This is a genomic window from Pseudomonas sp. NDM, assembly GCF_003105095.1.
In the GTDB taxonomy this organism is placed as follows: Bacteria; Pseudomonadota; Gammaproteobacteria; order Pseudomonadales; family Pseudomonadaceae; genus Aquipseudomonas; species Aquipseudomonas moraviensis_A.
Window position 1 is genome coordinate 1 of sequence record NZ_QETJ01000025.1, and the last position, 50528, is coordinate 50528.

General features: G+C 61.5%; 34 protein-coding genes. 10 read left to right on the forward strand and 24 right to left on the reverse strand.

What is annotated here, in order from left to right; genetic code table 11:
* Positions 1-65: 65 nt before the first annotated feature.
* From urtD to urtA, 4 genes are all read right to left on the reverse strand, one after another.
* The gene (gene urtD / locus DCO47_RS08525; RefSeq protein ID WP_016771888.1) at positions 66-935 is read right to left on the reverse strand and encodes an urea ABC transporter ATP-binding protein UrtD; all 870 of its coding nucleotides are present in this window, start codon (positions 933-935) and stop codon (positions 66-68) included.
* Complete coding sequence (gene urtC / locus DCO47_RS08530; protein WP_042608929.1) at positions 932-2011, reverse strand: urea ABC transporter permease subunit UrtC; 1080 nt, start codon at positions 2009-2011, stop codon at positions 932-934. The genes urtD and urtC overlap by 4 nt, the downstream gene beginning before the upstream one ends.
* Entirely contained in the window at positions 2011-3513 is a 1503-nt protein-coding gene (gene urtB, locus DCO47_RS08535; RefSeq protein WP_116657904.1) for an urea ABC transporter permease subunit UrtB, read from the reverse strand. Before urtB ends, urtC begins: the two co-directional genes overlap by 1 nt.
* 161 nt (positions 3514-3674) lie before the next feature.
* Positions 3675-4940 carry an urea ABC transporter substrate-binding protein gene (gene urtA, locus DCO47_RS08540; RefSeq protein ID WP_065615527.1) on the reverse strand — a complete coding sequence of 422 codons (1266 nt, stop codon included), beginning with the start codon at positions 4938-4940 and terminating at the stop codon, positions 3675-3677.
* Between the two features lie 307 nt (positions 4941-5247).
* Here urtA and DCO47_RS08545 point away from each other — a divergent pair, with 307 nt between their 5' ends.
* Entirely contained in the window at positions 5248-10053 is a 4806-nt protein-coding gene (locus DCO47_RS08545) for a DUF4329 domain-containing protein (protein WP_165839194.1), read from the forward strand.
* A gap of 46 nt (positions 10054-10099) precedes the next feature.
* Here DCO47_RS08545 and DCO47_RS08550 read toward each other — a convergent pair whose 3' ends face one another.
* The 9 genes from DCO47_RS08550 to DCO47_RS08590 form a co-directional block, all read right to left on the reverse strand.
* A complete protein-coding gene (locus DCO47_RS08550) occupies positions 10100-11473 on the reverse strand; it encodes a PepSY domain-containing protein (RefSeq protein WP_116657906.1) in 1374 nt (457 codons plus the stop codon).
* 194 nt (positions 11474-11667) lie between these two features.
* Positions 11668-13788 carry a TonB-dependent copper receptor gene (locus DCO47_RS08555; RefSeq protein ID WP_116657907.1) on the reverse strand — a complete coding sequence of 707 codons (2121 nt, stop codon included), beginning with the start codon at positions 13786-13788 and terminating at the stop codon, positions 11668-11670.
* Positions 13789-13872: 84 nt separating this feature from the next.
* A complete protein-coding gene (locus DCO47_RS08560) occupies positions 13873-14319 on the reverse strand; it encodes a DUF2946 domain-containing protein (RefSeq protein WP_116657908.1) in 447 nt (148 codons plus the stop codon).
* A gap of 21 nt (positions 14320-14340) precedes the next feature.
* Positions 14341-14820: a copper chaperone PCu(A)C gene (locus DCO47_RS08565; protein ID WP_116657909.1), complete on the reverse strand. Its 480-nt coding sequence runs from the start codon at positions 14818-14820 to the stop codon at positions 14341-14343.
* A gap of 48 nt (positions 14821-14868) precedes the next feature.
* A complete protein-coding gene (locus tag DCO47_RS08570; protein ID WP_116657910.1) occupies positions 14869-15267 on the reverse strand; it encodes a DUF2946 domain-containing protein in 399 nt (132 codons plus the stop codon).
* Between the two features lie 97 nt (positions 15268-15364).
* Positions 15365-15655, reverse strand: a complete 291-nt coding sequence (locus tag DCO47_RS08575; RefSeq protein ID WP_007914567.1) for an addiction module antidote protein — start codon at positions 15653-15655, stop codon at positions 15365-15367.
* 344 nt (positions 15656-15999) lie between these two features.
* Entirely contained in the window at positions 16000-16728 is a 729-nt protein-coding gene (locus tag DCO47_RS08580; RefSeq protein ID WP_116657911.1) for a cobalt-precorrin-6A reductase, read from the reverse strand.
* A complete protein-coding gene (locus tag DCO47_RS08585) occupies positions 16725-17822 on the reverse strand; it encodes a cobalt-precorrin-5B (C(1))-methyltransferase (RefSeq protein WP_116657912.1) in 1098 nt (365 codons plus the stop codon). Before DCO47_RS08585 ends, DCO47_RS08580 begins: the two co-directional genes overlap by 4 nt.
* A complete protein-coding gene (locus DCO47_RS08590; RefSeq protein ID WP_064363005.1) occupies positions 17815-19026 on the reverse strand; it encodes a bifunctional cobalt-precorrin-7 (C(5))-methyltransferase/cobalt-precorrin-6B (C(15))-methyltransferase in 1212 nt (403 codons plus the stop codon). Before DCO47_RS08590 ends, DCO47_RS08585 begins: the two co-directional genes overlap by 8 nt.
* A 132-nt stretch (positions 19027-19158) precedes the next feature.
* Between DCO47_RS08590 and cobG the strand changes: the two genes are divergently transcribed.
* The 5 genes from cobG to DCO47_RS08615 all read left to right on the forward strand — a co-directional run bounded on the left by cobG (position 19159) and on the right by DCO47_RS08615 (position 30982).
* Positions 19159-20457: a precorrin-3B synthase gene (cobG, locus tag DCO47_RS08595; RefSeq protein ID WP_305889188.1), complete on the forward strand. Its 1299-nt coding sequence runs from the start codon at positions 19159-19161 to the stop codon at positions 20455-20457.
* The gene (locus DCO47_RS08600) at positions 20450-21076 is read left to right on the forward strand and encodes a precorrin-8X methylmutase (protein ID WP_042608916.1); all 627 of its coding nucleotides are present in this window, start codon (positions 20450-20452) and stop codon (positions 21074-21076) included. The genes cobG and DCO47_RS08600 overlap by 8 nt, the downstream gene beginning before the upstream one ends.
* The gene (locus tag DCO47_RS08605; protein ID WP_370695113.1) at positions 21073-21807 is read left to right on the forward strand and encodes a precorrin-2 C(20)-methyltransferase; all 735 of its coding nucleotides are present in this window, start codon (positions 21073-21075) and stop codon (positions 21805-21807) included. The genes DCO47_RS08600 and DCO47_RS08605 overlap by 4 nt, the downstream gene beginning before the upstream one ends.
* The gene (cobJ, locus tag DCO47_RS08610) at positions 21807-23507 is read left to right on the forward strand and encodes a precorrin-3B C(17)-methyltransferase (protein WP_116657914.1); all 1701 of its coding nucleotides are present in this window, start codon (positions 21807-21809) and stop codon (positions 23505-23507) included. Before DCO47_RS08605 ends, cobJ begins: the two co-directional genes overlap by 1 nt.
* A gap of 368 nt (positions 23508-23875) precedes the next feature.
* Entirely contained in the window at positions 23876-30982 is a 7107-nt protein-coding gene (locus DCO47_RS08615; RefSeq protein WP_116657915.1) for a TcdA/TcdB pore-forming domain-containing protein, read from the forward strand.
* A 78-nt stretch (positions 30983-31060) separates the two neighbouring features.
* Here the strand turns inward: DCO47_RS08615 and DCO47_RS08620 are convergent, their stop codons facing one another.
* Entirely contained in the window at positions 31061-31657 is a 597-nt protein-coding gene (locus DCO47_RS08620; RefSeq protein ID WP_016771870.1) for a MarC family protein, read from the reverse strand.
* A 244-nt stretch (positions 31658-31901) separates the two neighbouring features.
* Between DCO47_RS08620 and DCO47_RS08625 the strand changes: the two genes are divergently transcribed.
* The 3 genes from DCO47_RS08625 to DCO47_RS08635 are packed head-to-tail and all read left to right on the forward strand — an operon-like array spanning position 31902 to position 34060.
* Positions 31902-32690: a hypothetical protein gene (locus tag DCO47_RS08625; RefSeq protein ID WP_116657916.1), complete on the forward strand. Its 789-nt coding sequence runs from the start codon at positions 31902-31904 to the stop codon at positions 32688-32690.
* 57 nt (positions 32691-32747) lie between these two features.
* Positions 32748-33422: a hypothetical protein gene (locus tag DCO47_RS08630; RefSeq protein WP_116657917.1), complete on the forward strand. Its 675-nt coding sequence runs from the start codon at positions 32748-32750 to the stop codon at positions 33420-33422.
* A complete protein-coding gene (locus DCO47_RS08635; protein WP_064362992.1) occupies positions 33419-34060 on the forward strand; it encodes a hypothetical protein in 642 nt (213 codons plus the stop codon). Before DCO47_RS08630 ends, DCO47_RS08635 begins: the two co-directional genes overlap by 4 nt.
* A 4-nt stretch (positions 34061-34064) precedes the next feature.
* On the opposite strand, the gene DCO47_RS08640 is transcribed toward DCO47_RS08635, so the two are convergent.
* From DCO47_RS08640 to prmA, 7 genes are all read right to left on the reverse strand, one after another.
* On the reverse strand, positions 34065-36839 hold the full coding sequence (locus DCO47_RS08640) for a hybrid sensor histidine kinase/response regulator (protein ID WP_064362991.1): 2775 nt from the start codon (positions 36837-36839) through the stop codon (positions 34065-34067).
* Positions 36840-36938: 99 nt separating this feature from the next.
* On the reverse strand, positions 36939-38234 hold the full coding sequence (gene purD / locus DCO47_RS08645; RefSeq protein WP_116657918.1) for a phosphoribosylamine--glycine ligase: 1296 nt from the start codon (positions 38232-38234) through the stop codon (positions 36939-36941).
* 155 nt (positions 38235-38389) lie between these two features.
* Positions 38390-39997, reverse strand: a complete 1608-nt coding sequence (purH, locus tag DCO47_RS08650) for a bifunctional phosphoribosylaminoimidazolecarboxamide formyltransferase/IMP cyclohydrolase (RefSeq protein ID WP_064362987.1) — start codon at positions 39995-39997, stop codon at positions 38390-38392.
* A gap of 83 nt (positions 39998-40080) precedes the next feature.
* Positions 40081-40401: a DNA-binding transcriptional regulator Fis gene (fis, locus tag DCO47_RS08655; protein WP_002555375.1), complete on the reverse strand. Its 321-nt coding sequence runs from the start codon at positions 40399-40401 to the stop codon at positions 40081-40083.
* Entirely contained in the window at positions 40398-41408 is a 1011-nt protein-coding gene (gene dusB / locus DCO47_RS08660) for a tRNA dihydrouridine synthase DusB (protein WP_116657919.1), read from the reverse strand. The genes fis and dusB overlap by 4 nt, the downstream gene beginning before the upstream one ends.
* Positions 41409-41593: 185 nt before the next feature.
* Positions 41594-42853, reverse strand: a complete 1260-nt coding sequence (locus DCO47_RS08665; RefSeq protein ID WP_065615541.1) for a DUF3426 domain-containing protein — start codon at positions 42851-42853, stop codon at positions 41594-41596.
* A gap of 30 nt (positions 42854-42883) precedes the next feature.
* On the reverse strand, positions 42884-43762 hold the full coding sequence (gene prmA, locus DCO47_RS08670; protein ID WP_042608905.1) for a 50S ribosomal protein L11 methyltransferase: 879 nt from the start codon (positions 43760-43762) through the stop codon (positions 42884-42886).
* A gap of 194 nt (positions 43763-43956) precedes the next feature.
* Between prmA and DCO47_RS08675 the strand changes: the two genes are divergently transcribed.
* Positions 43957-47916 (forward strand): type III effector 1, encoded by a 3960-nt coding sequence (locus DCO47_RS08675; protein WP_116657920.1) that lies wholly within the window; start codon positions 43957-43959, stop codon positions 47914-47916.
* 66 nt (positions 47917-47982) lie between these two features.
* Here the strand turns inward: DCO47_RS08675 and accC are convergent, their stop codons facing one another.
* From accC to aroQ, 3 genes are read right to left on the reverse strand one after another with little or no spacing between them, the layout of a single operon-like run.
* The gene (gene accC, locus DCO47_RS08680) at positions 47983-49338 is read right to left on the reverse strand and encodes an acetyl-CoA carboxylase biotin carboxylase subunit (RefSeq protein WP_024011424.1); all 1356 of its coding nucleotides are present in this window, start codon (positions 49336-49338) and stop codon (positions 47983-47985) included.
* Positions 49339-49355: 17 nt separating this feature from the next.
* Positions 49356-49814, reverse strand: coding sequence for an acetyl-CoA carboxylase biotin carboxyl carrier protein (gene accB / locus DCO47_RS08685; protein WP_016771862.1), 459 nt, complete (start codon positions 49812-49814; stop codon positions 49356-49358).
* Positions 49815-49838: 24 nt separating this feature from the next.
* Positions 49839-50294 carry a type II 3-dehydroquinate dehydratase gene (aroQ, locus tag DCO47_RS08690; RefSeq protein WP_116657921.1) on the reverse strand — a complete coding sequence of 152 codons (456 nt, stop codon included), beginning with the start codon at positions 50292-50294 and terminating at the stop codon, positions 49839-49841.
* Positions 50295-50528: the final 234 nt, after the last annotated feature.

Here is a 50528-nt window from a genome sequence, read left to right on the forward strand (position 1 = left end):
CTTCATCGCCTGATGCACCGCTTTCGCGAGCAGGCTCGCTCCCACAGGTTTTGTATTCGCAAACCTTAGCGGCCGAGGTAAACCTCGATCACCCGCTCGTTTTCCTGCACTTGCTCAAGCGAGCCTTCCGCCAGCACGCTGCCTTGGTGCAGCACCGTGACGTGGTCGGCAATCGAGCCGACAAAACCCATGTCGTGCTCGACCACCATCAACGAGTGCTTGCCCGCCAGCGACTTGAACAATTCAGCAGTGAACTCGGTTTCGGCGTCGGTCATGCCCGCCACGGGTTCGTCGAGCAGGAGCAGTTGCGGGTCCTGCATCAGCAACATGCCAATCTCGAGGAACTGCTTCTGCCCGTGGGACAACAGCCCGGCCTGGCGATTGACCGAGGTGGTCAGGCGAATCGTCTCCAGTACTTCGCTGATGCGGTCCTTCTGCTCGCCGCTCAAACGCGCACGCAAACTGGCCCACACCGACTTGTCGGTCTTCTGCGCCAACTCAAGGTTTTCAAACACGCTCAGAGCTTCGAACACCGTCGGTTTCTGAAACTTGCGGCCGATGCCGGACTGGGCGATCTGCACTTCGCTCATCTGCGTCAGATCCAGCGTTTCACCGAACCAGGCCTTGCCGTGGCTGGGGCGGGTCTTGCCGGTAATCACGTCCATCAGCGTGGTCTTGCCGGCGCCATTGGGGCCGATGATGCAGCGCAGTTCACCGACGCCGATATACAGGTTGAGATTGTTCAGCGCACGGAAGCCGTCGAAGCTGACGCTGATGTCTTCCAGGGTCAGGATCGTGCCATGGCGCGTATCGAGGCCGGGGCCGACGCGCTGGCCGAGGCCGATCGAGTCGCGACTGGTGCCTTCGTCCTTGTTCGGCTCCACGGGAAAGAACGCAGGTTCCAGCATGAATTCCGCACTCGCTGTGACTCTCATTGTTCACCTCGTTTCTTCAGCAGACCGATCACGCCTTTGGGCAGGTACAACGTCACGACGATGAACAGCGCGCCGAGAAAGAACAGCCAGTACTCCGGGAAGGCCACGGTGAACCAGCTCTTCATGCCATTGACCACACCGGCGCCGAGCAACGGCCCGATTAGCGTGCCGCGCCCGCCAAGGGCGACCCACACCGCCGCTTCGATGGAGTTGGTCGGTGACATTTCGCTCGGATTGATGATGCCTACTTGCGGCACATACAGCGCACCGGCCAGACCACACAGCACGGCGCTCAACACCCAGACGAACAACTTGAAACCACGCGGATCGTAGCCGCAGAACATCAGGCGGTTTTCCGCATCGCGCAGGGCGGTCAACACCCGTCCGAATTTGCTCTGTGCCAGGCGCCAGCCAATGAACAGGCTCGCCACCAGCAACAACACCGTAGCGAGAAACAGCACCGCGCGGGTGCCCGGCTCGGTGATGCCGAAACCGAGAATCGTGCGGAAGTTGGTGAAACCGTTGTTGCCGCCAAACCCGGTCTCGTTGCGGAAAAACAGGAGCATGCCGGCGAAGGTCAGGGCCTGGGTCATGATCGAGAAATACACGCCCTTGATCCGCGAGCGGAAGGCGAAGAAGCCGAACACCAGCGCCAGCAAGCCCGGGGCCAGCACCACCAGGCACATGGCCCAGAGGAAGCTGCTGGTGCCGCTCCAGTACCACGGCAATTCGCTCCACGACAGGAAGGTCATGAACGCCGGCAAGCCATCGCCAGCGGCCTGACGCATCAGGTACATGCCCATCGCATAACCGCCGAGGGCGAAGAACAGACCGTGGCCCAGCGACAGCAGGCCGGCGTAACCCCAGACCAGGTCCAGCGCGAGGGCGACGATGGCGTAGCAGAGAATTTTGCCGACCAGGGTCAGCGTGTAGGCCGAGACGTGCAGGGCATTGTCCGGCGCGAGCAATGACAGCAGCGGCAGTACGATCAGCAGCGCAAGGATCACACCACCGACCGCGAGCGTGGCTTTCGGCCCGGCCTTTTGTGTAGCCGTGACTAACAGAGGCTGGTTCATCAGTCGATCACCCGTCCTTTCAGTGCGAAGAGACCTTGCGGACGTTTCTGGATGAACAGAATGATCAGCGCGAGGATGAGGATCTTGCCAAGCACCGCACCGATCTGCGGTTCGAGAATCTTGTTGGCGATGCCTAAGCCAAACGCAGCGAGCACGCTACCGGCCAACTGACCGACGCCGCCGAGCACCACCACCAGGAACGAGTCGATGATGTAGCTCTGGCCCAGATCCGGGCCGACGTTGCCGATCTGGCTCAGCGCCACGCCGCCCAATCCGGCAATGCCCGATCCGAGGCCGAAGGCGAGCATGTCGACGCGCCCGGTCGGCACCCCGCAGCAGGCGGCCATGTTGCGGTTCTGGGTGACGGCACGGACGTTGAGGCCGAGCCGGGTTTTGTTCAGCAGCAGCCAGGTCAGTACTACAACGAACAATGCGAAAGCAATGATGACGATGCGGTTGTACGGCAGCACCAGATTGGGCAGCACTTGAATGCCGCCGGACAGCCATGCCGGGTTCGCTACTTCAACGTTCTGTGCGCCGAATACCAGACGCACCAGTTGAATCAGCATCAGGCTGATGCCCCAGGTCGCCAGCAGGGTTTCCAGCGGCCGACCGTAGAGATGACGGATGACCGTGCGCTCCAGCGCCATGCCGATGGCCGCGGTGACGAAAAACGCCACCGGCAGCGCAATCAGCGGATAGAACTCGATGGCCTGCGGCGCGTAACGCTGGAACATCAGTTGCACCACGTAGGTCGAGTAGGCGCCGAGCATCAGCATCTCGCCGTGGGCCATGTTGATCACGCCGAGCAGGCCGAAGGTGATGGCCAGACCGAGGGCGGCGAGCAGCAGAATCGAGCCCAGCGACATGCCGCTGAACGCCTGGCCGAGCATTTCGCCGATCAGCAATTTGCGCTTGACCTGAGCGAGACTGGTTTCGGCGGCGGTACGTACGCCGGCATCGCTTTCCACGCCGGGTTCAAGCAAGCCTTCAAGGCGTGTGCGCGCCAGCGGATCACCGGTTTCACCGAGCAGGCGTACAGCGGCGAGGCGCACCGCCGGATCCGCATCGACCAGTTGCAGATTGGCCAGCGCCAGGCTCAGGGCGGCGTGGACACGTTCATCTTTTTCGCCAGCCAGTTGCTGGTCGAGGAATCTCAGCTGCGCGGGTTTCGCGCTTTTCTGCAATTGCTGTGCGGCAGCCAGACGGATTTTGCCGTCAGCGGCGAGCAGTTGATGGCTGGCCATGGCGGTGTCGATCAGACCCCGCAGGCGATTGTTCAGGCGCAGGGTCTTGCTTTGGCCGTCGATGGTCAGCGCACCTTGTTGCAGGGCATTGAGCAACTCGATACGTGCCGGATCGGGCTGCGCGGCCCAGGTTTCCAGGAGCCTGGCCTGTTGCATCGGGTTGGCCGCGACGAAGTCTTCGGCGTCGCCGGCGTGGGCGAGCATGGGCAGCAACAGTGCGATGGCACAGATGAATCGGAAAAGGGCAGTGGGCATGGTCAGTCGCCTTGACGCGGACATTGTAGGAGCGAGCCTGCTCGCGAAAGCGGTCTGTCAGTCACATGGATGTTGCATGTGCCGACGTCTTCGCGAGCAGGCTCGCTCCCACAGGGAATTGCATCAGCCTCACGCCAGGCGCGAGACTGACATCCGGTGACTCAGTTGCTCTTCACCGCATAATCCGGCTTCTTGTCGTTGCCCTGAATGAACGGGCTCCACGGTTGTGCGCGGATCGGGCCTTCGGTCTGCCACACGACGTTGAACTGACCGTCGCTCTGGATCTCGCCGATCATCACCGGTTTGTGCAGGTGGTGGTTGGTCTTGTCCATGGTCAGGGTGTAGCCCGATGGCGCGGCGAAGGTCTGCCCGGCCAGTGCATCGCGAACCTTGTCGACGTCGGTGGACTTGGCTTTCTCGACCGCCTGCGCCCACATGTGGATGCCGACGTAGGTGGCTTCCATCGGGTCGTTGGTCACCGCTTTGTCGGCGCCCGGCAGGTTGTGTTTCTTCGCGTAGGCTTTCCAGTCCGCGACGAATTTCTGGTTCTGTGGGTTCTCCACGGATTCGAAGTAGTTCCACGCCGCAAGGTTGCCCACCAGCGGTTTGGTGTCGATGCCGCGCAGCTCTTCCTCACCGACCGAGAACGCCACCACCGGCACATCGGTAGCCTTCAGGCCCTGGTTGGCCAGCTCTTTATAGAACGGCACGTTGGAGTCGCCGTTGACGGTGGAGATGACGGCAGTCTTGCCACCGGCCGAGAATTTTTTGATGTTGGCGACGATGGTCTGGTAATCGCTGTGACCGAACGGCGTGTAGACCTCTTCGATGTCCTTGTCGGCCACGCCTTTGGAGTGCAGGAACGAGCGCAGGATCTTGTTGGTGGTGCGCGGATAGACGTAGTCGGTGCCGAGCAGGAAGTAGCGCTTGGCGCTGCCGCCTTCTTCGCTCATCAGGTATTCCACGGCCGGGATTGCTTGCTGGTTCGGCGCGGCGCCGGTGTAGAACACGTTCGGCGACATCTCTTCACCCTCGTATTGCACCGGGTAGAACAGCAGGCCGTTGAGCTCTTCAAACACCGGCAATACCGATTTACGCGACACCGACGTCCAGCAGCCGAACACCACCGCGACTTTGTCCTGGGTCAGCAACTGCCGGCCTTTTTCGGCGAACAGCGGCCAGTTCGATGCAGGGTCAACGACAACGGGTTCGAGCATCTTGCCGTTCACACCGCCCTTGGCGTTGATCTCGTCGATGGTCATCAGCGCCATGTCCTTGAGCGACGTTTCGGAGATCGCCATGGTCCCGGACAACGAATGCAGAATCCCGACCTTGATGGTCTCGGCGGCCTGGACGGTCCAGGTCATGCCCATCGCGGCAATGGATGCCGTGAGTGTGAAAGCCTTGATCAAACTGCGACGCTTCATTGTGCGATCTCCATGAACATTCGATTTTTTTTGATTGGCAGATGCGGACGACTGAAGGGTGTTTTGCAAGGGCTGTGCCCGGTCGGGATCAGGCAGGAAAATGTCGTGCTAGAGCGCTTGCGCGCTGAAGGCGTGCACCACGAGGGGACGGGTTGCGGGCGGTGGTGCGCAGGGGTGCGCCAGATTGGGGCGCGCGCGACGCTCGAATGCAGATACAGAAACGATAAACATGTACCACAGCACGGGCGAACCGACGGCCGACACTCATTCGATCGATATCCCGATTTCTTTTCGCAGGATTTTTATCATGAATGACGTCCCAGGCCGGCCCGGTCTTGCTGCCACCCACACTGGAAAATCCAGGCTGCCGCCGCTGAGTCCGGCGTTCCTGTCTGAGGAGGACGCGGCCTATTGGGTCCACACACGTCTACCGCGTAAACCGGACCGGGAATATGGCAGCGTGATTCTGCGGCGCCCGGACGGCAAGTTCGTGGCCACTGCACCCACGCCCGGGGATGCCACTTCTTTCGATCTCAGCACTGTGCTCGATCTGGGCATCTCCGGATATTGGCAAGCGCCCTCGGGGTACCGGTTCGTTGCCCACCTTCACAGTCATGTGGCTCTCTACGACGTTGTCAGTGCCGCCTGGCCGGAACTGGACGAAAGGCGTCGGCGACTCTTCGTCAACTTTTTTTCGCTCAAGGATTTCAAGACGGCCATCGATCTGCGCGCCGAGTTTCCCGGTGCCTATATTTCCGGCCCCGATGGGACCTTGCTGAAATATTCGCCCAGTGGTTCACAAGCGGAGCTCGACAGTTATCGGTTGTATGGCGAGCAATCACGCTCTGGGCAGAAATCATGGGCGATCAACATCATCGATACCATCATCCGGCTTGCCTCGGTCGGTGAACTGAAGGTCATCGTTTCCAATGCCGATTGGGGCCATTCAGTGGGCGTGGTGCCGCTGGACTGGCAACCGGGTCAGGGGTTTTCCACGGGTACCCCGAGCGAGCCACCGCTGATGACCCGGGTCTGTGTCAACGCCGAGCGCGCAGTGCTCGCCGCATTGAAATCCACCGGCGCGCAAACCGCCGGGCTGCTGCTGAAAAAATTCACCGGGGAAGAATATGTCGCGACCCATGCACGCCCGGCCGGGCTTGCTGCGTGGGATCCCGAGCAGATCTTTCCCGCTGACGCCCAAGGGCAATTGCAACTGCCGCGGGGCTATCTGCTGGAGGGCTTTTACTTCGCATCACGCCCCGACCCTGCGCAGTTTCCAGCCGCGCAACCTTGGCTATACGAGAACTTTTTCACCCCGCAGGAAATCGCCATCGGCATCGAAGCCTTTGGTCGCAGTAAACACCTGGCAAAGGTTGGGCGGGCGCTGTCGCTGTACATGCGCGCGCAGGATCATTCGATGTTGAGGTACTGCTTCAGCGACCAGCCGATCGAGGCGGCATTGAGCGTCGTGAACGCCGACGCCACGGTCAGCGATAACGGCGTGCAGGCCAGGTTGCTGGCCGGCACGCTGAGCCCGCGTGAGTTCGTCTCGATGCTGGTATTGGCCGGCAGGCTGGAGGTGGTGCGGGGCAGCGCGCTCTGGGCGAACCTGGGCGCGGTGAGTCTGCAGTGGCTGCCGTTCGCCAACTTCCCCTGGCCGGTGCTGAGTCGGGATTTCCTGCGCGCTGACGATGCCGCGCTGCATGCCCATGAACAGCTCGGCAGCCGTCGCGATCGGCAGCACGGCGGTTATGTTTTCCAGCGCAGCGATCAACGCTTTGTCGTGACCGAGCCGTTGCCGGCGGACATCGATAGGCTGAGCCAGGGGCGGCTTTATCCGCAGGACAATCAGGGGCGCCCGGTATTTCCGGACGACCACCGGTTATATGCGCGTTATGTCTGTCACGTGGCGCTGTCGCAACTTGATCCGGTGCATGTCCGCTATTTGCGCTGGACATGGGAAGAAGCGGTGCTGAGTCAGCAGATGCTGAGTGTCGATGAAATGCGCCAGACCTTGCTCGATGGCGCGATTGTGTACTGTTCCGGTGCCGGCAATAGCCTGATCAGATTCGAGCCCTCGGCAACCGCGCAGGCCAACGACCTGGCCAAACGCCTCGGCACTCGCCAGCAGCCGGGCTGGTTGGCCAATGAGCTGGAAAGAGGCAGCAAGCGGCCGCAGGATTTTGTCCGCGAACAGGCGCAGGCGGGACAATTGGTCAATCTGATCGACCATCCAATGTGGGGCTATCGCGTTCAGATCAAGCCCGACGGTTACCTGCCGGTGGCTTTCCCGGCTGTCCCCGCCGAGCCCGAGAGGCCGCAGACCACGCTGCCGGCGCCGTCATTGCCGCAACCTTCTTTGCCGCCGTATCCGTCGCCGGCAACCCCTCTGCCCGCTGCTACGGTAATGCCATGGAAACGCCCTGAGAGGGTGCTCTTCGGTGCGGTTTTCGCTTCGGCGGACGATGTGGCCGTGAGTCAGTGCGCTGCTGACCGGCGCTTGCACACCGAAAACCGAGCGTGGTTCGGTTTTATCCTCAAGCACAACGATCGGGAAGAGTACATCGGCACCGAACTGTTTCCCGTCAATGACTCCGGCGACAACCTGTTTCGCCTGGCGTCGGTGTTTGGCTCCCGAACAACGCCCCCCTGGCATGAATACCCGGATGGCTTCGATCTGCATGCCGGTTTTTATTCGCACCGGCGTGTCGAGGATCCTTCGCGTGATCCTGCGGACTGGCTTGGGCATTTTTTTGTTTCACCCGATACCCTCGCCGTGGCGATGTACTTGTCGCCCCGGCGCCCGGTCATCACCTCTGGCCTGCACAAGACACTGTTCATCGCGACAGGCGACGATGCCCTGCTGAAATATGTGCGCAGCAGTTCCGGCAAGTTGTTCCATGACGAGAGCTCGCAACAGACGCTCGAATCGCTCAAGGACGATCTTGCTGCGCAACGGTTGCTACCGTCGGATCTGGTCCATGTCGTGGCCGAGAGTGGCCAACTGAGCGTGCTGCGAACCAGCCTGTGCTGGGACCGTCCGGGCATCGTCAGGAAAACCTGGCAGCCCTTTGCAAATCTTGAGCGGCGCGCCCTCGGCCCGGTTTTTCGCAGTGCCGATGATGCGGCAGTTCACGCCCGATCGCTTGTGCCGGAGGTTACGGAAAAAATCTGGGGGGGGCTGATTCTGGAAAGGCTCGACGGCCTGTACGTCGCCACGACGCCAGTGGAAGTCACCCGGGAAAATTTCGACAGCACGCAGATCATCGCCGATGAAAGCCGCTCCGCCGGACTGTTTCCGGAAGGCTGTCGGATCGTTGCGCGTTACCGTTCCAGAGTTGCACGGGAACTGTCGGTCGCCTTCTCGTCCATGGAAAAACGGATTTATCTGAACATGCTCTCGGTCGATACGTTGTATTCGGCTTTTACGCGCAAGCCGGTGCACGATGAATACCTGTTCGCGCCGGACGGAGCGACGATTCGCTATCAGCCGGGACTGTGGGAGCGCTTGCGCGCCGATCTGTCGATTGCGCTGACCGCAAACAATACGCTGCCCGACTCGTTGAACGGCGAGGTCATCAAGCAGCGCCTCTACAGCGGCGCATTGAAACCGATTGCCTGGATCGACTCGCTGGCCAGAACAGGCTATTTGCAAGTTGTCACCGGCAGTGACCTGTGGGGCCTGCCTCGGCAAGTATCGCGCTGGGTGCCGTTCTCGACCGATCTGCAGACCGGGTCGGATTACAGCAAAGCCGTCACTGAGTCGGTGTGCAGCCCGTTGTTCCTTCAGGCGGAGGCAGCCGCCCGATACGTGCATGAGCTGGCGGTGAGCCGGGATGCGCAGACATTTGGAGTCGTTCTGCGCTCGGCCGAGGGTCTGTTTCTTGCCAGTCTGCAGCTGACGACGCAACGCTCGGCGCTGGCGCTGGACCGGGTGTTCGAGCAAGGGCGACTGCCTTCAGGCTATCTGCTCGATTCCATCTACTTGCGTGCCGCTCTGCCGCCATTGGCCGCGCAGTCCGGGGATATACGGCATGTGCTGCTTTCGCCCGGCGATGTCCAGCAGGCCTGCAGACGGGCCTCTACGCCGCAGGGCTATCGGCCGATCTACTTCTCCTGCGCCGACGGTGCAATGTTGAGGCTGCAACTGCACGCATTCGAGCCTGGCACGTTTTACGACGGGTTCGGGCAGATCCAGTTGCGCCCCAACGCCTTTGTCTCGATGGAACAGGCCGCGGACGATGAGCGCGACATCGCCAAGGGGACGTTCAGCATGGTCGATTACATCAGGCGCATGGCCCGTGCCGGTGAGCTTGATGTGATTGAAACCAGTGCTTACTGGTCGCGTCATGGGCGGGTGGATGAAAGCTGGCAGCCGGGCCTTGCCGATACCTCGCGCATGCTTCGCTGGCAACACCATCCGGTTCCGGCACTGGGGCCGATTTTTCAGCATCCCGACGATGCGGCTCGCTATGCCCAGCACCGGACTGATAGCGAAACGCTCGTCCAGACGGGTTATGAGGGCGCGATTCTTGCGGAAAAGACGCAGCAGCGCTTTGTGCCGCTGGAGCCGATTGCCTGGTTCGGCAATGAGGAAAACCTGCGTTTGCGGCTCTACCGTACCAGCGCAGACCCGGCGACCGACTGGCGTCGGCCGGTGCCACGCTTCCCTCACGGATACGCCGTGGTGGCCAGCCACCAATTCAGCCTGTCGGGCAACACCCTGTTGGTCGTCGACAGCGAACAGATTCGCAATAATTTCGCCGATCCCGCGCAGGTGCACGCACACACCCATGAACTGAAAAACCAGGGTTTCGATATCCGTGCCTATTACTACTCGACGCCCGGCCATGAGTTGCTCAAATACACGCCTGTGTACTCGGACGCCGAACGGGATCTGTTGCTGACCCGGTCAATCGTTTATGAAAACGGGCAATGGATCAGCCACCTGACGCCTGGGCAATTTGTCTCGCGGCTCATGCAACTGGGCGAGCTTCAGGTGTTGATGGCAGGCCAGTACTGGCGCCATACCGGGCGCCTGGGCAGCGGTTGGCGCACCCGTCGCCAACAGCCTTCGGCTCGAGGCACCGTGCGGATCAGAGATGAGCTGTAAATCGAACGCCATGTCGGGCGCGGGCCATCGAGCCCGCGCCGCGAGATCACTGGGGCTGGCCGGCGGTGCGCTGGCTCAAACGCGGCAGCAGGAAACGATCCAGCAACCACACCACCACCAGCGAGGCGCCGACCAGCGGAAACACCACCGCCAGCACCAGCATGATCGCCACGCCGGTTTTCCACTTCGGCAGGTCATGACGCAGCGGCGGTACGCCGAACTTGCCTTCGGGGCGACGCTTCCACCAGATCACCACACCGCTGACGGCGCTGAGCAGGATCATCAGGCAGATCAGCAGCACGACGATCTGATTGAAGGTGCCGAACATCTTGCCTTCGTGGAGCATCACGCCGATTTCGGTCGCGCGAGCAACCGTGCCGTAGTGCTCGAAGCGCACATCGGCGAGGACCTTGCCGGTGTACTGATCGACGTGCAGGGTGGCATCGTTGCGCGGGTCGTCGGCGAATACGGCGATGGTGAACACGCCGGTGGCGGTGGTTGGCAGGGTGATGCTGTAGCCGGGTTCGACCTTGCGCTCGCTGGCGATGTTCTGCACCTCCTGCAGACTGATCGCGGGAGCCGCGGGGCCGGCGTGGGCGTTGCCGTGGTTCATGTGTTCGGCGTGGTCGCCGGACATGGGCATCGGCGTGTTTTCCATCGCCCATGGCACGGTCTGGCGAGTGGCGCTGTTGAGGCTGCGCGCCTCGATGTCGGAGGTTGGCACGTTGTTCCACATCGCGGCCGGAAACACGTTCCACACCTGCGCGTACTGCTTGCCCCAGAAACCGGTCCAGGTCATACCGCTGAGCAGCATCACCAGCAGCAACGTCGCGCCCCAGAAACCGCTGACCGCATGCAGATCACGCCACAACACCCGACCGCGGCTGCTCAGGCGCGGCCACAGAATGCCCGCCGCCTGACCACGCGGCCACCACAGAAACAGGCCCGACACCACCAGCACCACGCCCCAGCCAGCGGCCATTTCGATCAGCCGATCACCGACGGTGCCGATCATCAATTCGCCATGGATCGCCCGGGCGATGGCTTGCAGATTCTGCTTGGCGTCCTGCTCGCCGAGGATGTCGCCGTGATACGGATCGACAAACACGTTGAGTTCGTGCCCGGCATTTTTCACCACGAATTGTGCGCTGCGTTCGGCATTCATCGGGGGCAGGTACTGGGTGACCTGGCCTTGCGGATAAGCGTTTTTCACCCGTTGCAGCAAGTCATCGGCCGGGACCGTATGGTGCCCGGCAGGCACTTCGAGCAGGCTGCTGTACATCAGCGCGTCGAGCTGCGGTTTGAACAGATAGATGATCCCGGTCAGGGCCAGCATCACCATGAACGGCGCGACGAACAGCCCGGCATAGAAGTGCCAGCGCCAGGCCAGGTTGTAGAAATTGGGTTGAGGCTTTTGCATCACGTGTGCTCCGCTGGGCTTGGTTCTTTTCGTTATTTGTCAGGACTGCCTGTTCGTGGCGAGGGAGCTTGCTCCCGCTGGCCTGCGAAGCAGGCCCAGGCTCTGCAAATCAAGAGAGGGCCGCTACGCGCCCCAGCGGGAGCAAGCTCCCTCGCCACAGGGCAGTGTTCACACCAGGAATTTCTCGTGGCGTGTCAGAAACTCATATCCACTTTGGTCCAGAGCGTTCGCCCCGGTTCATTAATTGCCTGCGGGTCATTGGCCGGGTAGCCGAACCCGGCGTTGCCGGCCAGGTTCAAGTGCTCGGCATAAGCCTTGCCGAACAGGTTGTCGACGCCGCTGCTGACCTTCCAGTGCTTGTTGATGCGGTACGCGCCGTTGAGCGAGAACACACCGAAGCCCGAGCTCTGGTCGTAGTCCTTGCCGACTACGTTGCCCTTGTTTGCGTCGATGCGGTGCTGCGCGGCGACCACCCGCCACAGCGCCCCGGCACTCCAGTTGTCTTCGCTGTAGGTCAGGCCGAAACGCGCGTCCAGCGGTGGCATTTGCGGGAGCGCCGAGCCGTCGCTGCTGTTCTTGCCCCAGGCGTAGGCCAGCGTTGCGTCGGCCTTCCAGTGTTCGCTGAGGTTGTAGGCGGCGCCGAGTTCGCCGCCCATGATCCGCGCGTCGATGTTCTCGGCCCGCGAAGTGCTCATACCCATCATTCCCGGCGTGTAGTCGAAAAGGATGTAATCGCGGACCACACCGATGTAACCCGAGGCCCAGGCTTCGAGGTCGGCGCCTTTGTAATTGACGCCGAAATCCAGCTGGGTGGTTTTTTCCGGTTTGATCGAATCGAAGGCATTGACCGAACCCGTCGGGCCGGCGTCAGGCGAAAACAGTTCCCAGTAATCCGGGAAGCGTTGCGCGTGGCCGAGGCCTGCGTAAAGCGTGGTCGGGCTGTCAGCCAAGTCGTGCTCATAGCGCACGAAGCCGCTGGGCAGCGTATCGGCGCGGGTGTCGTCAGCGGTCGGGTTGGGCCGCGACATCATCCCCGACCCGGTGGTCTGGCGATAATCCCTGGCCGAAGCGCGATCGACCCGCGCGCCACTGATCAGGCGATCACGCTCGGCGGCGTACCAGGTCATTTCGCTGAACACGCCGTAATTGTGGAAGTCTGCGTCCTTGCTGTACGGCAGATCCTTGTAGGTATCGACGCCCATCGCACTGCGCTCGCGGTGCTCATTGGTCTGCGCATCCAGCCCGGTGATCAGCTGAATATCCGCCCAACGCCAGGTCGCCTTGATCCGCGCGCCGAGGGTGCGCCGATCGACGTTGGACGCCATGGGCCCGGCCATCATGCCGGTGCCGGACGGTGTGCGCAGGGTGTAGTTGTCCATTACATGGTCGGCGTAGTTGTAGTAGACCTGCGCCTCGAGTTTTTCCAGCACATCGGTGATATCGGATTTCTCAAAGCGCAGGCCAAGGCTTTCGCGCAGGAACTGCGAGCCGTCCATGCCACGCCCGGCATAACGCGCCTCGCCATCGCCCTTGCCGGCGGTGAGCTCGATCAGGGTGTCGGCATCCGGCGTCCAGCCCAGCGCGATATCACCGTTCCATTTGTCGTAGCGCGAGGCGACGACGTCGTTGTTGCCGTCGCGGTAATCGTCGGAATGCGCGGTGTTACCGATCACCCGCATGTAGCCCAACGCACCACCGGCAGCGGCGTCGATCACCTTGTCGAAACGACCGTGGGAGCCGGCCAGCACGCTGGCGTTCACCCGCGTGCCGAGTTCGCCGAAACGCTCCGGTTCGCGTTCGAACAGCACCGTGCCAGCCGACGCGCCGGGGCCCCAGAGCACGGTTTGCGGGCCTTTGATTACCGTGAGTTTGTCGTAGGTTTCCGGCGATATGTACGAAGTCGGCGCATCCATTCGGCCCGGGCAGGCGCCGAGCATCATGCTGCCGTTGGTGAGGATGTTCAGCCGCGAGCCGAACATCCCGCGCAGCACCGGATCGCCGTTGGTGCCGCCATTGCGCACCAGGGCGAAGCCGGGAATGGTCTTCAGATAGTCACCGCCGTCACTGGCCGGCACCGGTTGGCGCGGGTCCTTGGGATCGGTGACGATCGTCAGTGGTGAGCTGGGGGCGAGGGCAGTAATCACCGTCGGACTCAGTTCTTGCGGGTGGCCGGCATGCTCATCGGCCTGGGCCAGCGGTGTCAGCAATACGCCGCAGAGGACGGCGCTGGCGTGCCCGAACCGCATCCGCGATCGGTTCAGGGTAAAAGGCGCGCGGGCGGATTCCGCGCAGGGAACAGCAGTAAACCTGGACATGACAATTTCCATCGAACAGTCGTAAACACCACGGCCGACAGCCTGAAACTGTCTTCTCAACCGTGTGCAATCAGAGGTGCGTGTTTACGTCGCGACGGGCGGGGCGCGGGTGCGGGCGCCGGGGAAGAAGGATTGGCGGGCGTGGCCCAAACGCGGGGAGGGTGGGGTGAAGGTATTGGGTGGCGGGATGTTGAAAGCGATGAAATCGCCACCGCCGGTCAGCGCCGGGCAATTGAGCAGCAGGCTGCAGTAACCGCACTTTTCCCACAGCACGTGATGCGAGGATTGCGGCGGGCAGTGCTCTACCGAGGGCTTGGCGTCATGGCTGCTGTGGTCCATGCCGGGCATGTCCATCGACATGTCCATGCTCATTGGCATCGATGTCGAGGCGTGCTGATCCATCGGCATCGACTGAGAAATCAGTGGGCCGATGAAGATCATCAACATGGCGAACAGGGCGATCCAGCTGCCACGCGTCAGCGCTTGAGTCTGACGGTGGTGCGGGGCGGGCCTGGCGCGCAAAGGACGCATGGGCGAAGTCAGCCGGGTCGGTTACTGAGCGTGCACGTGGGCCTGGGTGGATTCCGGCGGTTTCTTCTGCACGGCGACATCGACCGTGACATCGCCGGCCTTCTCGAAATGCAGGGTCATCGGGAAGCGCTTGCCATCGCTGAGCAGGCTGCGATCGCTCAGGTTGAGCAGCATGACGTGGTAAGCCATCGGCGCAAACGTCACGGTGCCGCCAGGTGGAATATCCACGCCTGGAACCTGCTGCATCTTCATCAGGTTGCCCTGCATCACGTGCTCGTGCAGTTGTGCTTCGGCGGCAATCTTCGAGTCGACGCTGAGCAGGCGATCGGCGCTTTTGCCGGTGTTGTGAATGATGAAATAGGCGGCAACGGTCGGCGCATTCGGCGGCAGTTCCTGTGACCACGGATGGGCGATTTCCAGCGCACCGGCCTTGTATTCGTGGGCATGGGCGAAGCACGCCGGCAAAAGCAGAGCAGCGAGGACGAAGAGTTTCTTCAACATGGCAGTTCTCCAGAACGATTTGAAACGCGGATTTATGGCGCGAACAAATCAGACCAGAGGGGATGCACGGGGATTGAGACTCGGCCATTGCTGGCGCGGAGCGGGGGCTTGCAGGGCGACGGGCGCAACGCTGCGGTTACTTTCGAATCGCGCGAAATACAACTGCGGCGAATGCCCCGGCAGCGCCAGCAATGGCGCTGAACCTGAGCAGCACCAGCAATGCTGCATGTTCGAATGGCTATCGTTTTGCGGGGCCTTTTTATCTGTAGCGCCGATGTCGATCGCCACCATCTTCATGCCGCTGCCGGTGCAGAAACTGCTCCAGAGGATCTGCCCGGCGGGGTCGCCGCCCGCCTGCGCCATCGCCCCGCTCAGCGGCATGGCGAGCATGTTGAACAGCACTGCAAAGCAGGCGATCCAGGCAAATGCTAACCGGCGTCGGTTCATGGGACAGGTCCGTTGGGTGGGCGATCAGGCGCGGCTATTTAGCCTGATCAGGGCCGATAAGTAAAAAAGCGTCGTGCGGTCTGGTGTCGCAGTGCGTTCACAGCGTTACGGCATGCAATCTCAAGCCCAGAGCCTTCATGACTTTCATGATAGTTGCGAATTCGGGATTGCCAGTGCTGCTCAGCGCTTTATAAAGACTTTCGCGGCCCAAACCTGCATCCCGCGCCACTTGTGTCATGCCTTGAGCCCGGGCGATGTCATTGAGCGCTGCACGGATAAGGACGCCGTCGCCTTCATCATCGTCAAAACAGGCATCTAGATATGCCGCCATGTCCTCGGGAGTTTTGAGGTACTCGGCGGCGTCAAAACGGGCGAATTCTTCGGTCATTGGATGTGTACGCCCTTGGAATCAAAGACGTTGAGCGTAGAGGTGGACGCTGACGGCCGATAGTCAGTGATTCGTTAAGTTGTTGTGGGCAGTGTCCGGTGCGTTTGTAGGATTCAAGTCAGATATCCGGCCGAGCCCGTGACATTGTGGGAGCGAGCCTGCTCGCGAAAGCGGTGGATCAGGCAATGATGTGCAAACTTTGCCGACGTCTTCGCGAGCAGGCTCGCTCCCACACTGTTCGGTGGCGACCACATAGCCTGTTCAGCCCGCGAACCCAGTGGGAACTGCGGTGCGACGATTCGACTTGCCCGCGAAGGCGTGTGTGTGAAAACTGCGCCTGTTTTTTAGATAAGGTTAACGGTCGCGAGGGCCATGAGGATTGCGTCGACCGAGGCAAACTCCCGATCAACCCCCGGCAACTCCGGCCGCTTCAACACCAGCACCGGCACCCCACGCTCACGCGCCACTTCCAGCTTCGGCTCGGTCGCGGTGCTGCCGCTGTTCTTGCTGATCAACACATCGATCTGCCGCCGTTCGAACAGTGCGCGCTCATCCTCCAGCAGAAACGGCCCCCGCGCACCGATCACTTCGCAGCGTTCGTTGCCAGGGTAGACGTCGAGGGCGCGCAGGGTCCAGAACTGGTGGGCGGGGATTTCGTCGAGGTGTTGCAGGGGTTCGCGGCCGAGGGTGAACAACGGTCGGCAAAACGGCTTGAGCGCAGCGATCAATTCGGCCCAGTCGCTGACTTCGCGCCAGTCATCACCGGGCTGCGGTTGCCACGCCGGGCGACGTAATGCCCAGCAGGGGATGCCGGTCAGCTGCGCGGCGGTCGCAGCGTTCTGGCTGATCTGTGCGGCATAGGGATGCGTGGCGTCGAGCAGCAAGTCGATGCCTTCGTCGCGAATGAACTGCGCCAGCCCTTCAGCGCCCCCGTAGCCACCGACGCGCACCTGACAAGTCAGATCCGTCGGCACCCGGCCAACACCGGCGAGGCTGTAGATATGTTCTGGCCCGAGCGTGCGGGCAATCGCCAGCGCTTCAGTCACACCACCGAGCAGCAAGATCCGTTTCATGCAAAACCTCCGGCGTGCCCGACGATCCCGCCCTGGCGATCGATCGCAAACACCTCGACCTGCACCTGCGCAGGCACCACGCTGCGGGCGAAATTCAGCGCGTGGCGACAAACTTCATCACCCAAAGCGATCCCCGCCGCACTGGCCATGGCCAAGGCCTGTTGGCTGGTGTTGGCCGCGCGAATGCCTTGCTGCAACACCGCGTCCGCGCCAATCGCCGCCGCCCACTCGGCCAGTTGCGGCAAGTCGATGCTCGAATGCCGTGAGTGCAGATCCATATGCCCGGCGGCCAGTTTGCTGATCTTGCCGAAGCCGCCGCACAGGCTGAGTTTATCCACCGGTACCTTGCGCAGATGCTTGAGCACCGCGCCGACGAAGTCGCCCATTTCGATCAGGGCGATTTCCGGCAGGTTGTAGACCCGGCGCATGGTGTCTTCGCTGGCGTTGCCGGTGCAGGCGGCGATGTGCAGGTAACCGTTGGTTTTCGCCACGTCGATGCCTTGATGAATCGAGGCGATGTAGGCAGCGCAGGAAAATGGCCGGACGATGCCGCTGGTGCCGAGGATCGACAGGCCGCCAAGAATGCCCAGCCGTGGATTCATGGTTTTCAGCGCCAGTGCCTCACCGCCCTCGACATTGACCGTAACCTCGAAGCCGCCGTGATAATCGGTTTCGGCGGCGAGCAGGGTCAGGTGATCGCTGATCATTTTGCGCGGCACCGGATTGATCGCCGGCTCGCCGACAGCCAGTACCAGCCCTGGGCGGGTCACCGTTCCGACTCCGGCGCCGGCATTGAAACGGATCCCCGCTTCGTCCAGCAAGCGCACTCGTGAATAGAGCAAAGCACCGTGGGTCACATCGGGGTCGTCGCCAGCGTCCTTGATCGTGCCGGCCTCGGCGCCGTCCTCGCTCAGGCGGCAGAACTCCAGACGCATCTGTACCTGTTTGCCCTTGGGCAAGGTGATCTGCACTGCGTCGGCGCCGACGCCGGTGAGCAACAGGCGCGCCGCGGCGAGGCTGGTCGCGGTGGCGCAGCTGCCGGTGGTGAGGCCACTGCGCAGGGGCGCGGGTTGTTCGGCGGTTTCGTCACGCATCGAGGGGTTTGACCAATTCCAGCAGGGTGATCGGCAAGGCCTGACGCCAGGTGTCGAACTCGCCGAGCGGCTGCGCCTGAGCGACATGAATGCGCGTCAGCTCGCCGCCGTAACGTTCGCGCCAGTGCATCAGGGCGACTTCGCTTTGCAGCGTCACGGCGTTGGCGACCAGACGGCCGCCGGGCTTGAGTTGTTCCCAGCAGGCTTCGACCACGCCTTCACGGGTGACGCCGCCGCCGATGAAAACAGCGTCCGGACGTTCTAGGCCATGCAGCGCTTGCGGTGCCTTGCCGCGAATCAGATGCAGGCCGGGCACGCCCAGCGCATCGCGGTTGTGTTCGATCAATTGCTGACGGCCCGCGTCGGCCTCAACCGCGATGGCGCGACAGCTCGGATGGGCGCGCATCCATTCGATACCGATCGAGCCGCTGCCGGCGCCGACATCCCAGAGCAGTTCGCCGGGCGTCGGTGCCAGACGGGCGAGGGTGATGGCGCGCACGTCGCGCTTGGTCAACTGGCCGTCGTGGCGGAATGCCGAATCGGGCAAACCGGCGAGCCGCGACAGGCCGGCAACACCGGGCTCGGCCAGGCACTCGATAGCGATGAGGTTGAGATCGGCAACGGGCGGGTTGTCCCATTCACTGGCGCGGCGGTCGATGCACCGCTCGGCCTCGCCACCCAAATGCTCCAGCACACTCAGGCGACTGGCGCCGAAACCGCGCTCGCGCAGCAGTTGCGCGACGGCGGCGGGGCTGCTGCCGTCATTGCTCAGCAACAACAGACGCACGCCGCTGAACAGGTGCGCATTGAGCGCCGCCAGCGGCCGCGCCACCAGCGACACAACCGTCACCTCCTGCAGCGGCCAGCCCAAGCGCGCCGCCGCCAATGCGCACGACGAAGGCGCGGGAATGATCGACATCTCGGCGCTCGGCACCAGACGCGCCAGACTGGCACCGACGCCGTAGAACATCGGATCGCCGCTGGCCAGCACGCAAACGGGCTCGCCACGGGACTCAAGCACCAGCGCGAGAGAAAAAGGGCTGGGCCACGACTGCCGCTCGCCGCCAATGCACGGCGGCAGCAAATCCAGTTGCCGCTGGCCGCCGACGATCCGCGAAGCGCCCATCAGGGCACGCCGGGCATTCTTGCCCAGGCCCTTGAAGCCGTCCTCACCAATTCCCACGATCGTCAGCCAGGGTGACATCTATATTCCTCTAAACGTGCCGTTCCGACGGGCAGACTTTTCATGCCGCCGGACAAAGCAGGCATAATACCGCGCCTTCGCCCGCGAAGCGCTTCTGCCACGCAACCGGTCAGCCCCTTGAACGAACGCCCGATGTCCACCGCCTTACGCCCCTCGGCCTGCCCGGGGTTGCTGCGTATCGTCCAGGCACTGGACGGCGGTATCTGTCGGATCAAGCTCGACGGCGGTTCGATCAGCGCTGATCAGGCCGATGCGGTGGCCACTGCCGCCGAGCAGTTCGCCAGTGGCGCGATCGAGGCGACCAATCGCGGCAATCTGCAGATTCGCGGGATCGGTGCGCAATCGACGGCGCTGATCGAGCGCTTGCTCGCCGCTGGCCTTGGGCCAAAAACCGCCGCCGGCGATGATGTACGCAATCTGATGCTCAGCCCGACCGCCGGGGTCGATCAGCAGTTGTCGATCGACACGCGCCCGCTCGCCGAACAGATCCTCGACACCTTGCAAAGCCATCCGCGCTTCCACGAGCTGAGCGCCAAGTTCGCCGTGCAGCTCGATGGCGGTGAAGCGCTGGCGATGCTCGAGCATCCGCATGATCTGTGGCTGTCGGCGTGCGAGCGTGATGGCGACATCCTCTGGGCATTCGGTCTGGCCGGTTGCCCGACCGATCGCCCGCTCGGCGCCGTGACCCTGGACAACGCTCACGCGCTGGTGGTCGCGGTGCTGGAGTTGTTTCTCGACCTGGCCCGGCCAGAGCAAACACGGATGCGCCATCTGCTCGACGAGTTGCCAAGGCTCGCCTTTCTTGAATCGTTGCGCGAGCGTGTATTGGTCAAGGCGATCAGCAATTGGCAGCGCCCGACGTCGGCAGACGCGCTGCACATTGGCGCCCGGCAGCAAAACACGACGGATCGTTTTTACATCGGCGCGGTGCCGCCGCTTGGACGACTCGATCCGCCGATGCTGCGCGGCGCGGCGCAGCTGGCCCGTCAATTTGGCGATGGCAGCCTGCGTTTCACCCCGTGGCAAAGCCTGCTGCTGCCGAACGTGAAGGCCACTGATACCGACGTAGTGCTTGAGCAGTTTCGGGCGTTGGGCCTGTTGGCGACCGCAGCCGAACCGCTGACCCGCCTGATCGCCTGCACCGGTGCCGATGGCTGCGGCAAAGGCCTGGCCGACACCAAACAGGACGCCCGGCAACTGGCACCTTTGCTGCCCGAAGGACTGCGCGTGCACCTGTCAGGCTGCTCGCGCTCCTGCGCCGCCGCTCACTGCGCGCCAGCCACGCTGCTGGCCGTTGCCCCCGGTCATTACGACCTCTATTTTCGCGATGCAGCACAGCCCGGTTTCGGCTCGCTGCACGCCTGCAACCTTACTATTGAAGCGGCCGCGACCCTGCTCGACGCCCGCTCCCGGAGCCCCCTTGATGCTTGATTACATCCGCGACGGTCAGGAGATCTATCGCAACTCCTTCGCGATCATTCGCCGCGAGGCCAATCTGGCGCGCATCCCCGCCGATCTGGAAAAACTCGCGGTGCGGGTGATCCACGCGTGCGGCATGGTCGAGGCCGTCGACGGTCTGCAGTTTTCCGAAGGCGCGGGCAAGGCCGGGCGCGATGCCTTGGCGGCCGGTGCGCCGATTCTCTGCGACGCGCGCATGGTCTCCGAAGGCGTGACCCGCACTCGTCTGCCGGCCAACAATCAAGTGATCTGCACCTTGCGCGACGACAGCGTGCCGGAGCTTGCTCGCGAGCTGGGCAACACCCGCTCGGCCGCGGCGCTGGAGCTGTGGCGCCCGCACCTTGCAGGCAGTGTGGTGGTGATCGGCAACGCGCCGACCGCGCTGTTCTACCTGCTGGAAATGCTCGATGCCGGCGCGCCGAAACCGGCGCTGATTCTTGGCTTCCCGGTGGGCTTCGTCGGCGCTGCCGAATCGAAAGCGGCGCTGGCGGCCGACAGTCGTGGCGTGCCGTTCGTGATCATGCAGGGCCGCCTGGGGGGCAGCGCCATGGCCGCCGCCGCCGTCAATGCTCTCGCCACGGAGATCGAATGATGCAGGCCAAAGGACGTCTGATCGGCCTTGGTGTCGGCCCCGGTGATCCGGAACTGATCACCGTCAAAGCCTTGCGCCTGTTGCGCGAATCGCCAGTGGTCGCGTACTTCGTGGCCAAGGGCAAGAAGGGCAATGCGTTCGGGATCATCGAGGCGCACCTGGTCGAGGCGCAGAATCTGCTGCCGCTGGTGTACCCGGTGACCACCGAGGCGTTGCCAGCGCCGCTGTCGTACGAACAGGTCATCAGCGATTTCTACGACGAAGCCGCGGTGGCGGTGGCCGAACATCTGGATGCCGGCCGCGACGTGGCGGTGATCTGCGAAGGTGACCCGTTCTTCTACGGTTCCTACATGTATCTGCACGACCGCCTCGCCAGCCGTTATGAGGCTGAAGTGGTGCCCGGCGTGTGCTCGATGCTCGGCGGCGCTTCGGTGCTCGGCGCGCCGCTGGTGTATCGCAATCAGAGCCTGTCGGTGCTCTCGGGCGTGCTCCCCCATGAAGAGCTGAAACGGCGTCTGGCCGATGCCGATGCGGCGGTGATCATGAAGCTGGGGCGCAATTTTCCCAAGGTGCGTCAGGTTCTGGAAGAACTCGGCCTCGCCGAGCGCGCGCTGTACGTCGAACGGGCAACCATGGCCAATCAGAAGATCGTGCCGATGGATCAGGTCGAGCCGATGTCCTCGCCATACTTCTCGCTGATCATCGTCCCGGGCGAACGGTGGCAAGGGTGATGACGCACTCGACACCCGCCATCGTTATCCTCGGCCAGGGCAGCCTCGCGACTGCACGGCGGATTCAGCAGGTCTATCCGGCGGCGCAGATCCACGGCCTCGCCGGGCGGGTTGAAGGCGCTGATTGCCTGTATCAGGAATTCGGCGCGACCCTGCGCGCGTTGTATCAGCAGGACACGCCGATCATTGCCCTGTGCGCGGCCGGCATCGTCATCCGCACCCTGGCGCCGCTGCTGCTGGAGAAGGGCGCCGAACCGGCGGTGCTGGCTGTCGCTGAAGACGGCAGCGCCGTGGTGCCGCTACTTGGCGGGTTGGGCGGAGTGAATGTCATGGCCCGGGAGATCGCGGCGGCGCTGCACGTGGCGCCGGCAATCACCACCAGCGGGGAATTGCGCTTTGGCACCTGCCTGCTCAATCCGCCCAGTGGTTATGCGCTGGCGGATCTGGAATCGGGCAAACGCTTCGTCTCCGACCTGCTCGCCGGGCACAGCGTGCGTATCGAAGGCGCGGCGCCGTGGCTGGATCAGGCGCAGTTGCCACAGGATCCGCAGGCATTGCGTTCGATCCATGTGAGCAGTGCGCAGCGTCTGGCCAGTGCCGACGAGTTGTTGATCTATCCGCGCAGTGTGGCGGTGGCGGTGAATGCTGAGGTGGCGGATCTGCCAAACGTCGTTCGCGCCGCGTTGCAACGGGCCAACGTCGCCGTGCCGGCGCTCGCCTGCCTCGTGGCTGCCGACACTGACATGGCCGCGACGAACTTGCGCGAGGCTGCGCTCGAATTGGGCGTGCCACTGCGCTTCGTGGCGGCGCAAAGCGATCTGCAGGCATTGGCGGGTATCGCAGTGCCTGAAGCGAACGTGATTGGCGTTGAACATCTGGCGGTGGCGATTGCCGAGCAACCACTGGACGTTTCGCAGATCGGCCGCCCACGGGGTCGACTCGCGGTAATCGGCCTTGGCCCTGGCGCCGCCGACCTGATGGTGCCGGCGGTGAAAGCCGAACTGGCGCGCGCCACCGATGTGCTCGGTTACGAAACCTACGTGCGCATGGCCGGCCCTTTCCGCGATGATCAGGTGCAGCACTGCACCGATAATCGTGAAGAAATGCAGCGTGCCCGCCACGCCTTCAGGCTTGCCGCCGAAGGACGCTCGGTGATCGTGGTGTCTTCTGGTGACCCGGGCGTGTTCGCCATGGCCGCTGCGGTGCTCGAGGCCTTGCACGAATCGGATGATCCGGCCTGGCACAGTGTCGAGCTGGAGATCCTGCCCGGTGTCTCCGCCTCGCTGGCAACCGCCGCTCAGGCCGGGGCGCCGCTGGGTCACGACTTCTGTGTGATGTCGCTGTCGGACAACCTCAAGCCGTGGGCGATCATCGAGAAGCGTCTGGATCTGGCCGCCGAAGCGGATCTGGCCCTGGCGTTCTACAACCCGATTTCCCGGGCGCGCCCCTGGCAACTGGGCCGCGCGCTGGAAATCGTTGCACAGCACCGCTCGCCGGAAACGCCGGCGGTTCTGGGCCGGGACATCGGCCGCCCGGGACAGACCCTGCGCACCACGACGCTGGGTGCGCTGACGCCGGAACAGGTCGACATGCGCACGATGGTGCTGATCGGTTCGTCGACCACTTGCACTTTCGCTCGTGCCGGGGGCGGTGACTGGGTGTATACGCCGCGTTGGTATGGCGAAAAACCACGTTCCTGAAACTGCCTCCAGTCATTCAATTTCCAGCTGTAAGAAGTTTGAGCGGTTGTAAGTTGAGTTGAAGTTTCAATTGTTTTCTTCAAGTCATAAAAAATGGTCATGTCCCCACGGACAGGGCCATTTTTTATGCCTGGAGATTGCGCCAGCCCGTTAGTAATCGCACTGCTGTTACGGTTGGATGATTTCCGTGTGATCAGATATTGCCGGCGACAAGCTTTGTATTCCTTGTTGTTTGTATGGCGCTTGTTGGCCCACTAGGGTGCTGTGTTCGTAGCACTTGTCGAGTGTCATTGAAATCGGATTACCGCTCTGCAGCGGCGCGAAAGTGTGCGCGGTGAATGGGTCATTCAATAAACAAGGAATGTGTGATGGCTTTAAAAAATGATTATTCGTTCGGACGAGCATTCGTAACTGCGCAAGAATATTCGGTGCTTTCCAAGGCACTTCGAGAGTTTTCCGCTTCGGCGCAATACCAAGCGCTGAACGACTATTATCAGCAGGCCAGTCAGACGACTGACCCGGTGCTGTTACTGAATCTGGCAAGCTTGTTTCAAGAGCAACTTGCAGCATTGTTGAAACGCAAGAAAACCGCTGTGCCTGTGGCTGTCGAGAAAATTGCGAGCGGGCTGCAGCGTTATCTGGCACGGCTTTCGACGACCGTGGAAATGTTGTCGGGGGTGGGCCAACCGGTGCCGAAAATTGTTCATTTCGTCTGGGTTGGCGGAAGCGAAGTCGGTGTCAACCAGCGCGATTACATGAACATCTGGCGCCAGGTGATGAGGGCTGAGGATTACCGCTTCAACCTTTGGTACGACAGCGACGCGTTGCTGGCTTTCGAGATGAACCGGGTCATTCTCGACAGTGCCAGGGCTGATGCGATGGCGTCCGGTGGCGCACAACTCAACCATGCCGGGCAACTGGCGACGATGATTGAAGACCGCGCGCGGGTCTTGAAACAGCAAATGTTTGACTACCTCAGCCAGCCGAAATGGAAGGGGCGAACCGATGAAGCGCGCATCGATCTGATGGTGCGTGCTTATGGCAAGGACCGCGCGACGCTGCAGGCTTTCCGGCAACGCTGCCTCGATAGCCATTTGGCGATGGTGGGTCCGGACCTGCAATTACGCGATGTAGCTCACGCCTTTACCGATGACCTGCTGGCGGACGTCTACCGCCGCGAAGTGGCGATGCGTGGCAATTTCGCCGCGGCGAGCGATGTGGTGCGCTTGCAGGCAAATTTCCTAGAAGGCGGGCGTTATACCGACATGGATTATCTGCCGCCACTGCTCGATAAGTTGGGTGGTGTCGATATCAGCGATTACAGCCAGACGCAGAAAATCGGTGTTCTGCAACTGTTGTTGAATAACAACCGGCAGTTGATGCCTGGACGCGATCCGCAGTATTACCCAGACAGAACCGACAGCCTTCCCGAACAACATAAACAACTTCTGGAGGATTTTGCTCGGAGCAAGCCGGACGTCCTTGAACTGTTCGTGCCGCCAGAAACCATGGACGCTGTCGAGAACGGCTTTCGCATGGGACTGCAAATCGGCGAAGAAATGAACGCGCATTTTATTGCTCAGCCAGGCAGCGGCATGACGATGTCGATCATGCAAGTCATTCGACTTAATTACGACGTGCTCGTTGAAGTTGAAAAACGCATGGCGAATTCGGGAGCGGGCTGGGCCGACAGCGAAACCCTGACCGGCGTTGCTGCAACAGTCATTGAAGATATTCTGGTCAGGTCGAACTTCACCCGATGGGATGAGGCGTATGCCTATCAGTTGCTTAAAGCGGTTGTCACCTATTACCAGGACGGTATCCGTAATGACGCCGGGGGTACCGTAACGCTTACCGGCCCGGGCGCGGCACTCGCCGGATTGCATGAATATATCGAAGCCAATTCCGATCCGTCTTTCAGCCGTCAGGTATTGGCGCAACAGCGTTTGCGCGAGGGCTACAACGTCAATACCGAAGAGGAAACCGTTTCCGGCTGGATCGTCAGGGGCAAGGAAAAAGACTGGCTGGAACGGGAGCACGCCCGGTGGGCCGAGGGAAAGCTCAAGTCTCGGTATGCCGGTCGCTTGTCCGAACTGCTCAATGATCGAAGCCTGACCTTCGAGCGCGGCTGGCCGATCATCGAAGGCAAACCGGTGCTGTTGACCTCGGTGTTGCAAGGTTTGATGGATGATCTGGGAGAGCCGTTCATTCGAGCAATGCGCGACAAGTTGAGTGGTGAAGTCGCTTTCCACCAGGCCGTGGTCATCGACTTCGACACCCGCCAGCAAGTACTGGCGCAAAGGCCTGCCGTTGTGCCGACCTCCCGCGGTGCGGATTCCGTCAGCCACCTCAACGAACTGTTCAGCCGGATCGCCCACGGAACGATGCCGCTGGAACAACTGAGTCCTTTGATGCGAGTGGTGCTCGGGGGGATTTTCGGTGCGACGCATTTGGACGATGCAGGGTTCGCCGATACCTGGCAGAACGTGCGCAACCTCGCCCTCGAAACGGACAGCGACGGTACGTTCGCCCGCTACGATGCGATCGAAAAAGCCGTGCGCCAGCGCCACTCGGCAACGTTCGAAAACGGACTGGCGCGCGACCTGCCGGCCGTTGCATCGACGGCCCGCGAGCTCAAGGTCCAAGCCATGTCCGAGCCGCTGACGCTACGCCAGTGGGGCGAGCGTATCGGCCAGATCAAGCGCAGCGCCGAGCAGGAGTTACGCACGCAGATCTTCCAGCGCAGCGGGCAAGTGCGCGACGCCTTTTTCACGGCTGGCGCCGTCTCGGTCAAGCAGTTGCCGCAGGATCTGCTGCTACGCAGCGCGGGCGATCCGGGTCGCCGTTGCTATCCGCTGGCGCTGCTGATGGCCGCCGCCGTGGCTGCCGGCGAGACGGCCGAGCGGGCGTTGGTAGGGCATGTCGCCACCGCCAGCGCGAGTCCCGACGAACTCGGTGCACAGGCGTTGCGCAGTGCGCTGGACGAACTGCGTGCCGTGCCCACCGCCGAGGTCGGCACCGCGAGGGGCGTGCAGCGTCTCGACAGCATCATGGCTGCACTGGACGCCCGCGCGGGGCCTGCGGTGCTGCTGCTCGACACTGGCGACCACGCCCTGTTGCTGGCCAAGGTCCTGACCGGTGAACACCCGACCTATCGCTTCTACGATCCCAATTTTGCCCTCTACGGGTTTGCCGATGGCGCACAACTGCTGCGTGGCATAGAGCATTATCTGAGCGCGGACGATAACGCCCTGGCGAAGCTTTATGGCCTGGGCGATATGGCCACGGCGCAGTTCACCGTGACTGAGCTGGACACCGTGGCGATCGCCGAACGCAGGCTGTCATCGGATCTGCGCGTGGACAGTTTTCTGCACAACGTTGCGCTGGCCGACCCTCAGGGGGCGTCGATCTGGCACAAACAAGCGCTGGCCCGCATCCGGTCTCTGGGCCAGAACTCGCGGCTGGGCGCCAGTCTGGCGCAGCTCGATGCGCGCTACTGGGCCAGCGAGTTCGAACAGGCGACCCAGCGTTTGCGCAGTGAGCACAAGCTGGCGCGTGAGTATGTGCCGCTGCTCGATACCCTCGGCAACGACGCCGATGGCGGCTATCGCCTGACGCTGATGGATTCGCGCAATGGGCAAAATACCGTCACGGTCCTCAGCCGGGATTCGCGTTTTCAGAGAATCAGGCAGTATGTCGAACGACTCGTCCAGGGCGGCGCGGCCAGGCCTGGTCTGGCGGCTGATCACGACGGTGGCAGCCGGTTGAGTTTCGCCTTCGCGATCCAGACGCTGATCAGTGAAATGCGCCAGCGCGAGTACCGCGCTGGCGATTCATTGCCGACATTGACCGTCTCCCTGCAAATCCAGCTGTACGTCAGTTATGCACAGCTGGGGACTGGTGTGGTCAGCGATGCACTGCAGATTGCCCAACTGGTGCGCCAGGTGGCGGCGGCTGAGCAGGCATTGAAGCCGGCTTCGTTATCCGCTCGCCTGGCAGGGCAGGCCGCCACGGGCGTCGGGGTGGCGTTTTCCGTGGCCAACATCGGCTTCGACATTTACAACCTGACGCAGGCAGAGAATCGTGAGCAGCGTGCGCGCTTTTCCACGTCTCTGGCGTTCAACGTGGCGGCCCTGGGCCTGGATATCGTCGCCCTGGCGGCGGGCGGAGCGGTGGGCGCGTTCGCCGCAGCGCTGTCCGTGCCGCTCCTGGGCGTGGGTATCGGCGTGACCGCCATTGCCAGCAATCTGGGGCAGATCATGGATAAGGCTGCGGCCATTGGCGAGCACCTCTCGCAGATCCATGACGCTTATCAGGCGTCTTACGAAAGCCATGGTGCGGTCTTGCAGTTCCCCTCACTGGCAGTGATCACCGATCTGAATCTGCAAAGCAGACGGGTGGTGTTCGAGGGGCAGAAGTTCTACCCGTGGAAGGGCAGCGCGCTGGAGCTGCCGCAGTACGACGATGATCCCGCCCGGCGGCACGCCGCGATCGATATCCGCAGCGCTTTTCAACGACCTGCGGTCGCCAGCGTCTGGGGCACGTTGCCCGAGGCAATGGTGCTGCCCTGTGCGCCAATCTGTTACTACGGCTACGAATATCAGATCGGCAGCGCCGGCGCCGTACCCTTTTCCACCACCCGCTATCCGCAGTTGCATGATCGCCTGGCGCATCAGCTGGAATATGACACCCAGGGCAATCGGCAGTTTTATCTGTTCAGTACACCGTTTGCGCCACACATACTCTTCAAGCTGCATCCGGTATTCCTGGCCACGACGATCGCGGTGCAATTGAGCGAATCGGTGCGCCAGTTGGTAGTTGCGGATCTGCCACCAGAGTGGCGCAAGAAGATTGCGTACCGCATCACCGCACCGCAAGGGCAGTACCGGATCCGGCTGGTGCCGGGCCTGCTGGCGGTGAGCTTCGAGCAAGCGCAGGGCTGGGAACAGGTGACATGGACGGTGCAGGCGTCCTGGGCACGGCTGGCGCAGGTCAGCTTCCGCGAACAACCACGGGACAGTGCCGACAGCGCACCTGAGATGCTGGTCGATGGCCTGGTGTTGAATCGTTTCGACGGCGTCATCGAGCTGGCCGAGGGGCTGTACCGGATCGACTGGACGGGCCGCAGCCTGCATCTGATCAGCGTGATCTTCGACTACGAAAATACAGCTGCGGATCACCTGCGCAGCGCAAACCAGACAGCCAGTGGCATTCCAGCGCCGGTTCTGAGCTTTCTGCGCACTCAGGTCAAAACCGGACAACTGACAGCGGCCTGTCTGCCGTTGCGTAACTTCAGGGTGCCGTTCCACCCGCCGGGCCGGCCAGTCATCACTACTGGCTACTACGACACTGCGCGGGATCGAGTGCTGTTCGGGCGCAACCTGCCGCAAGAGGTCAGCGAGGGCGTGGTTCTGGCCGGCGTCAGCGCCCGTCATGCGTGGTTCTACCATCCCGACCATCCATTGGTCTGGCGGGTCGATGCGCTGACCGGTACTGTCCAGCATCGCTACCGGCTGAAAAAACCGCGCACAGGTTCGACCATCATCGGCTGCCACCAGCAAGCCGATGGTGCCTTGCGGATTGCGCAGAGGCTGACGGCAGAAGCGCTGCATGGCACGACCACCGTCGAGTATCGGATCAGCGCCCAACAGGTGGAGCTGACGGCTTGCAAGATTGCTTTTGCGGCGCAGGACTATCGGTTTCAGCCGCGCGAAGCACTGCGCCAGATCGATGTGCCATTCGCTGACGACACGCCAGACACGACCGCCAGTAGCAGCGATTGGTCCTATGCTCCGTTCATTGTCGTCGAAGGCTACGTCGGGTCGCAGTTGCGCGACCGCGCCTGGCTGAACAAGACGACGGGCAAGTGCATTCAGGCCGGACAAAACCTGGCATGGCCCGAGGACTTGTTGATGCTGATGCCGTCCAGTCCTGAAAACAATGCGGTGCTGTTCTACAGTCAGCAGGAGCGGACCATCAGCCGCGGCATCGAACCGAGCGAAGGGCATTGGCAGAATGTGGTGATCGAGCACGATGTGGTCGAGATCACCCGCACGAATCAGCGCTTCATCGCCACCCGGGACGATGGTCGCCTGTGCGAGGTCGATATCGTCGATGTGCCTGCTGCGCCAGCGATTGCCGACGACGTTGCGCTCAAGTTCGGGGTACCTGCGCTCAGCCACAGAAGCGATGAGGCGTGGCGTGATCTGGCAGATAAACCCTCGATTCTCAGGTTTGCCGGCGTTGGTCAACGCTGGCTGCAACGCAACCCCGATTGGTTGAGTGCATTGCCCGCGCTGGCCAAGGCCGCGCCGTTGGTGGCTTTTCCGATCCTGGGTTTGCGCGATGTAGCGGGTCAGGCCCTGCTGGCGGCATGGTTTATCGAGGGGCAAATCGCTCTGGCCGAGATCGGTCAAGGCAGGGAATTGTCGCTGCTCGGCCCGACGCCGGATAAAACCGCCGTCTGGTTGTTCGAGGTCGCCACCGGGCGACTTTATCGCCAGCCGCTGGTGGCGATCGAAGCGCTGCGCGGAGCGTTTTCAGCCGAGCATCGCCTGGTGCAGCCGCAGTTGCTGGTCAGGCCTGAAAAGGTCTGGCCATCATGGGCCTGTAGCGAGGTGCAGCGGCAGGGTGAAGGGCTGATCGCGCAGACCTTCGACGGGGTGCATCTGCAATTGTTGGATAACCAGCCAGCGATGATCGTTGGCGTGGCAAATCGCTGGTCTTGCGTGCCGGGGCAGACCGATGAGCAGTTACGTGCACGCCTGCGAGCGTTATTGAGCGGGCATGCCCACGCGCCGGTCGTGCAAGTGGCAAGCGCGACCGGACGCTATGTGTATTACGTGCCGGACCTCGATCGGCTGTTCGATCTTCCAGGTCGCAGCGACGGATCGTGGTCGACATTTCTCGGCACGCGCGGGTCCAGGCAGCCGCTGCTGTTCGACCCGATCGCCCCATTGATTTTCAGCGCCGGCCCAAGCGACGGCGTCTGGCTACCCGCAAGTCATGCCCATCGCGACGCCGAGGTCATGACGCTCGAAGTGGCTGATGACATTACGGAGATTGCGACGTTGCTGCCCGATGGGGTCGACAAGCTATTGCTGGTTTACGCTGCGCAGACCTCTGGTTATCGGCTGTCGTTGGAAACCTGGCAGCGCCTGGACTGCATCGTGGTCGATGGAAGACAGGCGTGGGACGCGGAAACGGCTGAGCCTTGCCTGCTGGCTCTGGACCTGGACGAGTGCGGGCATTGGTTGATGTCATCGGTCGATGGCGACGTGGTGCTGAGCGATCCGGACTCCGGGCGCAGTCTGATCGTGCGCAATTTCGACGCACAGCGCCCATTGGAACTGATGCTCCCCATCGCCGGGCGGCAACATACCTTCACCCTGACTCAAGGCGTGGAAGCCTTGGCCACCGAGCGCGGTGCTGAGTCAACGGCCAGCCTGACAGCGGTGATCGCAGCCCTGCACTGAGGTCGCTCTGCACAACAGAACGCCGCGAACGGTTACCGTGCGCGGCGTTTTGTAGTGGTCGTCGTGCTGCGGCAATGCTCAAGGCACCAAATAGCCCTTCACACCGGTAAAGATGATCTGCGCTGCCAGCGCGCAGACGAACAGCCCCATCAAGCGGCTGACAATCTGCAAACCCTGATCGCCAAGAATCCGTTCGATGCGATTGGACAGATACAACACCACACCGACGGTAAAACTGGCCAGGGCGATACTCATGATCGCGGTCAGCTTGTCGTCCCAGTGCGGCTGGCTGACGCCCATTACCAGCAAGGCACCGATGGTGCCGGGGCCGACGGTCAGCGGAATGGTCAGCGGCACGATGGTCACATCCTGCTGCACGTTGTCGGCCTGCACCGCCGGTTTTCCCTGGGCCATGCCCAGTGCCGAGATGAACAGTACGCTGCCGGCGCCGATGCGGAAGGCGTCCACGGTGATGCCGAACACGTCGAAAATCACCCGCCCGAACAGATACAGCAGAACACTGGAAATCAGTGTTGCAAGAGCGACCTTCCACGCCAGACGCCGCTGCTCCTTGCGCGAATAGCCGCGGGTCAGGCTGATAAAACAGGACAACACGAAGAACGGGCTGTAGAGCACCAGCATCTTCAGGTAAACGCTGAACAACACGTGGAGCATGATTTTGGCTCGCATCCAGAGTAGATGAGTTGGAGTCTATCAGACTGATCTATTGGCTGTGGGTCTGATGTTTAATTGTTGCTTAGTTGTTATTCCGGGGAGTGGGATAACTTCTTTTGTTGGTTTGGTTTTGTGCTGGATATGCTGTTACATGTTTGGGTTTGTGGGTAATGTATTTGCTGGTTATTGTTTGTTTTGCAAGTTCATGAGGAACTTGCATTGAATTGAATAAGGAACAGTTGTAATGAATGCTCAAGTTGTAAGTCAGCGGTATATCGATGCGTGTGTCAAAAACATTGACGAATATGAACTGGATGATGCGCCCATTATCCGTTCGCGTAGTCTGATCATGCCGGGTGACGAAATTGAAGCGCCCTCCCAGGGCTCGGTTGTCGGTGAAGGGATCATTTCCTTCAGCGGCAACATCACCGGTGTTAATCGCACCGATGCGCAGAATGCTTTTCTTTATGCGTCGCTGGTTGCTAACAAGCGCTACCCCCTGGAGAGCCAGGGCAAAGAATGGTACATGCTGTTTCGCGAAGTCATGACCAATGCGGGCTGGGCGCCTATCCGCCGTTTCTACAGTGATTTGCAAGTCAGCGGAACCAGCGTGCGGATGGACAAGCTGGTGCTTGAAATCCTTGGCTCGGTAGTTGCTGGCCTGGCTGTACCTGGTCCTAGCACCGCGCTGATGTTGAAGGTAGCGGGCGATGCGATCGCTGCGCTGAAAGAGCGTCAAACGGCATTGACCCTGTATGAGCGCAACCTGCTGGAAAACGGTGTCGGTGGAGTGACCGCCGGCGCGTGCGCCGAGATCAACGGAGCGACTATTTTTGCAGTTGGTGCCGTGCGCTTTGCCCGACGCAACTCTTCGACCAAAGTAATGTTTGTCGATGTGGATGTTCGCAATGTCGGCCTTTATCGCGGTGAAACTGTCTTCGAGAAAAACGAGTTTGTTGCTGAAGCGACTCGCACAAAGATTGCTACCGCTCTGGTGAATCACTTGGCTAAAGCCATCGATTACGATATTTGATGACAACATGAAGGCGGCCGGATAACGGCCGCCTTTTTTGTGCGGGGATAACTTGTTATGGATACGGCCTATTCAGTAGTTGTCGTTGGCGCGGCAATTTTGCTGGTGCCTGAAACAGAAGAAATGTTGGCTTGTGACAACGTCATCAACAGTGTGCTGTACGCACAATTGGTCGCCAATAAATCGGTGGAAAAACAACCCGGATCCCAATGGTATGAGTGTTATACAGAGGTCCTGGACAACTTCTGGGTGCGCCAGACGAGGGCGCGTGAGGACAGGAATGTGTTGTCTGGGAATATGGAGTCAGTCATCGATTGGGTAGTCGATTGCATCGGTAAGGCCGATCCAGATCGAGTGCCTGCGATTGCAGCCATGCTGGATCAATGTGCGAATCTGCCGGCGGAGCATCCGGCCATCCATCTGCTTCGTACGCATATGCAAAAGATCTCTGATGCAACGGCAATGCCTGTGCAGTTGCTGGTGATCGTGGCGCACTCCCCGACGCATCTCACCAGCGTGTACGTGACGTTGAGAACGCATCAAGCGCTTCCTGTGAATCCGTTGGCCCATGCCTATCAGGCAGAGGAGGTTCAAGGTCCTGTCACGCTGCGGCTTGCCCGATCAACGCTGTCGCAAGGTCTGTATGAGATGGTCGCCAGCGAAATAGCGCTGAAGATTCAAGATCGCATTGCGGCCAACGTGGCGGCGCTGTCCCTGGAGCATGAGCAATGACCGAGCTTTTCGCACCACCCGCTGCGGTCGTGGGCGGCAGCGTCGTGTCGTTCGCCAGCGGTCTGCCCCCATCCCACCGGGAAGACGTCTACATGAGCACGGCGTTCGCGCAAAACGCGACGCGCGCAGCATTCGAAGCAGGATTGTCCGGGGAATGGTTCGAGTACTACTGCAACCAGTTGAGATTTCTGGGATGGGACGTACCCCGTCCGCAAGCCTTCGTACCTGAGCAGGGCGGTGTGATGGCCGGGCAGGCGATCAACCGCATTTCCACGCGCCTGGGCGCCGATTTCGCCTGGCCGATGAGCCGCGCCCTCAAGCAAATGGAAAGGAATGCATCTGCGAGCGAACTGTTCGACTCAACCGTACTGCGGGCGCAGGGCAGTATTTTTCAGTTGATTCCCTGCGTCATGAATGGCCCGAACAGGGTCGATATGGGTGTCTATCATCGGCAGTTCAAACTTGAACGAAAGGCCACCGGGTTCCTGTTTCTCGATGATCAATCACTCATCAGTAACAGCCTCGAACAGATGGCACTGATCAGCTTCAATACGCTTCACTACGGTACGTTTCGCGAGAAGGTGAAAAAGTCGGTGCTCACCCAGTCACTGAAATATTTGAGCGAGCTTGAACTCTGATCGCTCAGTACGTGGAAGCCGTACGGTTCTGCTGATCACGCTGTGCCACCCAGTGCTCGATCAACTCGCGCAACTGCGACAGCTCGACCGGTTTGGACATGTGCCCGTCCATGCCGGCCTGCCGGGCGCGTTCTTTGTGTTCGGCAAGAATGTGCGCGGTGAGGGCCACGATCGGTGTGCGGATCCGCTGATTGCTCACTTCCCAGGCGCGCAGTTGCTGAGTGGCGGAGAAACCATCGAGGATCGGCATCTCACAGTCCATCAGCACCAGGTCATAACGCTGGGCTTTCATCGCTTGCAGCGCTTCTTCGCCATTGCTCGCGGTGTCCGGCTGCAGGTTGAGCTTGCCGAGCATGCCGCGAATCACTTTGGTCGAAATGGTGTTGTCTTCGGCGACCAGGATACGGAAGTCGCTCGGCACTTTCGCAGCAGCGGCCGCTGTAACCACTTGCGGCTGGAACACCACCTGGCCCTTGTTGCGCTGATTGAGTTCGTCCGCCAACGTAGTCTTGAGCGTATAGCCGGCCACCGGTTTGGCCAGAATCCGTTTGATCCCCGAATTGCGCGCAATGATCTTGCTCGGCGCGTTGCTGATGCCGGTGAGCATGATCAGCAGAATGTCGTGGTTCAGGCTCGGGTCTTCCTTGATCTTCGCCGCCAGTTGCATCCCGGTCATGCCCGGCATGTTCTGGTCGAGCAGCACCACATCGAAGTAATCGCGCAGGTGCGCCTTGGTGCGCAGCAGCGCCAGCGCTTCCTTGCCCGAAGGCACGGCGCTGACGTTCAGGCCCCAGGCGCTGCACTGCTGCACCAGCACTTTGCGACAGGTGTCGTTGTCGTCGACCACCAGCACCCGCGCGCCTTGCAGCGGGCTGTCCAGATCGGAGGTCGGATGCTCGAGGCGATCGGGGTCCAGTGGCAGCGTCAGCCATAAGGTGCTGCCCTGGGTGGCGCCGCTCTTGATGCCGAACTCACCGTGCATCAGGCGAATCAGTTGTCGCGCAATCACCAGCCCCAGATTACCGCCGAGGCGATTGGCCGAGAGGAAGTGTTTGCTGTGCAACTCGGCGTGCAGCAGTGCATCGCGTTCTTCCGGCTCCATCGGCACGCCGCTGTCCTGTACGGCGATGCGCAGGCGCGGTTTGCTGCTGCGCTCGTCGAGGGCGACGACGATCAACACTTCGCCTTCTTCGGTTTTCTTCAGGGCGTTTTCCAGCAGGCTCAGCAAGGTCTGGCGCAGCCGCGTCGGATCGCCGCTGATCACCCGTGGCACTTGCGGCTGGATGAAGCTGATCAGCTCGACGTTCTGTTGCTCGGCCTTGGCCCGGTAGATGCTCAGGCAATCGTCGATCAGCGCGTTGAGGTCGAACTGCACGTCGTCGAGTTCGATCTGCCCGGATTCGAGCTTGGAGATGTCGAGGATCTCGTTGATCAGCGTCAGCAGTTCGTTGCCGGCGCTGTGGATGGTTTGCACGTAATCACGCTGCTTGACCGACAGCGGCGTACCCAACAGCAACTCGGTCATGCCCAGTACGCCGTTCATGGGGGTGCGGATTTCGTGGCTGATCTTGGCGAGGAACTCGGCTTTGGCATTGATCTCGGCATTGCTCGCCGCCAGGTCGCGGCTGATGCTGAAGCGGCTTTCGGTGATGCTGCGCTGTCGCTCGCCCAGGGCGATGCTCATCAGCAGGCCGCTGATGCAGATGAACACCATCAGCGTCATGATCAGGCCTTGCGGCGTGACCAGGGTCAGCCCCAGCAGCGCCGGCAGGATGACCAGCGTGCCGATGTTGAACACGACCATCGCGGCCACGAACAGGCGTGCCGGGCGGTAGCCCTTTTGCCAGTGATAGAAGCCCACCAGCAACATGCTCAGGCCGGCCAGCGCCACCAGCGCGTAGGTGATGATGTTCAGCGGCAAGGTGTTGACGAACAGCAGCAACAGGCTGCACGTGACGATCAACAGAATGTCGCCCCACAGCAGTTTGTTCAGCGGGTGCTGGCCCAGTGGCGCGAAGAAGCGCAGGGCATACATCAATCCGGCCGGGGCGGTCAGCAACAGGGCCAGATAAGCCCCCGGCGTCTGGATCGCATGCCAGTTCGGCAGCCAGGGCCCGGCGAGGTTGAGCAACAGGAACAGACTCAGCCCGAGCAGGCCTTCACAGATCGCCAGCCACAGACTGCTGCGCGAGCGCGAGTAGGCGTAGCGCACCAGATTGTGCAGCAGGAGCATGGCGAGGCAGCCGAACAGCAGGCCGAAAATCAGCGTCTGCTTCTGATCGGCCGCGCCTTGCACCGCCGCTTGCAGGGTGATGTGCGGGCGCAATTGATGGTCGGAGACCATGCGTACGTAGATGTCCAGCGGCTTGTCGGCCTGGGGCAGGGGCAGCATGAAATCGCTGCTCGGCAAGGGACGTTCGGCCTGTGGCCGTGCGGTGCCGGTGTTGCGTTGCTCGATCAGCCGGTCGCCGTCGAGCACGTAGAGATTGAGCTGTGACAGATCGGGGGCAAAGATGCGCAGCACCTGTTCGTGCTTGCCCGGCGCCAGTTTGAAGCGCAGCCACAGGGCGCCCTCGGGCTCGGCCGCGGTCAGGTGGTCAAGGTCGGTGGGGCTGAATTGATTGGTGTAGCGAGCGGAGCGGATGTCGCTCAGTTGCAGGATGCCCTGATCGTCAAGCAATACCGACCAGCCACTGCCTTGCGCGGCCTGGGCCGGGAGCATGCAGAGCAAGGTCATCAGCGTGACGGTGAAGCTTATGGCAATCCTGAGCCAGCGCACGGCGAAATCCCTTCGTAGGTTGATGCCAGAATATAACGATGCGCGACGACCGAACAGCCCGGCGAGAAATGGCCTCCCGCGCCGGGCCTGATGGATCGCTTATTCCTGGATTTCGCCGCGTTCACGGGCAATGGCGCGGTAGCCAATGTCCTTGCGGTAGAAGCAGCCTTCCCAGTCGATGGCAGCGGCAAGCTGGTAGGCCTGCTGCTGAGCTTCACCGACGGTGGCGCCCATGGCCGTGGCGCAAAGCACGCGACCACCGGCGGTAACCACCTGACCGTCCTTCAATGCGGTGCCGGCGTGGAAGACTTTGCCTTCCAGACCTGCCGCTGCATCCAGACCTTTGATCGCTGCGCCTTTGGCGTAGTCGCCCGGATAGCCGCCAGCAGCCAGGACGATGCCGACGCTCGGACGCGGGTCCCACTGCGCTTCAACCTTGTCCAGCGCTTGCGCCAGCGCGGCTTCGACCAGCAGCACCAGGCTCGATTGCAGACGCAGCATCACCGGTTGGGTTTCCGGATCGCCGAAGCGGCAGTTGAACTCGATGACCTTCGGATTACCGGCCTTGTCGATCATCAGACCGGCATAGAGGAAACCCGTGTAGACGTTGCCTTCGTCGGCCATGCCGCGCACGGTCGGCCAGATCACCTGGTCCATCACGCGCTGATGCACGTCGGCGGTGACCACCGGGGCAGGGGAGTAGGCACCCATGCCACCGGTGTTCGGGCCGCTGTCGCCGTCGCCGACACGTTTGTGGTCCTGGCTGGTGGCCATCGGCAGGACATTCTTGCCGTCGACCATGACGATGAACGAAGCTTCTTCGCCGTCGAGGAATTCTTCGATCACCACGCGCGAACCAGCGTCGCCAAACGAGTTGCCGGCGAGCATGTCACGCACGGCGTCTTCGGCTTCGGCCAGGGTCATGGCAACGATCACGCCTTTGCCGGCAGCGAGGCCATCGGCTTTGATCACGATCGGCGCGCCTTTCTCACGCAGATAAGCCAGGGCCGGCTCGATCTCGGTGAAGTTCTGGTAATCGGCGGTCGGAATCTTGTGGCGGGCGAGGAAATCCTTGGTGAAGGCTTTCGAACCTTCCAGTTGCGCAGCGCCGGCGGTCGGACCAAAGCAGTCCAGGCCACGGGTGCGGAACAGATCGACCACGCCAGCCACCAGCGGCACTTCCGGGCCAACGATGGTCAACGAAACGTTCTTTTCAGCGAAATCGGCCAGTTGCTCAAGGGCCAATACGTCGATAGCGACGTTTTCGCACTTGGCTTCAATGGCGGTGCCAGCGTTGCCTGGCGCGACAAAGACTTTCTGCACACGCGGATCCTGAGCCACTTTCCAGGCCAGGGCGTGTTCACGGCCACCGCTGCCAATGATCAAAACATTCATTTCAAAAACCTCGGATGACGCTAATTCTGTTGAGCGCCGCAGGGACGCTTTTCTGTAGGAGTGAGCCTGCTCGCGATTGCGGTGTGTCAGTCACTGCAGCTTTGACTGACCAATGGCTATCGCGAGCAGGCTCACTCCTACAGTGGATCGTGTGATTAGTGACGGAAGTGGCGCATGCCGGTAAATACCATTGCGATACCGGCTTCGTCGGCAGCGGCAATCACCTCAGCATCACGCATCGAGCCGCCCGGCTGGATCACCGCGGTGATGCCGACCTTGGCCGCGTTGTCGAGGCCGTCGCGGAACGGGAAGAATGCGTCCGAGGCCATGACCGAACCGGCAACCTGCAAGCCAGCGTGCTCAGCCTTGATTGCGGCGATGCGTGCCGAGTTGACGCGGCTCATCTGGCCGGCGCCGACGCCGATGGTCTGACGGTTTTTGGCGTAGACGATGGCGTTGGATTTGACGTACTTGGCGACTTTCCAGGCGAAGATCAGGTCGTGGATTTCCTGTTCGGTCGGCGCGCGTTTGGTCACCACTTTCAGGTCATCGGCACTGATCATGCCGATGTCGCGGCTCTGCACCAGCAGGCCACCGTTGACGCGCTTGTAATCCCAGGCAGCGGCGCGCTCAGCCGACCACTCACCACAGGCCAGCAGGCGTACGTTGGCTTTGGCGGCGACGATGGCGCGGGCTTCTTCGCTGACGCTTGGGGCGATGATCACTTCAACGAACTGACGCTCGACGATCGCCTTGGCGGTCTCGGCATCGAGTTCACGGTTGAAGGCGATGATGCCGCCGAACGCCGATTCGGTGTCGGTGGCGTAGGCCAGTTCGTAGGCCTGACGGATGCCGCCTTCGGCGTCCGGGCTGACTGCCACGCCGCACGGGTTGGCGTGCTTGACGATCACGCAGGCTGGCTTGACGAAGCTCTTTACGCATTCCAGCGCAGCGTCGGTGTCGGCAACGTTGTTGTACGACAGTTCCTTGCCTTGCAACTGGGTGGCGGTGGCGATGCCGACTTCGGCAGGCTTGGCTTCAACGTAGAAAGCCGCGCTCTGGTGCGGGTTCTCGCCGTAGCGCATTTCCTGGGCCTTGATGAACTGGCTGTTGAAGGTACGCGGGAATTCGCTGCGACCCTCAGTGCTCAGGGTTTCAGCGGCCTGGTTAACGGTGCCCATGTAGTTGGCGATCATGCCGTCGTAGGCGGCGGTGTGTTCGAAGGCCTTGAGCATCAGGTCGAAACGCTGAGCGTAGGTCAGGCCGCCAGCCTTGAGGTTTTCCAGGACGTTGGCGTAATCGCTGGCATTCACCACGATCGCAACGTCTTTATGATTTTTCGCTGCCGAACGGACCATGGTCGGCCCGCCGATGTCGATGTTCTCGATGGCGGTCGGCAGGTCGCAGCCTGGCTTGTTGATGGTTGCTTCGAACGGGTACAGGTTGACCGCCACCAGATCGATCGGCTTGATGCCGTGCTCGTTCATGATTGCATCGTCAGTACCGCGACGACCGAGGATGCCGCCGTGGATTTTCGGGTGCAGGGTTTTCACCCGACCGTCCATCATCTCGGCGAAACCGGTGTAATCCGCGACTTCCACTGCGGCAACGCCGTTGTCACGCAGCAGCTTGAACGTTCCGCCGGTGGAGAGGATCTCGACGCCCAGAGCTTCAAGCTCCTTGGCGAATTCGAGGATCCCGGTCTTGTCGGAAACGCTGATCAAGGCGCGGCGGATCGGCAGGCGGGTAGTCTGGTCGGTCATCTCAATTTCCATCAAAAGCAAAGGAAGTCAGCAAAAAAGGCGACCGTTTTTTACGCGGGCGCCTTTCTGGTTTGATTGAATGCTTACAGCAGATCGTACTGCTTGAGTTTCTTGCGCAGCGTGCCGCGGTTCAGTCCCAGCAGCTCACTGGCCTTGGTCTGGTTGCCCTTGACGTAGTTCATCACGCTTTCGAGCAGGGGCGCCTCGACTTCGGACAGCACCAGGTTGTACACATCCGTGACGGACGCGCCCTCAAGGTGGGCGAAATAATTGTGCAGCGCCTTCTCGACACTCCCGCGAAGGGTCTGGCCTTCTTCGCTCGGCGTGTTGAGGTGCTGTTTCAAATTCACGTTGTCGCTCACGGGTGTTGTTCCACTCACTAAAGTCTCGGTCATCATCGTCATGCGGCCACCCCTTCTTCGTCCCCTGTCAGGCTCTTGTAACGCTCGGCGAAGAACTCCCGAACGTCGGCGCATTGTGCTTCCGTACCATCCAAACGATTGAAACGGGCGCGAAACTCCCTGGCGCCCGGCAAGGTTGCGAGATACCAGCCCACATGCTTGCGGGCAATGCGCACGCCCATCACGTCGCCATAGAAGGCGTGAAGGGCGACCAGATGCTCCAGCAGGATGCGTTCCACTTCGCTCAGTTCCGGCGCGGGCAATTTCTCGCCGGTGCGCAGGAAGTGTTCGATCTCGCGAAAAATCCATGGCCGCCCTTGAGCGGCACGGCCTATCAGCAGGCCATCGGCACCGGTCGCGTCAAGCACGTATCGGGCCTTTTCCGGCGAATCGATATCGCCATTGGCAAACACCGGGATCGACACGGCCTGCTTGATCGCAGCAATCGTGTCGTACTCGGCTTCCCCTGTGTACAGATCGGCGCGCGTACGGCCGTGCACGGCCAGCGCAGTGATCCCGGCCTGTTCGGCGATCTTCGCCACGGTCAGGCCGTTCTTGTTCTCGCGATCCCAACCGGTGCGGATCTTCAGGGTGACCGGCACATCAACCGCGGCCACTACGGCCTGCAGGATCTCGGTCACCAGTGCTTCGTCTTTCAGCAACGCGGAGCCGGCGGCCTTGTTGCAGACCTTCTTCGCCGGACAGCCCATGTTGATGTCGATAATCTGTGCGCCCAGCTCGACGTTGGCCCGTGCCGCATCGGCCAGCATCTGCGCGTCGCCACCGGCGATCTGCACCGAGCGTGGCTCGGGATCACCTTCGTGGATCATGCGCATGCGTGACTTGCGGGTATTCCACAGGCTCATGTCGCTGGTGACCATTTCCGAGACTACAAGCCCTGCGCCCAGACGCTTGCACAGCTGACGAAAGGGCTGGTCGGTGACGCCCGCCATCGGGGCGAGAATCAAACCGTTCTGCAATGTATATGGGCCGATGCGTACCGCCGACATAGGACTTCCCTGAAGTGGGGCCGGATCATGAGAGTTCGAAAAAGGGTGGGCATGATACCCGCTCTCGATGACTGGTTAAAGGCTGAATTGAACAAAATCTGAACAGTTATTCTGTTATCGCCAACGGTTTGGTTGGCCGCGATCCAGTCAGAAAAATGCCGTCAATCGGGAAACGCTGAAGCGGTTCATTCCGGCGAATGGAAGTTGAGGCTGTAATTCACCGCTTTCGGCCCCGGATCGAGAATATCCAGGGCGATGTGGATCGGCGTCTGCGGCGGCATTTCCGCCAGACCCTCAAGATCGCCGCTCAGGTACTCGCCGGGCTTGAAGCGACGACTGGCGATCAGGTGACCGTTGAGGTCGGCAAAACGCAACTCGAGCAACGGAAACGGCTGGGAAAACGTCGCACGGTTATAAATGATCGCATCGACCACCAGCGCTCCGCTGAATTCCGGATGGCTGCGTACCACCAGGTTGCTGCTCTTGATTTTGCCGATATCGACTTTGGAGGGCACGGTGCAGCCGATCTGCGGACAGATCTGCTGAAACCATGGGCGGTATTGATCCTGCCGCGCCAGTTCCTCGAAATGATAGGCGATGTACTGAGCGGCAAGCCCGCCGGCCGCCAACACCACCAGCACCAGCCAGAGCAGACGCCGGCCCCAGGGCGAGCGACGTTGCTGCCAGTCCAGTTGCAGCGGGTCGTCGGTCAGATCCTGCAGGACTTCGGCGCGCACGCCGGGCTCGGCCCGTTCACGTTTCTTGCGCGGCGAGGTGATCAACGGCAGATCGTCGTCCTCGCTGTCGTCGCTGGCCGAAAGGCGTTCACGGCGGGCGTTGGGATTGATCGGGTCGTGCAGGCGCAGTTGCGGGATCGGCGGTTCGTCGTCCAGGTCCACCGGCTCCAATGACAACGACGGTTCGGTGCGCTCGGGTTCGAGGGTTTCAATCTCGTCGAGATCGGGTTCGATATCCGGCGCGGCGCTGCGCTCCTCGGCAGGCTCGCTGAACAGACTGTCGGGCCATGTCCCTTCGTCGGGTTCCGGGCTGTCGCGCCGCGCGCTCAAGGACTCTTCGCGGGCACGGCCGAACTCGGCGACCGGCTGGATTTCGCGCTGTTCGAGGCGGGCGAGTTCTTCGTCCAGATCGAGGCTGTCCAGATCCAGTTCGGACGCGCTCCACTGTTTTTGACTGATGGCGCGCGGTGCAGGCGTGTCATCGGTGCTCGGTGCAGCGCTGACTGATGTTGGCGCTTCAGGCAGTGGCGACGCGACCGGCGTCACCGTGTCCTTGCCGGCATGTTGCTCGAGCAGCTGCTTGGCAGCATTGAACACTTGCAGGCAGGAGCCGCAACGAACCACGCCGCGCGCCACGCTCAATTGCGCATGGTTGACGCGGAAGCTGGTCTGGCAATGCGGGCACTGGGTGACGAAACTGTCGGTCATGCGGCGATCCGGTTCAGGCAAGCGGTCATTTTAGCGCCGACGCCCGGTGATGCGCACCCAGCCATCGCGATTGGCAATCGGGTCGAGCTCGAAGTCCTGCGCATAGGCAGCGGCGACTTCTTCACCCTGTTCGGCGAGGATGCCCGACAGCGCCAGGCGCCCGCCGCTCTTGACCAGGCTGGACAGTTGCGGCGCCAGCGACACCAGCGGGCCGGCGAGAATATTGGCGACCAGCACGTCGGCCTGGACCTGCGGCAGATCTTCCGGCAGGTACAGCGGGAACAGCTCATCGGCGATGTTGTTGCGCCCGGCGTTGTCGCGCGAGGCTTCCAGCGCCTGCACGTCGATGTCGGTGCCCACGGCTTGTTTGGCGCCGAGCAGCAGAGCGGCAATCGCCAGAATCCCCGAGCCGCAGCCGAAATCCAGCACGTGGCAGTCTTTCAGATCCTGGCCATCGAGCCATTCCAGGCACAGCGCGGTGGTCGGGTGGGTGCCGGTGCCGAACGCGAGGCCCGGGTCCAGCAACAGGTTGACCGCGTCAGGCTCAGGCGCGGCGTGCCAGCTCGGCACGATCCACAGGCGCTGGCCGAAGCGCATTGGCTCGAAACCGTCCATCCAGCTGCGTTCCCAGTCCTGGTCTTCGATGACTTCGCTGTGGTGCTCGGGCAACGGGCTGCCGGTCAGCAACTCCAGGTGAGCCAGCACCGGCTCCGGTTCGGTGCCGCCTTCGAACAGCGCCAGCAAGTGGGTGTGCGACCACAGCGGCGTGGTGTTGAGTTCCGGTTCGAAGATCGGCTGGTCTTCGGCGTCCATGAAAGTCACCGACACGGCGCCGACTTCGAGGAACGCGTCCTCATAGGTTTCGGCTTGTTCCGGGGTGATGGCGAGACGGACTTGCAGCCAAGGCATGGCGGGCACCTTTGAAAATCTGTGGGGCAGCCCGAAGCTGCAAAAGCGCGCAGTTTACGCCAGGTCGCCGGCAAAGTGGACACGCCGCTCGGCTGTTACACATTCGCCAGCGCGATATACATATGTATCGCCTGAGTGCGGTTGCCGACAAATAGAGTGAAAGCTCATTTCTACGCAAGAACGGGCTGGACGATATGGCGGGTGAACAAGCGATTGTAGAAGAAAAACCACCGGAAGCCGCTGCGCCCACAGGAACGGCCCAGGAGATTCTCCTGCGGATCACGCGTTGGCAGGTGATCATCGACAAGCGCCTGAGCAGTCAGCTGACCTTATTGGAGGCCATGGAAGATTTCGCCTTGACCGAGCTGCGCGGTCATTACCCGCACGGCAATATCGACCCGGGGTTCGTGCTGGCTGTGCTGGATGCGATCCTGCAAAAAATCATCGACGGCAAACCGCTGATGTACCTGGCGATCCGTGACGCTCCGTACCGCTGGCCGGGCGCTGCTGATCGGGGATTGCCGCCCGGCCATCGCCAAGCGGTCATCCAGACCGTGGATAGCGTTTCTGTGCATTTCCTTGAGCAATACAAAAAATACCTGCGAGCACACTGGGAAACCAAAGGCCAGGAGGCTGCGTTCGATCATTTGGTCCTGCGCAAGTTGCGGCGTTACGTCGACGACATCGACGCGCTGTTCCACCCGGATCGTCTCGCGGAACTGACGCCGGATCGATTGCGCAGGCAGATCGACAAGGTTCAGGAGCGAGGCGCGCGCCGCTATCGGTTGACCGCGCTGGCAACGGGCGCGGAAAAGAAGCGGCTCGAAGCGCAGTCATACGCACAGTTGCCACATTGGTTGCGAGTGCTGAACGACCCGGAGCGTGCGAGGTTGCGCGGTTATCAAGAGCAGACGTCGCAGGCCCGGGCAGCGCTCGATGATCTGCTGGAAGGCTACGGTTCGTTGCGCGCCTATGCCCGGCAACAGGCGCTTGAGTACATCAGGCTCAAGCTCGACATGGAGGTGGAACCGGACCGGATCGACGTCCGCCTGAAATGGCGTTCAGCGGTCGGTGAGCCGACGCAGAACCGCAGTCTGAGCGAGTTGCTCGCGGCGGGGCCGATCGGGACTGATTTCGCTACCGTTCTGGAAGTCACCAGTGCTCCTTCGCGACGCAATCAGCCGCTGGAACCGGCATTCATCGCCGACATGCTGGCCGGCCAGGATTATCCGGTCGGCTACCTGCGCGCCCTCACCGGACAGTATGAGCGCGAGGATGTACACGAAGCCTTGATCGACTGGTTTATCGCGCGACTCAGGCAAAGCGCGTTCGTTGCGCGTTGTGCGGGGTATCTGGCGGTCGACGACCATGATCGTCTCGAATCGCTGTGGGCCAGGGAGGCCATGGATGAATCCTTGCGCGTCGCCGCACTGGCGTTACCCAATGGCATGCAGTGTGCCGACTTTCTGGTGTTTTACCGAGAAAAGGCTGCACCAGCGGTAACTGATCTGCTGCTGTACGCGCCAAACAAACCAGACGGCCAGGAGTGGGTGCGCCTGCCTTCGCTAGCGGCATTGACCGGAGAGGTCTGGGGCTGGACGCAGAGCGAGTCCGGTCGCGAATACCTTTTGCAGCAGCTTTCCCCCACTGCCCATCGTCAGGCCCGTGAGTACCTGGTCGCCGTGGCTGCCGACCCTGGCCGGTGGGGGATGAGCAGTGACATCCGCCGTGCGCCCATGCTGTTTGCTGAATGCGTCGAAGCGGCGGTAAAAATGGGCCTGGCGAAAAACCTGCAGCAGGTTGAAGAGGACAACTCGCTTCGCTGGTCCTCGACGCAGGCCCCGGATGCGCGCCGACGCCTCAGCAGCCTGAATCAGGAGCTGGTTGTCCATCAGCAGGTCTTCAATGAGTGGCTGGGCGGTTTCGAAGTCTTTGTCGACTTCGCCAGGCGCACGGTTGCCGCAGAGATCGCGCCTTATTTGCGCAGCAAACAGGTACTGGAACCGGTCGACCCGGCCACCGTGTTGATCGATTACAGCGCCGGCATCGTCGATCGCAGGAAGCAATCGGTAGCCAGCCTGCTCGACCTGGCGATCTACGGCTACGACGACAACGCCGGTATCGACCATCCGAAGAAAGGCGTGCGCTCCTCCGTTGGTCAGGATTTGAGTCAGGTGCGCAGCGCTGATCTGGCGCTGTATCTGCGCCGGGCGTGGCTGGGTGAAAAGTATGCCAGCGAGATCCGCAGCAGGTATCTCGACGCTCGCGATGCTGCCTATGAGCCGCGTCGCTTCGCCTACCGTAACGTGCTGCTGTCGAAAATGGACCGTGATTTGCGCGTCGCCAGAAGTCAGGCGCGGTTAAGCGACGCGGTTTATTCGGCGCTGGTCCGTCAGGTATCGCTGTTGAGTCAGCTGCCAGCGCCGGGCAAGCCTTTGCGGGGCGCGAGCATGGTCAGCAGTGACGGTGTTTTCAGATTCACCGTGCGCAGCCACGTTGTGCTTGGGGTCTACGTTTTCACCTGTTTCGATCCCGAACCGTCCTGGTGGCTGTACACGCCGGATGCTCCCGATGATCTGACGCTGCGTCCGTATCAGTCACTGCATGGCGACATCGCCGGTGCATTGCATGATTACCTGCTCGCGCGCACGCCGGTTGCTGCGCGCAACACTGTTTCGCGTGCCCTGTATGCGATAGCGGCAAGAAAACAGCGTGTCGATACGCTGTACGAAGCACAGCGCGTGAGTGATGCGCGCAGCGAGTTCAACGCCTACATCGAGCGCACGGTCACGGATGTGGAGGACATCACCACCAGCCGGGCAGAAATGATCGAGAGACAGGTTGTCAAAGGACTGATGTTCGGCGCCGCACCGTTTTGCATGGTGTTTCCACCCTTTGCCTTGCTGCTGGATGTCGTGTTCATTGCCGTCAGCGCCGGTCAGGCCGTCGCGGCGCATCTGGAAGGCGATGTCGAGGGCGCGCTCTGCCACTGGCTCGAGGCATCGTGGGGCGCCCTGTTTGCCATGGTCGGCGCCGGCGGTACGGTCAAGCTGCTCGGGCGTTCGGTCAGAAATCTGAAGCACACGATGCGACCGGTCTCATTGCTCACCGAGCGTCTGAGCAGCGTGGCTCCTGTTCGCAAGGAAACGCTGCCGGCGGTTCGCGAGGTGCGTTTTCATGCCAGACAGGCCGTCAGCAGAAAGCCGAATGATTTGCAGCAGGTCACGGAAGAAGGTGTCTTTTTAGGCACATGGCGCAGTCCGCCCATGACTCCACAGGCTCAACCGACCTATTACATCCGCAACAGGGGCAAGTATTTCCAGGTCAGGGAGAACCCGCATTTCGATGGTCTCAGCCTGGTCGATGCCCGGCGGCCCGCAGCCATTTATCAAAAACCGGTACGACTGACCACGAGCGGCAAATGGACGCACGATCGCGTCGGGTTGCGCGGCGGCGATGATCAGGTGCGCAATCTTGGCCATGTGACCAATCTGCGCAATGCGTTTCCCGGGCGCGTCGAGCCGGTGCTTAACCGTGGCGCGTTGCAGGGCGAAGCGCTGGTGGCGAAGTTTGTCGCCGGCTCGCGGGACAATTACCTGTTTTCGCTGAATGCGCAAAGCTGCGTGATTGCTTCGATCTACAACCCGACGACAAAGGTCGGCGCTGTCATTCATTTCGATCACAACATTCGCACGCTGATCAAAGACACGGTCAAGGATACGATGGCGCGTCTGGGAGGCTCGAGCAAAGATGTTCGGGTCACGCTGGTCGGCGGTGACTGGCTGACCGGTGCCGACATCGGTGGGACGGTCAGGACAGTATTGCGTCAAGAGGGGCTGAGGCCGACGTGGGACTACTGGTCGTATTCTTCCTGTCTGGGCAATAACTATGCAGTGTCGTTGAATCTCGATAGCGGTGTTTCGACCGTGTTCAAGACATCCGCCAGTCAGGTTGAACGCCTGTATTCGCCGGTTTTGCAGCGGGCGAGCCATGCCAGCGATCCGGTGTCCAGACGCGCACAGGTATTCATGGAGCGGTTTCGGCGAAAGCCGTTGCACGAGGATGCCTCTGGCGCCGTGGTCGACCAGAACGGGCGCCGGGCAACTCCCGAGATGATTCAGGAGCAGGCTTTTACCTTGGTATCGATGAACTGATGCGCGGGCTTAAGGCATAAAAAAACCCGATCCGCAGGGATCGGGTTTTTTCACGCCAGGTCAGTCTTACGACTGCTTGGCCAGCTTGTGCTCGAGGTAGTGAATGTTCACACCACCTTTGCAGAAGCCTTCGTCACGAACCAGATCACGGTGCAGCGGGATATTGGTCTTGATCCCGTCGACCACGATTTCGTCCAGGGCATTGCGCATGCGTGCCATGGCTTCGTCGCGGGTTGCGCCGTAAGTGATCAGCTTGCCGATCAGCGAGTCGTAGTTCGGTGGCACGGCATAACCGCTGTACAGGTGCGAATCGACGCGGACGCCGTTGCCGCCTGGGGCGTGGAAATGCTTGACGGTGCCCGGGCTCGGCATGAAGGTCTTCGGATCTTCAGCGTTGATCCGGCACTCCAGCGAGTGACCGCGGATGACCACGTCATCCTGAGTGAACGACAGCTTGTTGCCAGCGGCGATGCTGAGCATCTCCTTGACGATGTCGATACCGGTGACCATCTCCGAAACCGGGTGCTCCACCTGAACACGGGTGTTCATTTCGATGAAGTAGAAACGACCGTTCTCGTAGAGGAACTCGAAGGTGCCGGCGCCACGGTAGCCGATGTCGATGCACGCCTTGACGCAGCGAGCCAGGACTTCCTGGCGCGCCTTCTCGTCGATGCCCGGTGCCGGCGCCTCTTCGAGAACCTTCTGGTGACGACGCTGCAGCGAGCAGTCGCGGTCGCCCAGATGGATGGCGTGGCCCTGGCCGTCGGACAGGACCTGCACTTCGACGTGACGTGGATTGGTGAGGAATTTTTCCAGATAGACCATCGGGTTGCCGAACGCCGCGCCTGCTTCGGAGCGGGTCAGTTTCGCCGAGGCAATCAGGTCTTCTTCCTTGTGCACCACACGCATGCCGCGACCACCACCGCCACCGGCGGCCTTGATGATCACCGGGTAGCCGACTTCACGACCGATGCGCAGCGCCGTCTCTTCGTCTTCCGGCAGTGGGCCGTCGGAGCCTGGAACGGTGGGTACGCCTGCTTCGATCATCGCGTGCTTGGCCGATACCTTGTCGCCCATCAGGCGGATGGTGTCGGCTTTCGGGCCGATGAAGGCGAAGCCGGAGTTCTCGACCTGCTCGGCAAAATCGGCGTTTTCCGCGAGGAAACCGTAGCCTGGGTGAATGGCGGTAGCGCCGGTCACTTCAGCGGCAGCGATGATGGCCGGGATGTGCAGGTAAGACTGAGCGGCGGACGCCGGGCCGATGCAGACGGATTCGTCTGCCAGACCCAGGTGCATCAGCTCTTTGTCGGCCTTGGAGTAAACGGCGACGGTCTTGATGCCCATCTCTTTGCAGGCACGCAGAATCCGCAGGGCGATCTCACCGCGGTTAGCGATCAGAACTTTTTCCAACTTCGCAGTCATCAAAGGCTCTCCGCGGTTCAAACGATGGTGAACAGCGGTTGGTCGTACTCAACCGGCTGGCCGTCTTCGACGAGGATGGATTCGATCACACCGCTGGTTTCAGCTTCGATGTGGTTCATCATCTTCATGGCTTCGACGATGCACAGGGTGTCGCCTTTCTTCACGGTCTGGCCGACTTCAACGAAGGCTGGCGAGGTTGGCGAAGATTTACGGTAGAAGGTGCCGACCATCGGCGAACGGGCAACGGTGCCGTTCAGCGCGGGTGCAGCAGCGGCAGCCGGAGCAGCGGCGGCGACTGGCGCAGCAGCAGGGGCAGCGGCCGGAGCCTGCATCGGGGCTGGCGCGTAGTACTGCTGCGCCGGGGTCTTGCTATGGCGGCTGATGCGTACGGACTCTTCGCCTTCCTTGATCTCGAGCTCGTCGATGCCGGACTCTTCCAGCAATTCGATCAGTTTCTTAACTTTACGGATATCCATGAATCATCAACTCCCAAGGGTCGGTCAGGGGCGTATAGCTTGGTGTTCAAGCTGCTCTAGTGCGGCCTCCAGGGCCAGTCGGTAACCGCTGGCGCCAAGGCCGCAGATCACTCCTACCGCTACATCGGAGAAGTAGGAGTGATGGCGGAAAGGTTCGCGCTTGTGCACGTTGGACAAGTGCACTTCGATGAATGGGATGCTCACTCCCAGCAGCGCGTCACGTAATGCGACACTTGTGTGCGTAAAAGCCGCCGGATTGATCAGAATGAAATCCACGCCTTCATCGCGCGCAGCGTGGATGCGATCGATCAATTCGTACTCGGCGTTGCTTTGCAGATGCAGCAGATGATGGCCGGCTTCACGGGCGCGACGCTCCAGATCCTGATTGATCTGCGCCAGGGTCGTCGACCCATAGGTCCCCGGTTCCCGGGTGCCGAGCAGGTTCAGGTTGGGGCCGTGCACCACCAGTAGCGTCGCCATCTGCGTTGTCCTTGTTATCAATGAGCAGTCGTCAGAACCCGGCGACTATGCCGCAAAGCCTTTGTGACTGTCCAGTTCCATGCAATAGCCGGCACGATGGGCGATGTTTGCGCGAAATTTGTGACCATGAGTTCACATCCGGTCATTCTGCGGGATCGGCGGTGTCTGGTTTGACGCTATCGCGAGCAGGCTCACTCCTACATTTGGAATGCGTATCCCCTGTAGGAGTGAGCC

Bases quoted from the DNA above. Each gene is read 5' to 3' on its own strand.
- urtD (WP_016771888.1), bottom strand. From the start codon at position 935: ATGAGAGTCACAGCGAGTGCGGAATTCATGCTGGAACCTGCGTTCTTT.
- DCO47_RS08630 (WP_116657917.1), top strand. From the start codon at position 32,748: ATGGATACGGCCTATTCAGTAGTTGTCGTTGGCGCGGCAATTTTGCTG.
- DCO47_RS08560 (WP_116657908.1), bottom strand. From the start codon at position 14,319: ATGCGTCCTTTGCGCGCCAGGCCCGCCCCGCACCACCGTCAGACTCAA.
- prmA (WP_042608905.1), bottom strand. From the start codon at position 43,762: ATGCCTTGGCTGCAAGTCCGTCTCGCCATCACCCCGGAACAAGCCGAA.
- DCO47_RS08620 (WP_016771870.1), bottom strand. From the start codon at position 31,657: ATGCTCCACGTGTTGTTCAGCGTTTACCTGAAGATGCTGGTGCTCTAC.
- DCO47_RS08615 (WP_116657915.1), top strand. From the start codon at position 23,876: ATGGCTTTAAAAAATGATTATTCGTTCGGACGAGCATTCGTAACTGCG.
- purD (WP_116657918.1), bottom strand. From the start codon at position 38,234: ATGAATGTTTTGATCATTGGCAGCGGTGGCCGTGAACACGCCCTGGCC.
- DCO47_RS08675 (WP_116657920.1), top strand. From the start codon at position 43,957: ATGGCGGGTGAACAAGCGATTGTAGAAGAAAAACCACCGGAAGCCGCT.
- DCO47_RS08580 (WP_116657911.1), bottom strand. From the start codon at position 16,728: ATGAAACGGATCTTGCTGCTCGGTGGTGTGACTGAAGCGCTGGCGATT.
- accB (WP_016771862.1), bottom strand. From the start codon at position 49,814: ATGGATATCCGTAAAGTTAAGAAACTGATCGAATTGCTGGAAGAGTCC.
- DCO47_RS08555 (WP_116657907.1), bottom strand. From the start codon at position 13,788: ATGTCCAGGTTTACTGCTGTTCCCTGCGCGGAATCCGCCCGCGCGCCT.
- DCO47_RS08550 (WP_116657906.1), bottom strand. From the start codon at position 11,473: ATGCAAAAGCCTCAACCCAATTTCTACAACCTGGCCTGGCGCTGGCAC.
- DCO47_RS08575 (WP_007914567.1), bottom strand. From the start codon at position 15,655: ATGACCGAAGAATTCGCCCGTTTTGACGCCGCCGAGTACCTCAAAACT.
- urtC (WP_042608929.1), bottom strand. From the start codon at position 2,011: ATGAACCAGCCTCTGTTAGTCACGGCTACACAAAAGGCCGGGCCGAAA.
- cobG (WP_305889188.1), top strand. From the start codon at position 19,159: ATGTCCACCGCCTTACGCCCCTCGGCCTGCCCGGGGTTGCTGCGTATC.
- urtB (WP_116657904.1), bottom strand. From the start codon at position 3,513: ATGCCCACTGCCCTTTTCCGATTCATCTGTGCCATCGCACTGTTGCTG.
- DCO47_RS08635 (WP_064362992.1), top strand. From the start codon at position 33,419: ATGACCGAGCTTTTCGCACCACCCGCTGCGGTCGTGGGCGGCAGCGTC.
- DCO47_RS08585 (WP_116657912.1), bottom strand. From the start codon at position 17,822: ATGCGTGACGAAACCGCCGAACAACCCGCGCCCCTGCGCAGTGGCCTC.
- DCO47_RS08600 (WP_042608916.1), top strand. From the start codon at position 20,450: ATGCTTGATTACATCCGCGACGGTCAGGAGATCTATCGCAACTCCTTC.
- accC (WP_024011424.1), bottom strand. From the start codon at position 49,338: ATGACTGCGAAGTTGGAAAAAGTTCTGATCGCTAACCGCGGTGAGATC.
- DCO47_RS08565 (WP_116657909.1), bottom strand. From the start codon at position 14,820: ATGTTGAAGAAACTCTTCGTCCTCGCTGCTCTGCTTTTGCCGGCGTGC.
- DCO47_RS08545 (WP_165839194.1), top strand. From the start codon at position 5,248: ATGAATGACGTCCCAGGCCGGCCCGGTCTTGCTGCCACCCACACTGGA.
- DCO47_RS08665 (WP_065615541.1), bottom strand. From the start codon at position 42,853: ATGACCGACAGTTTCGTCACCCAGTGCCCGCATTGCCAGACCAGCTTC.
- DCO47_RS08625 (WP_116657916.1), top strand. From the start codon at position 31,902: ATGAATGCTCAAGTTGTAAGTCAGCGGTATATCGATGCGTGTGTCAAA.
- aroQ (WP_116657921.1), bottom strand. From the start codon at position 50,294: ATGGCGACGCTACTGGTGGTGCACGGCCCCAACCTGAACCTGCTCGGC.
- cobJ (WP_116657914.1), top strand. From the start codon at position 21,807: ATGACGCACTCGACACCCGCCATCGTTATCCTCGGCCAGGGCAGCCTC.
- DCO47_RS08570 (WP_116657910.1), bottom strand. From the start codon at position 15,267: ATGAACCGACGCCGGTTAGCATTTGCCTGGATCGCCTGCTTTGCAGTG.
- dusB (WP_116657919.1), bottom strand. From the start codon at position 41,408: ATGTCGGCGGTACGCATCGGCCCATATACATTGCAGAACGGTTTGATT.
- urtA (WP_065615527.1), bottom strand. From the start codon at position 4,940: ATGAAGCGTCGCAGTTTGATCAAGGCTTTCACACTCACGGCATCCATT.
- purH (WP_064362987.1), bottom strand. From the start codon at position 39,997: ATGACCGACCAGACTACCCGCCTGCCGATCCGCCGCGCCTTGATCAGC.
- fis (WP_002555375.1), bottom strand. From the start codon at position 40,401: ATGACGATGATGACCGAGACTTTAGTGAGTGGAACAACACCCGTGAGC.
- DCO47_RS08590 (WP_064363005.1), bottom strand. From the start codon at position 19,026: ATGTCACCCTGGCTGACGATCGTGGGAATTGGTGAGGACGGCTTCAAG.
- DCO47_RS08605 (WP_370695113.1), top strand. From the start codon at position 21,073: ATGATGCAGGCCAAAGGACGTCTGATCGGCCTTGGTGTCGGCCCCGGT.